The sequence below is a fragment of the Mesorhizobium sp. M0514 genome (assembly GCF_040321145.1).
Taxonomy (GTDB): domain Bacteria; phylum Pseudomonadota; class Alphaproteobacteria; order Rhizobiales; family Rhizobiaceae; genus Mesorhizobium.
This window is the reverse complement of the sequence record NZ_JAMYQZ010000021.1, coordinates 1-56,905: the sequence shown is the minus strand read 5'-3', so window position 1 is coordinate 56,905 and position 56,905 is coordinate 1. Positions and strand designations below refer to the sequence as shown.

The following is a 56,905-nucleotide window of genomic DNA, read 5'->3' as shown; positions in this document are numbered from 1 at the left end:
TCGATATCCCGGAGCGTGGCCGTCGCCGCATCGACCGGATAGGGAATGCGGGTCGGGGCGAACCGCCCGCGGCCGCGCTGCATGCGGGCGATCAGAACCTCACTGAACAGCCTGACATCGCTTCCCGATGAGATTCTCCCTGCGATTTCAAGTCCATCGGCGCGCGCCGCCTGCCCACGCACCACCATGCCGACACGGCCCGGCGCGGCGCGGATTGCTTCGGCGATCGTGCGCACAACAGCCATGTCGACGGCGGGCGGCGGCTCAAGCTCCACCTTGCCAGGTGAAATCGCAGCAACTTCGCGCCAGGCGGCATCCGCAGGCAGGATCAGCGTCGTGACGCCAGGCGGCGTGAGTGAGGCGCGGAAAGCCGCCTCTGCGGCCGGCACAATATCGGCCGGCCCCTTGACGCGGCCAACCCAGTTCGACATCGGCGACGCCAGGCCTTCTATGTCGCTGGTCAGCGGGGCATCGAGCGGCAGATGGTAAGAAGCATGGTCGCCGACAATGTTGATCATCGGGCTGCGCGCACGCCTTGCGTTGTGCATGTTGGCCAAACCGTTGGCGAGACCCGGTCCGGTATGCAGCAACGTTGCTGCCGGGCGGTCGGTCATGCGCGCATAGCCGTCGGCGGCGCCGGTCACCACGCCCTCGAACAGGCCGAGCACGCAACGCATCTGAGGTTTGCGGTCCAGTGCGGCAACGAAATGCATTTCGGATGTGCCAGGATTGGCGAAGCAGACCGTGACGTCATTGGCCAGGAGCACGTCGCACAGCAGATCGGCGCCATTCATGATTTTCTTTCCCAATCGACAATTCAGGAACAATTGCACCTGTAGGCGCCGGGTCGGCAATGTCCCGCCGGGGCTTTTGGTCTGATCCAGGACGCCTCGCGGGGATCCGGCGATCAACCGACGGTCCATTCAGGAAGGCCAGCATCGCGGCGGTCAACGCGTCGCCGTCCTCGCCGAAGTCGTGATTTATCGACATGTGCGTGTAGGCGTTGCCGTCGAACAGCGTCACTTCAGTGCCGATGGCGCGCAGGCGTTTGGCAAAGCCTTCGATTGGTCGTCGCGGCCTTCGGCGCGCGAATAGGCGATGAAGGTCGGCGGATGCTTGTGTCGATCGAGATAGCTGGCCGGCGACAACGCCGCCCATCAGCGCCGCAGCACCGGGCAACCCGCCATTCCAGCCACTCCGAATGTTTCCTCCCAAGCCTTCTACCCGGATTGCAGCCACTCTCCTTCATGTGAAGGGAACCAACAATGCTTTCCGACAGTTGAAGGTGATGAGGCGATTGGAATCCAGATCGGCTCCGAGGGCAGAACATCATGCGTGCAACCCAATCCGACGTCTTCGATCTTTTTTCGGAAATTTATGCCAATGCGGCGGACGAAGAGGTCAGCATCCAACAGTATCTTCTTGCCTGTCGGGAAGACAAATCGATGTACGCTTCGGCGCCCGAAAGGATGGTCGACGCAATCGGCGAACCAAAACTGGTTGACACCAGCAAAGACGAGCGCCTCGGCCGCATTTTCGCGAATCGGACCCTCAAGATCTACCCTCATTTTTCTGACTTCTATGGAATGGAGGATACGATCGAGCGCATAGCTGGATATTTCCGCTATGCCTCGCAGGGGCTCGAAGAACGCAAGCAGATCCTATATCTCCTCGGCCCGGTCGGCGGCGGCAAATCCTCTCTGGCCGAGCGCCTGAAGAAACTGATGGAGCAGCGCCCGATCTACACGCTGAAGGTCGGCAACCAGATCAGCCCGGTTTTCGAGTCGCCGCTTGGGCTGTTCCATCCCGATCACATGGGTGATCTGCTAGAGGATAAATACGGCATAGCCCGGCGCCGGCTGAACGGATTGATTTCGCCATGGGCGGCCAAGCGCCTCGACGAATTGTCTGGCGACATTTCCAAATTCAGCGTCGTCAAGCTGATGCCTTCGCGGCTGCGCCAGATCGGCATTGCCAAGACCGAACCTGGCGATGAGAACAATCAGGATGTCTCGGCCCTGGTCGGCAAGGTCGACATCAGGCAATTGGAAAATTTTAGCCAGTCCGACCCCGATGCCTATTCCTATAGCGGTGGCCTGAACCGGACCACGCAAGGTCTGCTTGAATTCGTCGAGATGTTCAAGGCACCCATCAAGGTTCTGCATCCGCTGCTGACCGCGACACAGGAAGGCAGCTACAACGGCACTGAAAATTTCGGCGCCTTTCCCTACCAGGGGATCATCGTCGCCCATTCCAACGAGTCGGAATGGCAACAGTTCAAGAGCAACAAGAACAACGAGGCGTTTCTCGATCGCATCCTGGTGGTCAAGGTACCCTATTGCCTGCGGATCACCGAAGAGAGGCAGATCTATGAGAAATTGCTGCGTGAGAGCGAGTTGGCCGCCAGCCCCTGTGCCCCTGAAGTTTTGGACATCCTCAGCCGCTTTGCAGTTTCGACGCGCTTGGCCGAGCACGACAACTCGCCGCTCTACACCAAGATGCGCGCCTATGACGGCGAAAATCTGAAGGAAGTCGATCCCAGGGCAAAGTCGGTCCAAGAATATCGCGACGCCGCCGGCGTCGATGAAGGCATGACGGGCGTCAGCACGCGCTTTGCCTTTAAGATCCTTTCGCAGACATTCAACTTCGATAATGAGGAGGTGGCCGCCGATCCTGTGCATCTGATGTACATTCTGGAGGAGGCGATCAAGCGGGAGCAGTTCCCGAAGGAAACGGAAGCGGCCTATCTTGAATTCATCAAGTCGGAGCTTGCGGCGCGCTACGCCGAGTTCATCGGCCACGAAATCCAGAAGGCCTATCTGGAGTCCTATAGCGAATACGGCCAGAACCTCTTCGACCGCTACATCGCCTATGCGGATGCCTGGATTGAGGACCAGGACTACAAGGACCCCGACACCGGCCAGATCCTCAACCGGGAGATCCTGGACAACGAACTTTCGCAGGTCGAGAAACCGGCAGGCATCGCCAATCCCAAGGACTTCCGTAACGAGGTGGTGAAGTTCACTCTGCGCGCTCGCGCAAGAAACCACGGCCGCAACCCGTCATGGACCAGCTATGAAAAACTGCGCGAGGTCATCGAGAAGCGGATGTTCGGACAGGTCGAGGACCTCTTGCCGGTGATCAGCTTCGGCTCCAAGCAAGACAGCGTTACGGAAAAGCGCCACAACGAATTCGTGCAGCGCATGATCGAGCGTGGCTACACAGAACGGCAGGTACGCCGGCTGGTGGACTGGTACATGCGGGTGAACAAGGCGGGTTGACAGAGCCGGATGGTTCCATGCCGATCTTCATCGACCGTCGCCTGAACCCCAAGGACAAGAGCCTTGGCAATCGACAGCGCTTCCTCAGGCGTGCTCGCGAGGAGTTGAAGCGGAGCATTCGCGATCAAATCCGCACTGGCAGGATCGCCGACGTGGATACCGAGCACGCCGTGCCCATGCCTGAAAGGAAAACAGCCGAGCCGAGCTTCAACGATGACAGGGCCAGCGGACGGCGCCGACACATCCTTCCGGGCAACAGGCATTTTTCCCCTGGAGACCTGCTCCCGAAGCCGCATGGGGGCGGCGCGGCGTCGTCGCCAGGAAACACGGCGTCGGAAGACGATTTTCGTTTCGTGCTGTCACGCGAGGAGGTGCTCGAACTCTTTTTTGAGGATCTCGAACTGCCCGACCTGGTTAAGCTCAATCTCAAGGAAATCCTTGCCTTCAAGCCGCGCCGGGCCGGCTTCGCGGCGACCGGTTCCCCGACCAACATCAATGCCGGCCGCACCATGCGCAACAGCCTAGGCCGACGCATTGCGCTGAGGCGCCCCACGCAGCAGGAACTGGAGGCGATCCTCCGGGAAATCGTCACGCTTGAGTCGGCCCCGGCCGGCGCGGCGGTGCGCCAGCGCATCGCGGAATTACGCGACGAGCTTGACCGGCTGGAGCGACGGCGCAGGCGAATTGCCTTTGTCGATCCGGTCGATATCCGATTCAACCGCTTCGACGCCCGGCCGGTGCCGAATGCCAATGCCGTCATGTTCTGCCTTATGGACGTGTCCGGATCGATGGGCCAACGCGAAAAGGACTTGGCCAAACGCTTCTTCGTGCTGCTGCACCTGTTCTTGAAACGGCGCTACGAACGCACGGAGATCGTCTTCATCCGCCATACCCATGAGGCGCACGAAGTGGATGAGGACACGTTCTTCTACAACACGCAGAGCGGCGGTACGATCGTCTCCACCGCGCTCGACGAAATGCACCGCATTATCGGCCAGCGCTATCCTGCCAGCGAGTGGAACATTTACGCCGCGCAGGCCTCTGACGGGGACAATTTCACCACCGATTCCGAGCGATGCATAGAGCTCCTGAACGGCAAGCTCATGCGCCTGTGCCAGTATTTCGCCTATGTCGAGATCATCGACGAACGCGAGAGCCACATATTCGGTGCTACCGAAAACGGGACGTCGCTTTGGCGCGCCTACAGTACGATTGAGCTGAAATGGCCCAACTTCCAGATGAGCCGCATCGCTGCTCCCGCGGATATTTACCCGGTCTTCCACCGGCTCTTCGCCAGGCAGCCGGCGGCCATCAAGAGCGCTTGAGAGAGAGAGATGGTCAGGCGAGCCAACGAAACGAATTTGTTGTTTTCCGGTTCTGACTGGAATTTCGAGAAATTATCGCGGGCTTTTGAAGAGATCGAGGCGATCGCGGTCGACGAGTTGCATCTCGATACTTACCCGGTCCAGATGGAGATAATCTCCTCCCAGCAGATGCTCGACGCCTACTCATCTATCGGCATGCCACTGATGTATCGGCATTGGTCGTTCGGCAAACATTTCCTTCACCAGGAGCTTCTTTACCGTAAGGGTGGCCGGGGGCTGGCCTATGAACTGGTCATCAACTCCAATCCCTGCATCGTCTACCTCATGGAGGAAAACACCATGGCGTTGCAGGCCCTTGTGACGGCCCACGCGGCGCTTGGCCACAATCATTTCTTCAAGAACAATCATCTGTTTCAGCAATGGACCGACGCCGGGGCAATCCTGGGTTATCTGGACTTCGCCAAGGGCTACATCGCCCGGTGCGAGGAGCGGCACGGCCTTGCAGCAGTGGAGGCCATTCTCGATTCCGCCCATGCGCTGATGGAACAAGGGGTGTTCCGCTACCACCGGCCGCCAAAGCTCTCGTCGGAGCGACAGCGCGAAGGGCTTCGCGAGCGCCTCGAATATGAAGAGCGCTCCTACAACGATCTGTGGCGCACGCTGCCGCCGTCGCAGAACAAAAACAAGTCCGGCAATGAGGATCAAGGGATGGCGGAGCGCAAGAGATCGCTCAACCTGCCCGAGGAAAACCTCCTGTATTTCCTCGAGAAGAACAGCCTGATCCTGGAACCCTGGCAGCGCGAGATCATCAGGATCGTCCGCGTCATCGCGCAATATTTCTACCCGCAGCGACAGACTCAAGTGATGAATGAAGGCTGCGCCACCTTCGTGCATTATACGCTCATGAACATGCTATTCGATCGTGGCCGGATCGGCGAAGGTGCCATGCTCGAAATCCTGCGCAACCATTCGAACGTGATCTTCCAGCCGGCCTTTGACGATTCCCGGTTTTCAGGCATCAATCCCTATGCCCTCGGCCTCGACATGATGCAGGACATACAGCGCATTTCGACCGAGCCGACGGCGGAGGACCGCGACTGGTTCCCGGACATTGCAGGACATGGCAACTGGCGCGAGGTCCTGCTTGAGGCCTGGGCCAACCACCGCGACGAATCCTTTATCCGACAGTACCTCAGCCCGAGCTTGATCCGAAAATGGCGGTTCTTCGTGCTTGGCGATGGAGCCGACAAACCGCATTTCGAAGTCGCGTCGATCCACAACGAACGTGGCTATCACAAGATACGCGCCCAGCTTGCCCACAGTTACGACCTTGGAGCGAATCGGCCGGACATCCAGGTGATTGATGTCGACCTGCTCGGCGACCGGCAGTTGCGACTGCAACACAGGGTAAAGGATGGTGTTGTGCTCGAAGGCGCCAGCCGTGACGCGACGCTCCGCCATGTCCGCAGCCTCTGGGGCTACGAGGTCAGCCTGGTTGCAGTTGACGCTCAAACCGGTGCGACAATCCACGAACGGTCTACGAGCCAGATCGCGGCATAAACTCGGCAAAGAGCGTTCTGTTGCGGGCCTGCTCGGTACCTTTAGGATTCGCCCGCCGGCCTGATCCTGATCCTGGCGATCCGGTTCTTGTCGCGTTTCATCACCACGAAGCGCTTGCCGTGGAAGGTGAAAGCCTGCTTTTCCTCGGGGATCGACTGCGTCTCGTGGATGACCAGCCCGGCAATGGTGGTCGCTTCCTCGTCAGGCAGGTTCCAGTCGAGCGCCCGGTTGAGATCGCGGATCGGCACGGTGCCGTCGACGACCACGGAACCGTCCGCCTCCTGCTTCACGCCCTGAATGTCGACATCGTGCTCGTCGGCGATCTCGCCAACGATCTCCTCGATAATGTCCTCCAGCGTCACCAGCCCTTCGACCTCGCCATATTCGTCGACGACGATAGCGAAATGCGCCTTGGCGCGCAGGAAGGCGTTGAGCTGTTCCTGCAGCGTGGTGGTGTCGGGCACGAACCAAGGCTTCGACGCGATCTTCATCACGTCGATCCGGGAAAAGTCGTTGCCGACCTCGTTCAGCGCTCGCAGCAGGTCCTTGGCGTGCAGCACGCCGACAATGTTGTCGAGAGAGCCTTTCCACAACGGCATGCGGGTGTGCGGGCTCTGCAGGATCTCGCGCACCACCGCTTCCGGCCCATTGTCGGCATTGACTGAGCGCATATTGGTGCGGTGAACCATGATGTCGGAGACTTCGAGCTCGGCGAGATCGAACAGCCCGCCGACGCGGTCGCGGTCCTCTCGCACCATCTGGCCGTCGCGGCGGAAATCGTCGACCGCACCGCGCAACTCGTCCTGGGTCGAGCGCTGCGGCTCGATGCGCGACAACTCATAGCCGAACATGGCAAGCAGGCGCGTGCGCACGGCCAGGACAAGCAGGATGAGGATGGCAAGGACGGCGACGGCGGTCCAGCCGGGCTCGTTGATCATCATTGCCGGCTTTCCTGGCCCGGGTGGTTCTCCCTGAGGAACGAAAGCACTTCAGACGCCGGTACATCCTTGGCAATAAAAGCCTGGCCAACGCCGCGCGTCAGGATGAATGTCAGCGCGCCGCGCGACACTTTCTTGTCCTGGGTGATGAAGCCAAGCAGCACCTCGGGATCGGGCAACTCACCAGGGATGTCGGCCATCCGCCAGGGTAGACCGACGGCGCGAAGATGCGCCTCGACCCGCGCCGCGTCGTCGGGGCTGGCCAGATTGAGCCTTGCGGAAAAGCCGTGCGCCAGCGCCATGCCGATGGCGACGCCTTCGCCATGCACGAGGCGGGCGCCGTCATACTGTGTGGCGCCTTCCAGCGCATGGCCGAATGTGTGGCCAAGATTGAGCAGTGCGCGGTCGCCGGTTTCGAACTCGTCGCGGGCGACGACATCGGCCTTGGCGCGGCAGGCCTCGGCAATCGCCTCCGCCCGTTCCGCACCACCAGCGAACACCTTTTCCCAGTTCGCTTCCAGCCAGGCGAAAAACTCCGGTCGGTCGATCAACCCGTATTTGGCAAGCTCGGCATAGCCGGCGCGAAATTCGCGGATCGGCAGCGTGTCGAGCACTTCGGTGTCGGCCAGCACCAGCTTCGGCTGATGGAAGACGCCGACCAGATTCTTGCCGCGCGGGCTGTTGATGCCGGTCTTCCCACCGACCGAGGAATCGACCTGCGCCAGCAGCGAGGTTGGAATCTGGACGAAATTCATGCCGCGGCGCACGATGCCGGCGGCAAAGCCGGTCAGGTCGCCGATGACGCCACCGCCAAGCGCAATGACGACATCGCCGCGCTCCAGCTTGGCGGCGAGCACGCCGTCGACCACCTCTTCGAGATGGGCAAAGCTCTTGGTCTTTTCGCCGGCCGGCAAAGTGATGACGGCAGGCTGGATGCCGCCTGTTTCCAGACCGGCCTTCAGCGCGTCGAGATGTGCCGCCGCGACATTGTCGTCGGTGACCACCGCCGCCCTCGTGCCGGGCAGGCGGCTAGAAATCTCGGCGCCGGCGCGCGCCAAAAGGCCAGGGCCGATCAGGATGTCATAGGCACGCTCGCCAAGGCCGACCTCGACAGTGACCGGTTCGCTCACAGCCGCACCTCGCCTGGCGCAGTCGGAGCCGGAATGCCGAAATGCCCGCACAGCGCGTCGACAACCTCCGTCGCAATGACCTCCTTGCGGTCGTCGCGTGTCGGCACGGTGATGTTGGACGTGGCATAGACCGGGTAGCGCTCGCCCATCAGTCGCTCGAGCACGGCGCGCGGATCGGCGCTTCTGAGCAACGGCCGGTTCTGCTTCTTGGACACGCGTTCCATCAATAGGTCGATCTCGGCCTTCAGCCACACCGACACGCCATGCCCGGCGATCGCTTCCCGCGTCTGCGCATTCATGAACGCGCCGCCGCCGGTCGACAGCACCTGCGGCCCACTCTCCAGCACGCGCAGGATGACGCGCTGCTCCAATGCCCGGAATTCGGTCTCGCCATAGCGTTCGAACAGTTCCGGCACCGTCATGCGCGACACGGTTTCGATCTCCTGGTCGCTGTCGACGAAGGGCAGCGACAGCATCGTCGCCACCTTGCGGCCGATCGCCGTCTTGCCGGCGCCCATCAGGCCGACAAAGACGATCGAGCGGCTGCCCAGCCTGTCGAGCAGCGCGGCATGGCTATCGCCGGGAGGATTTGCTGGTAACGCGTTCATGAGACCATGCTGTTTCTAAGCCGTCTTTGCCGGCGTATCGACATCAAAAGCCCGTTTGCGTCAAGCATAGCGCCTTTCGCACCCAGAGCCCTTCGTCCTTGAATTGAAGGAATTAGCGTCCCATAAGGGCACAGGGTTTGGAATCGCAGAGCAAGAAGACGGGCGAAGATTGATGCCGACGCTGTTCCGCTTTGTCGTGACGATGATGATTCTTGCCGGCATTGCCTATGGCACGATGGTGGCGTTGGCGATGTTCGTCGAGCCGAAAAAGGCGGAAATCACCGTGCGCATCCCACCGGAAAAGCTGAACCCCAAGAAAAACTGACCCAAACTGACCCCTGGAACATGAACAGCGCGGCCCGCATCGAAGCCTTTCTCGAGATGATGAGCGCCGAACGCGGTGCCGCTGAAAACACGCTGTCTTCCTACCGCCGGGATCTCGAAGACGCTTCGCAGCAGATTGCCGGCGGGCTTGCCGCCGCCGCCGCAGCCGACATCCGCGCCTATCTCGACGACATCGCAGCGCGCGGCTTTGCGTCGACGTCGCAGGCGCGCAAACTGTCGGCGATCCGCCAGTTCTTCAAGTTTCTCTACGCCGAGGGCTTGCGCGGCGACGACCCGACCGGCACGCTGGACAGTCCGAAAAAGGGCCGGCCGCTGCCCAAGACGATGAGCGAGGCCGATACCGGTCGGCTGCTCGACCGTGCGGCGCTTGAGACAGGCGATGGCGTCAATGGCGACCGGGTGGCGGCACTGCGCCTGCACGCTTTGGTCGAGGTGCTCTATGCCACCGGCCTGCGCGTCTCCGAACTTGTCGGCCTGCCGGTGACCGTCGCCCAGCGCGACGACCGCTTCTTCATGGTGCGCGGCAAGGGCGACAAGGAGCGCATGGTGCCGCTGTCGGCCAAGGCCCGCATGGCGATGCGGGCATGGCTCACGGCCCGGGCGTCGGTGCCGGCTTTCGCCGACAGCCCGTTTCTGTTCCCGGCCGCCGGCGACAGCGGCTTTCTCTCCCGGCAGGTCTTTGCCCGCGATCTCAAAGGCCTTGCCGCGCGGGCCGGCATATCGGCGGCGAAAATTTCGCCGCATGTGCTGCGCCATGCTTTCGCCAGCCATCTCCTGCAGAACGGCGCCGATCTCAGGGCGGTGCAGCAGCTGCTCGGCCACGCCGATATCTCGACCACGCAGATTTACACGCATGTGCTGGAAGAGCGGTTGGTGCGGCTGGTCAACGATCATCATCCGCTTGCCGACTAGGCCTCATATCGCTATGTGAGGGCAACGTGTCCGCGCGGAGCCTACATCTGCGCGATGTTTGCCTTCCGACGCATCGGTCCGCTCAAGAATGTACAATTACCTCGATTTCGAAAAGCCGGTGCAGGACCTTGAACTCAAGATCCTCGAGCTGAAGAAGCTTGCCGAGAATGGCGAGGCGGTCGACGTCGGCGACGAAATCAGCCGGCTCGAGAAGCGCGTGCGCGACGCGCTGCGCGACATCTACAAGGCGCTGACGCCGTGGCAGAAGGTGCAGGTCGCGCGCCACACCGACAGGCCGCATTGCCTCGACTACATCAAGGGCCTGTTCAGCGATTTCACGCCGCTCGCCGGCGACCGCAATTTCGGCGAGGACCAGGCGATCATCGGCGGCTTCGCTCGCTTCCGCGGCGAACCGGTGGCCGTCATCGGCCAGGAAAAGGGCTCCGACACGGCGAGCCGGCTCAAGCACAATTTCGGCTCAGTGCGTCCTGAAGGCTACCGCAAGGCCGTCCGGCTGATGGAACTTGCCGACCGTTTCCAGATTCCACTTCTGACGCTGGTCGACACCGCCGGCGCTTATCCCGGCGTTGGCGCCGAGGAACGCGGTCAGGCTGAAGCCATCGCCCGCTCAACCTCGGCCTGCCTCGGCCTCAAAGTGCCATCGATTTCGGTCGTCATCGGCGAAGGCGGTTCGGGCGGCGCCATTGCGATCGCCACCGCCAACCGCGTCTACATGCTGGAACACGCCATCTATTCGGTGATCTCGCCGGAAGGCGCTGCCTCGATCCTGTGGCGCGACACGACGCGCTCGAAAGATGCGGCGACCAACATGAAGATCACCGCCCAGGACCTTCTGGAAATGAAGATCATCGACGCCATCATTGCCGAGCCGCTCGGTGGCGCCCAGCGCGCGCCCGAAACGGTGATCGCCGCCACCGGCGACCTCATCGCCAAGACGATGAAGGATTTTGCCGGCGCCAACACCAATTTTCGCGAACAGCGCCGCGAAAAATATCTGGCGATGGGCCGCAGCCTCTGATTTTGGCCGGCAGCGCACCGCAATGTGGCGTCAAGGAGCAATTTCGCCACAAAAATGCCGCTGCATTCGGCTCAATAAAAAATCCGTGACACCGGGCGAATTGCCGTGGGGGGCGCCGTCCGACGCTTGCGGTAAGGAATTTTCAAGGTTAACGGGCTTAGGGTCCGTCAGTGTTCAGCATGCAGGCCCGGGCGCTATCCGGCCGTGACGCGAGAAAAAGACATAGCCGTATCCATGTTTACCAAGCTTGCCCGCACTGGACTTCTGATCGCCGCGCTTGGCGTTGCCGGCTGCAACGATTCCTCGATGAAGAATTTTGCGCCGGAAGCCAGCAAGCCGCTGCCGGACAAGATCCTGGCCGACATGAAGGCCAAGGGCATGATCCGCACCTCGTCGGTGATGGCTCGCATCTTCAAGGAAGAAGGCAAGCTCGAAATCTGGAAGGCCAAGACCACCGGCCGCTACGAGATGGTCGCCAGCTACGACATCTGCAAATGGTCGGGCAAGCTCGGCCCGAAATACACCGAGGGCGACCGCCAGGCGCCGGAAGGTTTCTATACGGTCCGCCCGTCGCAGATGAATCCGCGCTCGAACTATCATCTGTCCTTCAACATCGGCTATCCCAACGCCTATGACCGTGCCAATGGCCGCACCGGCGCCAATCTGATGGTGCATGGCGCCTGCTCGTCGTCGGGCTGTTATTCGATGACCGACCCGCAGATCGAGCAGATCTACGCTTTTGGTCGCGATGCCTTCCAGGGCGGCCAGACCGAGTTCCAGATCCAGGCCTTCCCATTCCGCATGACCGCCGCCAACATGGCGCGCTACCGCAACGACCCGAACTATGAGTTCTGGAAGATGCTGAAGGTCGGTTACGACAATTTCGAGATCACCAAGGTGCCGCCGAAGGTCGATGTCTGCGACAAGCGCTATGTCTTCAACCAGGTGGCGCCCGAGGGCACGACATTCGATCCGACTGGCGCCTGCCCCGCGACCACGCAGCCGGATTCGCTGAAGAGCGCACTCAACGCCTATCAAAGCAGCTATGACGCGGCCTTCACCGGCGCGGTCAAGGCCAGTGTTCCGGCGCCCAAGCCGACCATTGCTGGCATCAAGGAAGCCAGCATCGTTTCCGACTGGTCGAAGCGCCGCGCCCGGGGCGAGCGCGTGCCGATCGAACCGCCGTCGCTGAATTCCGACGGCACGCTGACCGAGACGGCGCGCATGGGCCGCATCGATTCGCCCGCCGGCCGCAAGATGGCGGCGCTGGACGCAGAGAAGGAAGCCAAGCGCAAGGCCGAGGAACAGCGGGTTGCTGCCATTGAGGCAGCGAAGGCCGCCAAGGCCCAGGCACTGGCTGAAAAGCAAGCGGCAAAGGCCCAAGCGCTGGCCGAAAAGGAAGCAGCCAAGCAGGGCGCCCAGCAGCCGGTCGCCACTGCGAGCGTCGAGGCGGCGCCTGCAGAACCGCCGGCGGACGAAAGCCGGATGTCGAAGATCAAGAACAAGCTGCTAGGCATGTTCGGCGGCTGAGGTTTTCGCCTTGCCGATGCATGCCGCCCAAAAGTGCGCCGCGGTTTTGGGACAAAGACATGCATGAAGACAAACAAACAAATCACACCGCGATCTATGACCTCAAGGGCCTGAACTGCCCTCTGCCCGTTCTCAAGGCGAAAAAACGCTTGGCGGCGATGCAGCCGGGCAGCCGGCTCTGGCTGGAGACCACCGACCCGCTGGCGGTCATCGACATCCCCGCCTTTTGCGCCGACGCTGGTCACCAGCTTGTTGAAACGTCAGCCGTCAGCGGCGGCCACCGCTTCCTGGTCGAACGCGGCGCATAGCGAGCCTGACAATCAGCCCCCGGCTATCGCCAGCGGATTGCTCTCCAGCGCCGCGCGATCCGGCGTGTCGATCGACGGCCGGTTGGTGAAGGCGGAAAACAGCCGGCGCACATAATCTTCCGGCATGTCGAGCGTGATCAGCACCAGCCTGGTGCCGCGTTGGCCGTCCGGCCAGGCCAGCAGCCGCGCCGGCGGATGCAGGATCTTCTGCACCCCGTGGACGACAAGCGGCCGCGACGGGTCCTCCGCAAGCTCGATGACGCCCTTCATGCGCAAAAGCTTGTCGCCATGCGCCGAACGCAGCAGGTCGAGGAACATCTCAATCGCCGAAAACGGCACCGGGCCGTCATGGACCAGCGAGTAGGAGCGCACGCGGGAATCGTGGCGGTGGTGATGCTCATGCTCGCCGTGGTCATGATCATGATGATGATGGTGCTCATAGGCGGCTTCTTCGCCGAGCCAGCGCCGGACATCGGCGGATTTGGTCGCCGGATTGTAGAGGCCGCAATCGAACAGCGCCGCGACGCCGGTTCGGCCGTCGCCGGCGTCCAGCACCACGGCGCCTGGATTGAGCTGATGGAGTCGCGTTCGCAAAGCATCGACGTCGCCGGGATCGCTGGCCAGATCGACCTTGGTCAGCACGATGCGATCGGCGACCGCCACCTGCTTGACCGCCTCGACATGGCCGTCGAGCGTCGCATTGCCGTTGACCGCGTCGACCAGCGTGATGACGCCATCAAGTCGGAAGGCCTGCACAAGGGCGGGATGCGCCATGATCGACTGCAGCACCGGCGCCGGATCGGCGAGCCCGGTGGTTTCGACAACGACGCGGGCAAGGCGGGCGATACGGCCGGTCTGCAGCCGGTCGACGAGGTCAGCCAGCGTATCGACCAGTTCGCCGCGCACCGTGCAGCACAGACAGCCGTCGGACAACTGGATGATGCCTTCCGAGGCCTGCTCGACCAGCAGGTGGTCGATCGCCACCTCACCGAATTCGTTGATGATGACGGCCGTGTCGACCAGTGCCGGATCTTTGAGCAGCCGGTTGAGCAATGTCGTCTTGCCGGCCCCTAGGAAGCCGGTGACCACCGTGACGGGTATCGGAAAGCCAGCCATCGCCTAGTTCGCGGCTTTGACCAGCTGGTCGCCCTGCACCGCGGTTGCCTGGCCCACCACGGCCGGTTCGGCGCCCTTTGGCGCCGGAATGTCTGGCCGCCAGCTCGGCAGCGGCACATCGGCGTATTCCTGGCCGCCCTGGTCGAGCATCGCCTTCGGCGCCGGCCCGGTGGCGCCGCCGAGGCCGACTGCAACCAGCGTCGGCACGTGGTCGAGCTTTTCCTGATAGGGCGATTTCGGCACGTCGGCGCCCTTCGCGGCCACCGGCGGAGCCGCCTCGGACTGCTCGTGCGGCGCCTTCTTCCTGCAGATCTCATCATGCATGTCGTTGGGTGACATGGTATCGCCATAGGAAGGCATGGCCGCGACCGTGAGCCAGTGCGGGTCGGGCATGGCAAAGCCCTGGTCAAGCAGCCTGGCGGCGGTCTCGGCACGGCTGATCGCCGATTTTTCGCCGAGCACGACCGCGACCAGCGTGCGGCCATTGCGTGTCGCCGAGCCGATCATGTTGAAGCCCGAGGGACAGACGAACCCGGTTTTCATGCCGTCGGCGCCGGGATAGCGCCCGATCAAGAGATTGTAGTTGGAGATCGCCTTCTTGCCGACGGCAAGGCCTTCGATCGAGAACCAGGGGGCGTATTGCGGGAATTCCTTGCGGATCGCCATCACCAGCAGGGCAAGATCGCGCGCCGTCGTGTACTGCTCCGGCGAAAACAGGCCGTTCGGATTGACGAAATGCGTTCCGGTCATGCCAAGCCGCGCCGCCTCCGCATTCATGCGAACGGCGAATCCGGCCTGCGAGCCGCCTATGTTTTCGCCGATGGCCATGGCGATATCGTTGGCCGATTTGACCAGCATCATCTTCAACGCATTGTCGAGCCGCATCACCGAGCCCGGCTTGAAGCCCATCTTGCTCGGCGGTTCGCCCGCCGAATGCTTGGTCACCTTGATCGGTGAATCGAGCTGGACCTCGCCGGCGGCAATCGCCCGGAAGGTGACATAGGCGGTCATCAGCTTGCTCAGCGAAGCGGGATACCAGCGCTTGAAGGCGTCCTGGTGCTGCAGAACCTTGCCGCTGTTGAGGTCGAACAGGATCACCGGATTGGCCAAACCTGGCCCAGCCAGCATAGGTAGCGCCAAGCCGCCCGTTAGCAGTAATTTGAGGATATGGCTGTGCCGCATCATGGAATCCGAAATCGCCTCTTGCCGTAGTCGCCCCTGGCTCCGTAAGATTTCGTTACGCGATGGCCAGCATGACCTGATCCGGCCCTCAATTTCCGGATCACATTGTCTGGGGTGCTATTTACCCTATGTGACGCCAAGATGGCAAAGTGCCAAGATGGCAACAAGCATGGCAATCACAATTGCAATCAAGCAGGCCAGATCGTCTGCTCCAACAGCGAGATGGAACCATTATGCCGATTCTCAACCGCGCCGCCGAGATGCAGGATGAAGTTGCCGGCTGGCGACGCCATCTGCACCAAACGCCAGAACTGAATTTCGATGTCTTCAAGACCGCCGCCTTCGTCACCGAGAAGCTGAAGGAATTCGGCTGCGACGACGTGGTGACGGGCCTCGGCAAGACCGGCGTCGTCGGCATCATCCATGGCCGCAAGGGGCAAGGCGCGACCATCGGCTTGCGCGCCGACATGGACGCGCTGCCGATCAACGAGATCACCGGGAAGCCCTATGCCTCGACCGTGCCTGGCAAAATGCACGCCTGCGGCCATGACGGCCATACGGCGATGCTTTTGGGCGCCGCCAAATATCTGACCGAAACGCGCAATTTCGCCGGTTCGGTCGCGGTTATCTTCCAGCCGGCCGAAGAGGGCGGCGGCGGCGGCAACGAGATGGTCAAGGACGGCATGATGGAGCGTTTCGACATTTCGCGCGTCTTTGGCATGCACAACATGCCGGGCCTGCCGGTCGGCCAGTTCGCCATCCGGCCGGGTCCGATCATGGCGGCGACCGCCGAGTTCACCATCACCGTGAAGGGCCGCGGCGGCCATGCGGCGATGCCGCACGGCACGATCGACCCGATCGTCATCACCAGCCAGCTGGTCGGCGCCCTGCAGACGGTCGCTTCGCGCAGCACCGATCCGGTCGAGGCGGTGGTGGTTTCGGTGACGAAATTCCACGCCGGCGACGCCTATAACGTCATTCCCGAGACCGCCGAGATCGCCGGCACGGTGCGCACGCTGAAGAAAGAGATCGCCAAGAAATCGGAAGAGCGCATCCGCACCATCTGCGAAGGAATAGCCACCGCCTTCGGCGCGACGATCACCGTCGACTATGACGCCAACTATCCCGTGACCTTCAACAATCCGGAAGAAACGGTCTTTGCCGGCGATGTCGCGGCAAATGTCGCCGGCGACACCCAGGTCCACCGCGCCATCCAGCCGGTGATGGGCGGCGAAGACTTCTCCTACATGCTGGAAGCCCGCCCTGGCGCCTTCATCTTCATCGGCAATGGCGAGACCGCCGGCCTCCACCATCCGGCCTACGACTTCAACGACGAAGTCATCCCGCACGGCATGAGCTACTGGGTAAAACTGGCCGAAACGGCGCTCGCAGCCTGACATATGCCGCCGAAAGGCCGGCCGAATTGCCTTCGGCCGGCCTCTTCATTGCCTTCGGCGAGCCCTCTTGGCGAAACGATCGGAAGCGGCTATGTGTCGGGCCGCGTGGTCCCGTAGCTCAGTAGGATAGAGCGGCAGATTCCTAATCTGTAGGTCACAGGTTCGATTCCTGTCGGGATCACCAGCAGCCACGATCAGTCCGTGAGGCGCCCACGAAACAACGTGGTGCCGTCGGTCAGCTGCGACCTGGAGATATCCCGGAACCCAGCTTCGGCCATCCACCCGCGATACTGACCTTCCGTGTACGATTCGCCTGCGCGGTAAAGGTTCAGGAAGGTGAGATTGAGAAAGACACCCTCAGGCGGGCCGAGACGGTCGTCATCGACGACACCCCACCCCGCAATTGCGATCTCGCCTCCTTGGGTGAGGCAACGCGCCGCGTTCAGGATCGAACTGCGCGCCTGGTCCGGCGGCAGGACCTGGACGACAGCCTTCAGGATTGCCAAGTCATGCCGGCCGGTCGATGGCGCGACCGTTATGTCGCCTTCTTCGACAACCACATCGCCGGCACCGTATTCCGACAGGATCGCTGGTGCGACCGCCGCGACCGTCGGGAGTTCCATCAAAGTCGCCGCAATATGCGGCCATCGCTCGCGAAGACCGACCAGAATGGTCCCGGCGCCGCCGCCGATGTCGATCACCGAACTGACCGCCGAGAAGTCCAGTTCACGGGCGAGATTTCGGCCGAAAATCACCCCTCCCGGTGCGAGCATGCGGCTGAAGGCCGCTGCGGATTCTGGCCCCGCTTCGGAAAAGTCGTGCAGCGCGGCCGGCCGGTTCTGCCGCAGCGACTCTGCGGTCAAAAGGTCGGCTCCCCAGAGTTCGCGCAGCAGCACATGATCGCCGCCGCGATAGGTCGGCTTGGACGCGTCAAGAAACTCCGACGCTTCGGCTCCGTTGCGAAACTGACCATCCTCGACGTCGAGGAGACCTATGCTGGCGAGCGCGTAGAGGAGCCGCGACAGACGAGCGGGCTCGACTTTGAGCGCTGCCCCAAGGCTGTCGGCAGTCGCAGCATCGCCGCCGAGCCAGGTGAAGATGCCAAGGTCCAGCCCGGCACGAAGCGCCAAGGCGGGGGGCACCCCTGCGATCAGCTTGTCGATCCGATCGGAATCCACCATGTCATATCCCGTTGTGCGATCCAGGATCGACTTTGAACAGCTCGGCCAACCTCGTCAAATCAGTTCGCCAGCGCGCCGCTCTCCGCGTCGAGCAGGTTCAGCTTGGCGGTATCGGGTTCGACGTAAAGGGTATCTCCGGGGCCAGCGCTGATCCTACCAGCGCCCGCGACCGTTGTGCGCCGGCCCGGCATACCTCAAAAATCCGGCTGTGATAATGGCTGGTCGCGCCTTCGGACGCTACGCAGGCAAGGCCAGCAGCGCCAGTCCGGCCAGCGCCGAGCCGGCCAATGTCGGCAGCATGCCGATCCTCAGTTTCAGCATGGCGACCATAGCGGCTGCCGCCAGCAGCGCGGCACGCCAATCCAGCGACGACAGCACCGGCACCTCCATGCCCAGGCCAACGCGGTGCACCGCGCCGAAGACGACATGCAGTGCGAACCACAGCGCAAGGTTCATCACCACGCCGACGACAGCCGCCGTGATCGCACTCAGCGCCGCCGACAGTGCCTTGTTGCCGCGCAGCGCTTCGATGTAGGGGGCACCGAGAAAGATCCAGAAGAAGCACGGCACGAACGTCACCCAGAGCGTCAGCAATGCGCCGAGCGATCCGGCGACAAGCGGTCCCATCGCACCGGCGTGACGATAGGCGGCGACGAAGCCGACGAATTGCAGCACCAGGATCAATGGTCCCGGCGTCGTCTCGGCCAGGCCAAGCCCATCGACCATTTCACCCGGCGCCAGCCAGCCGAACGAGGTCACGGCTGCCTGCGCGACATAGGAGAGCGCGGCGTAGGCGCCGCCGAATGTGACCACCGCCATCAGGCTGAAGAAGCCGCCAAGCTGTGCCCAAACACTGGCAGGGCCGGTCAGCGCCAGGATCAGTACGACCGGCCCGAGCCAGATCGGCAGCCAGATCGCGATGGTGCGCGGCGCGTGCCATTTCGTCGGCTTGGTGTGAGCGAGTTCGCCGCGTTCGAACATGACGTCGACGGCGCCCCTGACATCGGGCAAATTGTCCTTGCCGCGTGCGGCTCCGGAAAAACGCGCCGGTGCCAAGCGGTTGCCGATCCAGCCGGTCAGCCCTGCAACCAGGATGATCAGCGGAAACGGCAGCCTGATGACATAGATGGCAAGGAACGCGGCCACCGCGATCGCCATCATCACCCGGTTCTTGAGCGCCCGTTTGCCGATGCGGAGGACCGCCTCGACGACGACGGCCAGCACCGCCGCCTTGATGCCGAAAAACAGCGCCTCGATGACGGGCGCATCATTGTAGAGCACGTAGAAGATGCTGAGGCCCAGCATGACAAACGCACCGGGCAGCACGAACAGAATGCCGGCAACGAGGCCGCCGGCGGTCCGATGCAGCAGCCAGCCGATATAGATGGCGAGCTGCTGTGCCTCGGGGCCCGGCAGAAGCATGCAGTAGTTGAGCGCATGCAGGAACCGCTGCTCGCCGATCCAGCGGCGATCCTCGACCAATTCCTTGTGCATCAGCGCGATCTGTCCGGCCGGCCCGCCGAAGGAGAGCAGGCCGATCCTTGCCCACAGTTTCGCGGCTTGGCGGAAGGTCGGGACGATCGGAGCCTCGGTAGTCTGTGCATTGTCGTCCGCGGCGAGGGCGCTCATGGCGCTTTGCCCGCGCTGGGCCAATTGTGGGTTTCGTCAGTGGCGTCGCGGCACCATCTGAAGAACGCATCGTAGAGCAGCATGCCGGCATCAAGCTGTTCGAGATCGTCGCGGAACATGCGCGACAGCCCGAGCGATGCAGCGAGAAACCCGGCCGCCTGCGGTACGAGATCGAGGCGCGCCGTATCGGCTGCACGCACGATCAGCGCAAGGCGATCGAGCGCTTCGGACCGCAACCCGAACTCTTCGATCATCGTGTCGAAGGTGCAGCGCTCGCCGCGATGGCTCCAGAACACGTCGTCGATGTCGAAGGCAACCGCCCCAAACCGATCGGCGGCCGCCAGCACTTCAGACGGCTCGACAAACAGGAACACCGCCGAGGGATCGACGAAGCGGCGGATCAGCCAGGGACAGGCGATGCGGTCGACCTTGGGGCGGGCACGCGTCACCCAGACCGTGCGGCCCTTGTCGTCGCGGGGCGGTATCTTGTCGGCCTTGACCAGAAGTCCCTTGGCCGCCTGCCACGCCTCGAAGCCGCCTTCAAGGGATTCGGCAGCAATGCCCTCATGGCGCAGCCATGCGGCAACGCCTTGCGAGAGCTTCAGCCCCTTCTGGCAGATGACGACAGCATGAGCCCCCGTGAACTCGGCCGCCCAGCTCGAAACAGACTTGAAGTCGCGCCGGCACGAGGCCGGAAGCAGGCGCGGATCGGCGTCGTAGTCTTCGTCGATGCGCACATCGACAAGAACAGGCGCGTCGGACAGACCGACAAGGCGGGAAAGCTGCGCTACGGTGATTGCGGTTGTTGACGGCATGGCGTCCACCTCCAGAGTGAGAGTTTGGACGCGATCATTGGGCTGACGCCTCACGGGGTCGTCGCGAAGGAACCCCTTGCCACAATGCTGGATTGATCCTTCGCCTTTGTCAAGGAAAGAGCGGCGCCGGGGGACCGCGCCTACTGCGCCGTCCAGCCGCCATCCATCGGCAAGGTGGTGCCGGTGATCTGTCTGGCTGCGTCAGAGCACAGGAACAGGGTCAGCGCGGCGAGCTCCTCGACGGTGACGAATTGCTTCGTCGGCTGCGCTGCCAGCAGCACGTCGTGCTTGACCTGTTCCTCGGTCATGCCGCGCGCCTTCATCGTGTCGGGGATCTGTTTTTCGACCAGTGGCGTCCAGACATAGCCGGGCGCGATGGCGTTGACGGTGATGCCGTCCTGCGCGACTTCCAGCGCTACCGTCTTGGTCAGACCCGCTATGCCGTGCTTGGCCGAGACGTAAGCCGACTTGAACGGCGAGGCGACCAGTGCATGCGCCGACGCGGTGTTGATGATGCGACCCCATTTGCTCGCCTTCATGCCGGGCACCACGGCCTTGATCGCGTAAAAGGCGGCAAGCAGATTGATGCGGATGATGGCTTCCCACTTGTCGTCGGGAAACTCCTCGATTGGCGCGACATGCTGTATCCCGGCATTGTTGACCAGAATGTCGAGGCTGCCTAAGGCCTGCTCGGCTTCGCGCACCATGGCGGTCACCGCTGCGCCGTCCATCATGTTGGCGCCGGAGTAGCGGCACTGGACGCCGAAATCCTTCTCGATGCCGGCGCGCTCCTGTTCGATCGCCGCGGCTTCGCCAAGGCCGTTGATCGTGACGTTGGAGCTCTCGGCGGCAAGGGCGCGGGCAATGGCCAGGCCAATGCCGCTGGTCGATCCGGTGACGAGCGCATTCTTCGAAGAAAGGGAACCCATGGAGATCTCGCGACTGTTAGGAGGACTACAAAGGCACATAGTTTGTGCGCCGCAACATGACAATGCCATAACCATATGCCGGCGCCATCACAGCCCTAAAACGCGCTTTGCCGGCCTCGCCGAGCGCCGTCTCAAGGCTGCACGGCAGTGTTATGGTGCGGCGCAACATAGTCGGCCGCGCATTCGCGCAGTCATTCCTGAAGCATCGATCCAACGAATCAGGGGGGCTGTAGCTTGAAATCGCCGATGTCGTGATGCGTGCCTATGCCCTGCCGCTCACCAACCGTCCTTTCCGCCCGGCCCGTATCGCTTCTTCGACCGCGACGCCCTGAGCTATCCCGCAATCTCCAGTAGGGCCGATACCAGCAAGTGGCGCTCGTCGGCGGACAGCACGTCGGAATCGAAGAGGTTCATGCTGCGCAGCCCTTCGATGGCCAGAAAGCAGACCAGCAGCGTCTTGAGGTCCGGCGTCTCGCTCTTCAGCCGCTGCAGCAGCTGTGACTTGAAGGCTTTTATCGGCGTCAGGAAATCCGGATCCTCGGCGATCGCCGAGAATATCCACGAAGCCGTCGGCTTCGGCTCCTCACAATCATCCGCCGAGAGCCGGATATAGGTGGCGAGGAGGCTCTCGCCGCTGGCGCCGGCGACACGGCCCGATTCCAGCGCCAGCTCGAACGCGCGCAGGTAATTCTCCACCAGGCCCTGCATCAGTTTGGCCTTGGTCGGAAAGTTATATAACAGGCCGCCTTTCGACACGCCGGCGCGGCTGGCGACGGCGTCAAGCGACAGGCTGCCGGGACCGGTCTCGCGTGCGACATCGGCGGCGGCGGCGAGTATCTTGTCGCGCGAATTTGCCCTTTGGGTCTTCATCGATCCCTTCCCCCGCACCAGCCTAGGCGGAATTGACAAGACCGTCCAGACGGTACAGTAAGTTCGCCGTCATTTGTAATCGGGACCTGGCGTCGATAAGTGTCCCGCTATTCGGCTATTTTGCCGGACATCGGCCGAGGGGACAGTTCGTGAAGCGCTTCATCTCTATCACCGCAATTCTGCTTCTGCTCGCTCTGGTGTGCGTCGGCGTTGTCGGCTTCAACCTGTTCCGCGACAACGCTATCAAACAGTATTTCGCCACCATGAAGCCGCCGGCGACGACCGTATCGACGGTTGTCGTCAAGCCTTCCGACTGGACGCCGGGGGTCGAGGCGATCGGCACGGTACGCGCCGTGCGCGGTGTCGACCTTACCGTCGAGACCAGCGGCATCGTCAAGGACATCCTTTTCCATGCCAACCAGAAGGTGCCGGTCGATTCGGTCCTGCTGCAGCTCGACGATGCCGTCGAACGCGCGGATCTGGTCGCGGCCAAGGCGCAGTCCGTGTCCGACAAGACGGCGCTCGAACGCGCGCTGGAGCTGCAGCGGCGCGGCGTCGGAACGGATGCCACGCTCGACACCGCTCAAGCCGCTGCATCGGCCTCCGCCGCGCAGGTCAACAAGCTGCAGGCCGTGCTCGATCAGAAGCAGCTGACGGCGCCGTTCGCCGGCACCGTGGGCATCCCCAAGATCGACCTCGGCCAATATCTCTCGCCCGGCAACGCAGTGGTGACCTTGCAGGATCTGGACACCATGCGGGTCGATTTCTCGGTACCCGAACAGCAGCTGCCGCTGCTCAAGATAGGCCAGGCGGTGCGGCTCGGCCTCGGCGGCACCGGCGGCGGCGCCGACATGCCGTTTGCCGGCTCCATTCACGGCATCGATCCCAAGATCGACGCTTCAAGCCGCCTGGTGTCCGTCCGCGGCGAGGTCGCCAACCCTGACGGCAAGCTGACGCCCGGCCAGTTCGTCCAGGTTCGCGTCGAGCTGCCGCAGGAGAAAAACATTCTGTCCTTGCCGCAGACGGCATTGACGTCGAGCCTCTATGGCGACTTCGTCTTCGTCGTCGTTCCGGCGAAGCCGGCGGAAGGCGCCCCGGCCGCGAAACCCGAGGAAAAGCCTGCTGCAGGGGCCGACGCGGCAAAGCCGGCGGCAGATGCAAAGCCGGCAGACGCGAAACCGGCTGCCGAAGACGCCGCGGCGAAGCCCGCGGACAAGCCGGCTGCCGACCCCGCGAAGCCCGCGGCAGAACCGGAAAAGCCGGCGCTCGTGCTGTCGCAGGTGTTCGTGAAGCCCGGCCGCCGCAACGACGGCATGGTCGAGATCGTCGAGGGCATCAAGGCTGGAGACGAGGTCGTCACCGCCGGCCAAAACCGTCTCTTCAACGGCATGTCCGTCGCTGTCGACAACACCATTGACCCCAGCAAGTCGGCGAACCAGCAGGCTCAGCAATGAACTTTTCCGACATCTTCATTCGCCGGCCGGTCCTCTCCACCGTCCTCGCCTGTATGATCCTGCTCCTGGGTTTCCAGGGCATCTTCAACCTGTCGATCCGGCAGTATCCCAAGGTTGACGAGACGGCGATCACCATCACCACCGCCTATCCCGGCGCCAGCGCCGACCTGATCCAGGGCTTCATCTCCGCCCCGATCGCGCGGGCCGTCGCCTCGACCGAGAACATCGACTACGTCACCTCGTCCAGCCGGCCGTCTTCGAGCACTGTGGTCGTCCAGATGAAGCTCGGCTCCAATCCGGATGTCGCGCTGACCGAGGTCCTGTCGAAAGTGCAGGGCGTACGCGGCACCTTGCCGGATGCATCTAAGGACCCGGTCATCGTCAAGGGCACCGGCCAAGAGTTCGCGATGATGTACATCTCGATGCAGAATCCGAACATGAGCAAGGAGCAACTCACCGAATATATCGAGCGCGTCGTGCGGCCCCGCATGTCGACGGTCGAAGGTGTCGCCGACGTGCAGATCTTCGGCGCCGAGGAATATTCGATGCGGGTCTGGATCGACCCGGTCAAGCTTGCTGCGCGTGGCGTCACCGCCGCCGAAGTGCTGGCGGCGATCAACAACTCCAACTTCCTGTCGGCGCCCGGCAACACCGAGAACGAATATGTCGTCTCCTCGATCACGGTTCGCTCGACGCTGCAGACGCCTGAGGCCTTTGCCGAGCTTCCGCTGCGCTCGACGGACGGCCAGGTGGTGCGCTTGCGCGACGTGGCGCGAGTCGAGCTTGCCGCCGAGAGCACCGACACGAGGGTGAGCTTCAATGGCAAGCCCGGCACCTTCCTCGCCATCTTCCCGACGCCGGCCGCCAACCCGCTGACAACGGCGGAGGCGATCCACAAGATCGTGCCTTTGATTCAAGAGACGCTGCCGAAAGGCATGACCATCGAAATCGTCTACGATTCCACCGAACAGATCAGCGCCTCGATCGATGAAGTGTTCAAGACCATCGCCGAAGCCGTCGCCATCGTCGTCGTGGTCATCCTGTTGTTCCTCGGCTCATTCCGCTCGGTGATGATGCCGATCGTGACCATCCCGCTGTCGCTGGTCGGCGTCTGCTTCCTTTTGTTTGCGGTCGGCTATTCGATCAACCTTCTGTCGCTGCTGGCCATGGTGCTGGCCATCGGCCTTGTCGTCGACGACGCTATCGTGGTGGTGGAGAACATCCATCGCCACATGGAGGAGGACCACATGTCGCCGATGCAGGCGGCCTTCAACGGCATGCGCGAGATTTTCTCCGCCATCGTGGCCATGACCATCACGCTCGCCGCCGTGTTCGCGCCGCTGGCCTTCACCGGCGGCCTGACCGGTGCGCTGTTCCGCGAGTTCGCGGTGACGCTCGCCGGTTCGGTGGTGCTGTCCGGCCTCATAGCCGTCACCATCACGCCGATGATGGCGGCGCGTCTGCTCAAGGCGGGATCGCACAGTCGCTTCCAGCGCGTCGTCGACGGAACCTTCAGCCGTGTCGAGCATGTCTATGAGCGGGCGGTAACCGCCTCCTTGAGAAATCGACCGGTGACGCTGCTGATGGTCGTGGCGCTGGTTGCGCTCACCGGCTTCATGTTCACCAAGACCTCGAGCGAACTGGCGCCGGAAGAGGACCAGGGCTTCCTGTTGTCGATCGTGACGGCACCGCGCTACGCGACCTCGGACTACACCGAGACCTACGTCAACCAGATCCTCGGCTTGGTGAAGGACATTCCCGAAACCAGGGCGCAATTCTCCGCCGTTGCCTTTGGCGGCGCCACCAACGGCGCCTTTGTCGGCTTCGCCTTCAAGGATTGGGCCGAGCGCCAGCGCAACTCAAAGGAGCTTCAAGCCGATATCCAGGGACGCCTCGGCAAGGTGGCCGGCGTCGAGGCCTTCGTCTTCGCGCCGCCGACGCTGCCGGGCTCCGGCGGCGGCCTGCCGATCTCCATGGTGGTGCGCTCGACCGGTGGTTCCGCCGAGGTCTACGAGGCGGCCGAGCAGATTAAGAACAAGGCGCAGGCCTCCGGCCGCTTCATCGTCGTGCAAAACTCGATGTCCTTTGACGCTCCGCAGGTGACGGTGACCATCGACCGCGACCGCGCGGCGGCTCTCAACCTGCCGATCGCCGACATCGGCCAGACGCTGACGCTGCTGGTCGGCGGCGCCGAAGTGGCTCAGTTCGACCGCGATTCCAACAGCTACGACATCATCCCGCAGGTGCCGAAGGAATTCCGCGACAATCCCGAGAAGCTCGGCGAATATTTCGTGCGTAGCGTGACCGGCGAAATGGTGCCGCTTTCAGCGGTGGTGAAGATTTCGACCAACGCCGCGCCGGCCGCGATCGAGCAGTTCAACCAGCTGAACTCGGCGACGATATCAGCGCTGCCGCTTCCCGGCGTCACCACGGGCGACGGGCTGCAGACCCTGGAGAACCTTGCCAAGGAGAGCCTGCCCGATACCTTCTTCATCGATTATTCCGGCCAGTCCCGGCAGGAGAAGGAGCAAGGCAACACGATCCTTATCGCGTTCGCAGCCGCCGTAATCGTCATCTATCTGGTGCTGGCGGCGCAGTTCGAAAGCTTCCGCGACCCGCTGATCATCATGATGGCGGTGCCACTGTCGATCTTTGGCGCCATCGTGCCGCTCAATCTGGGGCTTGGAACGCTCAATATCTACACGCAGGTCGGCCTGATCACACTGATAGGTCTGATCACCAAGCACGGCATTCTTCTGGTCGAGTTCGCCAACCAGCAGCGCGAGTTGCATGGCATGAGGCGGCGCGATGCGATCGTCGCCTCGGCCAAGGTGCGCTTGCGGCCGATCCTGATGACGACAGCGGCGATGGCGCTCGGCGTCGTGCCGCTGATCGTGTCCAGTGGTGCTGGTGCGGCGGCGCGCTATTCGATGGGCCTCGTAATCTTCACCGGCATCCTGGTCGGAACCATGTTCACCCTGTTCGTGGTGCCGATGTTCTACACCTTCATCGCCAGCAAGGACCTGCCGCACCACGCCGAAAAGCCAGACCCGAAGCTGATGCCGGTGCACGCGGACTGAGCGCGAACGGCGTCAGCGAACAAACGAAAAGAGGCCGGAAATTTCCGGCCTCTTTTTTTGACTGGATTGATTTACCGCGAAGCCCCGATGGAGCTCCAAGGCGGGAACTTGCGGTGCGGCATGACCTGTCCGGCTGCGCTGCACCATCGCTCCAAACGCAGTCTGCTACTTGACGATGACGATGCTGGTGTTGGTCGGGCCGAAGGTTTCGACCAACTGGTAGAAGTCGGCGGCATTGTCGGGATGCAGCCGCACGCAGCCATGCGACGCCGGCCGTCCCAGCCGCTTGATGGCGTTGGTCGCATGCACGGCGTAGCCGCCGCTGAAGAAGACCGAGTGCGGCATCGGCGCGTTGTCGTATTTCTTCGAATGCCACATCTCGTGCATGCGGGTCGGCTTGAACGAGCCGGTCGGCGTGACATGCGCACTGTCGCCGGTCGAGACCTTCCAGGCGAAAGTCGGCCGGCCATCGACCAGCACTTCCATGGTCTGCTGCGACAGCGAAACTCGCGCGACGATCTGGTTTGCCGCGGCATGGGCGGTGCTGTTGGCAGCGCCAAGCAGAAGCGCGGCGCCGGCAGCGGCGGCGGCGGCGTTGATGAGTTTGGCGGAAATGGCTTTGTACATGATGGCTCCCCTTTGCCGGCCCGGCCGGCGTCAATTCGATGGCCGCTTATCCCTGCGTCATGTTTCAGGCTGATTTCGATCGACGCTCGTTTGTGTTTCGAATCTGTTTCCACGGGTTAACAAGCAAGGTGGACAACAAGGAGCGTGCTCCCGTCTTCGCTGCGCACTCCCGATCACGCACCGCGCCCCCAAACGAAAGTGCTGATGTCCTTATATGAAAGAAGATTGGCTTCGCTCGAAACCGACTTGCAACAAAGCGCGGCCTGGGCGGCATGATCTGGTTACAGGCTCGCGGCACAGTCATCCCAACGAGAACAGCCGGCGCCAACGAAAATGAGCATCAAATCAACCACCCTGTCCTGGCTCTTCAGGATAAGCATCGCCGCATTTGTCGTCGGCGGCATCGGCACAGTAGCCGGCACCCCGATTGACGAAACTGGCGGTGATGAATTCGGGTGAGATTTCGACGCTGCATGCCGCGCTGTTCATAGCCTTGGTCTGGATTGTCTCCAGTCTGCGCATCAACCGTCTCAGGGCCCTCTGGCGGGTCGGCCTCGGGTTGAAGTGGATGCGCGGCCCCTCCGGCAACTTGCTGCCGAGAGGACCGAAGGCCCGCGTCGCAACGGGGGGCTCCGGGCGACGCGGGCACTTCGGGTTTATCCTGAAGCACCCGCGGTTCTGATTTTTGGGGACAACCGATGAAGACGAAATCTGCAGCCTCCGTGCTTTCGGTACTGCTCTATGCACAAGGCCTGCTCGGCTTTGCCGGTCTCGCCACGGTTCTCCTGAAGGACCGCGCGCATGCCGCCAGCGAAATCGTAGTCGCCAGCGAATTGCCGTCGGGACCATCGCTTCTGGTGGTGCGCTGACGCCTATGCATGGCGCCCGAGATTGCGCAGCTTTTTTGGGCGAGCCGAGGAACAATCCAGCCTCCCGACCCTCAGTCGGCGCGCTGCGTCGGCGGGTCGAACCGGTAGCCTGCGCCGCGTATAGTTGTGATGGTTTCGGTGTCGAGCTTGCGGCGCAGCCGCACGATGCGCGAATCGATCGAGCGGTCGAAGGCATCGGCATTTTCGGCGGGCGCCGCCGCAATGATGTCGTCGCGCGTCAGCACCTTGCGCGGGCTGGCCAGAAACAGCCTGAGCAGCGCCACCTGGCCCGGCGACAGCTGTTCTTCCGTACCCGAACGGTGCATGACGATGGCCGACCGCAAATCGACGGTGGCATTTTCCAGCACGATCAGTTCCTGGGCGGACCTGCCGCGCCGCGTCAGCAGGCCGCCGATGCGCGCGGCAAGCTCCCTGACATTGAGCGGACTTTCGACGACATCTGCGGCGCCAAGCTCGAGCGCCAGCACCTTGTCGACCAGATCGGCCGGCCGGCAGATCAGGATGAAATCCGGCCCCGCCTTCCCGTCCGCGCTCTGGCCGCCGCCATAACGCCTGAGCAGGTCCCGCCCTTCCGCCTGGCTGAGGCTGTCGCCGACGATGACGATATCGATGCCTCCGGCCGAAAGCAGGGATTCAGCTTCCCAGGGCTGCCGCGCCTCGCGCACGTCATGGCCGCGCCGGTCGAGATGATCGGCAAGATCGCCGGCCACCACATCGGCGACGGAAACCAGCGCGATGACGGATCGTGCAGCCATGTTTTTCTTCCCGTTCCCCCGCAACCGGATATGAGTGCTGGACATCATGTTTATACCCAATCTACTTTCCGCTGAAAGCGGGAGCGAGGCCATAGTGCGGGCACGGATTGTCATCGTCGAGGACGAGCCCGATCTCCGGGACGCGGTCGCCGAGTATCTCGGCGCCAACGGCTACGATGTGACCCAGGCCGGAAGCGCGGCCGAGGCGCGCGCCTTGCTGGAGACGGAATCGTTTCATTTGGCCATTCTCGACATCGCCATGCCGGGCGAGGACGGACTGTCGCTCGGCCGCTGGCTGCGCTCGAAAATACCGGTCGGCATCATCTATGCCACGGCTGCCGGCACCGCACTCGACCGCATTGTCGGGCTGGAGCTTGGCGCCGACGACTACATCGTCAAGCCCTACGAGTTGCGTGAGGTGCTGGCTCGTGTGCGCAGCGTGCTGCGCCGCGTTCCGCAGCCGAGCCCGCCCCAGGCGGCGAAGACACAAGCCGATGGCGGCCGCCGCCTGACCTTCGGCCCGTTCCAGGCCGACCTCGACGGCAGGCTTGTCACCGGCGCCAACGGCGCCGTCATCGACATGGCCAAGAGCGAGTTCGATGTGCTGGAGGTTTTCCTGACCCGCGCCAACCGGCTGTTGACGCGATCGGCGATCTCCGAGGCGATTGGTTTTGTTGAGGATCCTGAATCGTCGCGCGCCGTCGACATTCGCATCATGCGGCTGCGCAAGAAGATCGAAACCGATCCGGCCAATCCGAAATTTTTGCGCACAGTGCGCGGCGAAGGCTATATCTTCTCGCTGCCGACCGGTGACGGGCACTAGAGCAATTACAGGAAAAGTGTACGCGGTTTTCCGCCCGGAATTGCGTAAAAACAAAGAGATAGAGGCTTCTCCGTTTCCGTGAAACGGTGAAACGCTCTAGCAATTCCAGGAACAGTGCGTAGCGATTTTCCGTTCGGGATTGCATTGAAACATGGAGCGTTTCACCTTTTTCGTGAAATGCTCCATAGCTGCCTAATTCGACGGCCCTTTACTGATGGCTGACATGACCGCTGAACCAGCACCACGTATGGACCCGCAAGGCGCTCGCCAGAGCGCCGCGATGGCGGCTGTGCGCGTCGTCCGCCGGTTGCGCGATGCCGGCGACTGGCAGCGCGAGATGGAAACCATCCTCGAAACGCTCTGCAGCGCCATGAATTGCCAGCGCGGCATCCTGTTCAGGCTGCGCGAATTGCCCGGCCAGGGCTTCGCCCAATCGGTCGCCGCCTACTGGATCGATCCTCGCTTCGGCGGCGAACTGGCTTCGCCGACGGTGATCATGCAGTCGATCGTCGATACCGATCCGCTGCTGGAGCGGATTGGAGAGGACGAGCGGCAAGGCAAGATCTTCGCCGGCCATACGCGCGATCTCGACGGGTTCCTCAGGGCCGATTTCGAAAAGCAGCACATCAAGTCGTTCCTGTCGGTATCGGTGTTCGCGCACGGTCATCTGTGGGGCACGTTCGCGGTCAATGACTGCCTAAACGAGCGCGAATGGACCGAAGAGGAAGAGGCGACGATGCACATCATCGCGCTCGCCATCGGCGACGCCATCGAGCACTCGCCGTCCGACGCCCATGCCAGCGAAGTCATCCGCCGCACCATGCTGCAGGCGTCGCTCGACGCCATCATCGTCATCGACGAGACCGGCTCGATCATCGAATTCAATCCGGCCGCCGAAAAGATGTTCGGCTATCAGCGCAGCGACATCCTCGGCAAGGACCTGCTCGATACCGTGGTGCCGGAATATTACCGCAAGGGCTATGTCTCGGGCGCCGAATACATGTCGGGCCGCGGCGCGCCGATGGTTGGCCAACGGCTTGAGACCGTGACACAGAATGCGGCCGGCGAGGTGTTTCCCATCGAATTGACGGCGACCGAGATGCGGGTGGCTGACCGTCAGCTCATCTTCGGTTCGATCCGCGATCTGCGCGATAAGCTGCGCGCCGAAGAAGAGATCAACCGCCAGCGCGAAAAACTGCACCAGAACGAGAAGATGGCGGCGATGGGTTCACTGCTGGCCGGTGTTTCGCACGAGCTCAACAACCCGCTCGCCGTGGTCGTTGCGCAGTCGACGCTGCTGCATGAATTCGCCACCGACCCGCAGACCAAGGTTCGCGCCGAGAAAGTGCGCGCCGCTGCCGAGCGCTGCGGCCGCATCGTCAAAAGCTTCCTGTCGATGGTGCGCCTGCATCCGGCGGCGCAGGCCGAGACCGATCTCAACCAGGTGATCCGCGCCGCACTCGAAGTAACCGCCTATGGCGCACGCTCGAGCGGCATCATCATCGACACCGATTTCGCGCCCGGCCCGCTGCTGGCGATGGCCGATGCCGACCACGTCACGCAGGTGGCCGCCAATTTCCTGATCAACAGCCAACACGCTCTGGCCGGTATCGGCGGCGACCGCCTGATCAAGGTGCGGACATTCCGCAGCGATCGCGGCAACCCCGGGTTTTCGGTCGAGGACAACGGACCGGGCATTCCCGAGGCGATCCGCAGCCGCATCTTCGAATCCTATTTCACCACCAAGCCGGTCGGCGTCGGCACCGGCATCGGCCTGTCGATCTCGAAATCGATCGTCGAGCGCCACAACGGCAATATCTGGTTCGAGGAGGTGCTGCCGCGTGGCGCGCGCTTCGTCGTCCAGCTGCCGGTAATCACCGGCGGCGCGGCAGCAGCCGGCGACAGCCCGGCTCGTTCCAGCGGCTTGCGCCATGCGCTGATCATCGACGACGAACCCGACGTCGCCGGCTCCCTCTCCGACATCCTGGAACTGATGGGTATCAAGTCGCGGGTCGTGCCGGCCTGGACGTCGGCGGCGGCGACCTTGACCGGCCACATGCCGCCAGACATCGTCTTTTCCGACTTGCGCATGCCCGGCACCAGCGGCATTGCCATCTACCGCGAATTGCTCGCCGACAACCTGGCGCTGGCCAAACGCTTCGTGCTGGTCACCGGCGACCTGATCGGCGCCAAGGCCGAGATCGAAGCCTTGCCGGCGCCGCAGCGCCCGCAAATCCTGGAAAAGCCGTTCTCGACGCTGGACGTCCGCGGCGTACTCTCGGCAATAGCCGACCAGGTCGCCGCCGGCTAAGTTTTCGGAAGCACCCATGTAGGGTCTATCGAGATTCGGGTCAGGCCGAGTCGAGAATGGTGGTTCCCGAGAACCGGAGCGGAGCGTACTTGAAGTACGCGAGCACCGGAAGCGCAGGGAACCTCCATGCGCAGGCCGGCCTCACCCGAATATCGATAGGCCCTAAAAAAGAGGCTCCCGACCGAGGGAAGCGGCGGGAGCCAAGAACGAGCGCGGGAGGAAGCGCTCGGGAGGTTCAGAAAACGTTGGGTGTCGTGGTCAGCGGCGCTGCGTTGGCGATCATGCGGACGGAACGCGCCTTGTGCACGCCGGACTGAGCGGCGATGACGCGCAGGCACTCCGCGCTCTCGGCGCCCCAGGCCTGACCCTGGCAGGCAAAATCGATTTCCGGCTCCGGCAGCCGGGCGGTCTTGATGGTGGTCGGCGCGCCCTGGACAACATTGGCCGGCGGGTTGAGCGAAGCAAAAGCCGGACCGGAAGCCGGTGTCAGGAACATGACGGCCAGAGCGCAGGCGCCCAGCATGGAGAACATCGCAACCGGATGGTCGCTGGCGCGCTGACGCAGTGCCAGTTTGGCGCGTCGTTCGTTGCTAGTGATCTCGACTTTCGTATGCATTGCTGCTCCCCTTCGTTTTCTTATGAAACGAACCTAAGCGCGCCTGGTAACGGGCGAATGATGCGCTTGGCTTGCCCGCGTAACAGGTTTGAAACAAGAAATTCGGGCATATCCGGACAGATCCGGTCATGTGCCGACGGCAAGATGCGTTTGCGAAGCTGTTTCATGCGGGCAATCAAATGTTGACGACAGGCGGGCCGCGAACGCACCAAGCCCGCTTCCTGTCGGCCGCACTATGAACAAGCTCACACTGCGGATCGAATTTGCGGACGCCAGGTATTTCGTCTCGGAGCGGGCCGTGTTTGCAAGCTCGGCACGGCCAAATCCGCATGCCGGACAGCTATTTCACGCCCCCGGTTAACGCCCGGATATTCCGGGGTTTTCTGGCTTTCAGCTGGTCCTGTTGTGCCGACTTGAAAAGTTGTGATTTCTACAAGCCATTGCATTTCAATGTAAAATATGGTTTTATTGAATGAGTATTCAATAAAAGAAGAGCTTTTTTATGAACCCGCATCTCCGTGACGTGGCGATCCCCAATGATTGGGACCGGCGGGGTCTGCCGGGCTGGAGTTATCACTCCGACGCGCTTCTCGAACTTGAGAAGGAATACGTCTTCCGCAACCATTGGCAGATCGCCGGCCATGTCTGCGACGTGCCGAATGCCGGCGACTATCTGACTATGGACGTGGTCGGCGAGCGGGCGCTCATCGTGCGCGGCAAGGACGGCGTCGTGCGCGCCTTCAACAACATGTGCCGGCATCGCGGCAGCCGCGTCGTCGCCGACAGCCAGGGCACCTGCAAGAACGCGCTGGTCTGCCCGTTCCATGGCTGGGTCTACAATCTCGACGGCACGCTGCGCGGCGCCGCCCGGCCGCGCTCCTTCCCCGAGCTCGACAAGACCGAATTCGGCCTGATGCCGCTCGACCTTGAGATATGGATGGGCTTCATCTTTGTCCGCTTTCGCAAGGGCGGCCCGCAGCCTTCGGTGGCCGAACTGTTGAAGCCGATCGAGGCCGAGATGGCACACTACAACGTGGCCGAGATGGTGCCGTCCTGGGGCATCTGGACACAGAAAACGCCGGTCAACTGGAAGTCGGTGCGCGACGTCGACAATGAAGGCTACCACGTCGCCATGGCGCATCCGGCGCTGCAGGATCTCTACGGCTCGACCTATTTCGACGAGCCGTTCATCAACGGCGTGTCGCGCTCGTTTGCCACCTACAATCCGCATGCCGGCCGGCGCTGGAGCGTGCGCGAATACATCAAGCTCACGCCCGATGCCTCACACCTGCCGGAGCATCTGCGCAGGGCCTGGATCTATTACGGCATCTTCCCCAACAACGCGCTGTCGATCATGCCGGAATCGGTGCAGTTCTATCAGGAGTTCCCGCTGTCGACCGGCGAGACGCTGCTGCGCGGCGCCATCTACCGCTACCCCGACGAGACCCGGGAACAGGCGGCCGCCCGCTATCTCGCCTACCGCATCGACCGCGATACCATGAACGAGGACGTGCAGCTTTCCGTCTGGTCAAACGAGTCCATGATCTCGGAGGCCTTCGAGGGTTTTTATCTCTCCGACCTCGAATACGGTGTGCGCACCCACCACGACCATCTGCGCAAGCAGATCCCGGTGCTGGGCCTGGAGACGGCGCCGGAGGAGAAGGACATGTGGAACCTCAATGAGGCTATGCGCTCGCAGGTGTAGGGGCGGAACTGCCAGTCACCCCTGCCACACGCCCTCTTTGCGCAGATCATCCATGGTCCGCGAAATGCCTTCGCGCAGGATCGCCACCATGTCGTCGATCTGCTCTCGCGTGATGATCAGCGGCGGCGACATCACGCACATGTTGATCAGCGGCCGGACCAGGAGGCCGAGTTCGTGGCAATGCGCGTCGATGCGCTTGCCGACATCCTTGTCGAGCTGCAGCGGATCCTTGCTTTCGCGGTCGGCTACGCACTCGACGCAGCCCATCAGGCCCATGCCGCGGACTTCGCCAACCAGCGGCAGTTCCTCCAGCGTCTTCAACTGCGCCTGGAAATAGGGCGTGACATCGCGCGTGTGGGCCAGCACGCTGTCTTCCAGGATATCGAGGTTCTTCAGCGCCACCGCGCAGCCGATGGGATGACTGGTATAGGTCAGGCCATGGCCGAACATCGCATCGGGATGGTTGGAACGGCGCATTTCCTGAAGCAGCCGCTCCGAGATGATGACGCCGCCAAGCGGGAAATAGCCTGATGTAACGCCCTTGGCGAAGGTGATCATGTCGGGGTCGATGCCGAAGCCATCGCCGGAGGCAAAGACATGGCCGAGCCGCCCGAAGCCGGTCACCACCTCATCGGAGATATAGAGGATATCGTTGTCCCTGCAGATTTCGCGAATGCGCTTGAGATAGCCATCCGGCGGCACGACGACGCCGCCGGATGCCTGCACCGGTTCGCCGACGAAAGCACCGATCTTCTCTGCGCCGACGCGGGCGACCGTATCGCGAAACTGATCGACCAGGAAATCGCAGAAGGCGGCGATGTCAATGCCTTTCGGCCGCCGGAACGGGTCTGGCGAGGACAGTTTGACGACCAGATCGTCGGCGCCGTCCATCCAGTCGCGGTCGCGCGGCCGGCCGTTGAGCGAGGCCGACAGATAGGTCGAGCCGTGATAGGCGCCGCCGCGGCTGAGGATCAGCTTCTTTTCCGGCCGCCCGCGCACATTGTTGTAGAACTGCATGAAGCGCAGTGCCGTCTCGACAGCCGACGATCCGCCGGTGGTGAAGAAGGTATGGCTGAGATCGCCCGGCGCATGATCGGCGAGGCGCTTGGCGAGCTCGGCCGACGGCGCATTCATCGTATACCAGGGCGTGTTGTAGGACAGCATCATCGCCTGGTCGTACATCACCCTGGCCAGCTCCTCGCGGCGGTGGCCGACATTGATGCACCACATGCCGGCCGGCCCGTCGATCAGTCGCTTGCCTGTTACATCGGTGATGTAGATGCCATCGCCCTCGCCAATCAGCGCACGCGCTTCATTGCCGACCGAGCCGGCATAAGGCCAGGGCTGGATGAGATGGCGCTTGGCCAGCTCGACCGCATCGCCACCGTCAGCCATTTCCATCGCTCTTAGGTCTCTTGCAGCCGCCATCATTGCCTCGCATCGTCTGAGCGTAATTTCACCGGGCAGAAAGCGAAGCGCCAAGGGCAGGAAAGCCGGCTTTCTTCACTTCATTTTGAATGTCCGTTCAATCAATATTGCAGAAATAGCGCTTGATTTCAATGCACGGATGCGCTCATGATGAAGGAAAGCCGGCAAGCTTGGAGCGCAACCAGCAAAGCGCGCTCCGCAAAAATTGGGAACAGGCAGCCGGCCCGGTCGATGGGAGCATCATGGCGGAACAGTTCGAGCCAGCAACCGAGATCACGCCCGGGTCGCTGCAATGACGGTAGCTGCCGAAGGGGTGCCCACGCGGCGCATGACGCGAGCAAGGCGAAACGCCCTTCTGCAGTCCGAGTCCGTCCAGGGCCTTGCCCTGATCAGCCCGACCTTGGTCTACGCTTTGATCCTGCTGCTGGTGCCGATCCTGGTGGTCTTCGCCCACTCCTTCTGGACGCAGAACTACCTCACCATCGACCATACATTCACGCTGGAGAATTATCGCATCGCGCTGACCGAGCCGATCTACCGCGATCTGCTCTGGCGCTCGCTCTGCATTTCCCTGACGGTGAGCTTTTTCACCGTCATCCTCGCCTATCCGATCGCCTATTTCATCTCGTTCCATGGCGGTCGCCACAAGAGCCTGTGGCTGTTCCTGATCACCATCCCGTTCTGGACCAGCTATCTCCTGCGCGTGATGTCATGGAAAGTCATCCTCGGCTATAATGGCGTGCTGAATTCCGGCCTGATGGCCCTCGGCATCATCGACGAACCATCGACCGCGCTACTCTACAATTCCAGCGCCGTCATCATCACGCTCACACACGCCTGGGCGGCCTTCGCCATCCTGCCGATCTTCGTTTCGCTCGAGAAGGTCGACCGCACCTTGGTCGAGGCTGCCACCGATCTTGGCGACGGCCCGCTGCGCTCCTTCCTGCGCGTGACGCTGCCGCTGTCGGCGCCGGGCGTCATCTCGGCCGCTCTCATCGTCATGATCCCCACCGTCGGCGACTACGTCACCCCAAGGCTGGTCGGCGGCAAGGATGGCGTGATGATCGCCAATGCCATCGAGTCGCAGTTCCATAAGGCCTCCAACTGGCCACTCGGCGCGGCACTGTCCGTGACCACCATGCTGGTCGTGACGCTGATGGCGGGCGCCACCGTGCTCATCATCCGCGCGCTGCAGAGGCTGGCGCGATGACGGCGAGGCGGCGCCTTTTTCCCGGCGGCTGGCTGTCCGCCTACGCCTTCCTCTACGTCGTCTTTCTCTATCTGCCGGTGATCTTCCTGCCGATCTTCTCGATCAACACCGCGCCGACGCCAAAATTTCCTCTCACCGGCTATACGCTGAAATGGTACCAAGACCTGCCGAAGACGCCGGCGCTGCTTGACGCCGCCTGGAACAGCCTGATCGTCGGTATCTCGGCATCGGTGCTGGCGACGCTGCTCGGCATCCTCGCCGCCCGCTCGATCACCCGCTACCGCTATCCCGGCCGCCGCACAATCAATGGCCTGATCATGGCGCCGCTGGTGCTGCCGGAAATCATCCTCGCCATCTCCATGCTGCTGGTCATGCTGCAACTGGGCTTAAGCCTTTCGCTGTTCACCGTCGTACTCGGCCATGTCCTGATCTGCATTCCCTATTCGATGACGGTGCTGACCGCCGGTTTCGAGGGCTTTGACCGCAGCCTCGAAGAAGCCTCCGCCGATCTCGGCGAGAGTGCCTTCGGCACCTTCCGGCGGGTGACGCTGCCGATGGTGGCGCCGGCGATCATTTCCAGCCTCCTGGTCTGCTTCACCATCTCGCTCGACGAGTTCGTCATCGCTTTCTTCCTGACCGGCACCGAGACGACGCTGCCGATCTATATCTGGGGCCAGTTGCGCTTTGCCGCCAAGCTGCCGGGTGTGTTGGCGCTGGGCACGCTGCTGCTGGTTGCCTCTTTCGTTTTGATGACCGTTGCCGAGATCCTGCGCCGCCATGCGGCCAGACGCACCCAGAGCGAGGGAGGCCTCTATGCCTGAGCAGTCCCGGGCCGAACGGCCTCAGGATGAGCCATCCAAGCAAGATAAGTCCGAGCGGGCCCAATCTGATCGACCCCAAACCGACCGAGCAATGATCGAAATCCGCAGCGTTACCCGCAGCTATGGGGCGTTCAAGGCGCTCGACGACGCCTCGCTGACCATCAAGGAGGGCGAATTCTTTTCGCTGCTCGGCCCTTCCGGCTGCGGCAAGACCACGCTGCTGCGCATGATTGCCGGTTTCGACAACCCGACCAGCGGCTCGATCTCGGTCGGCGGCCAGTCGATGGAAGGCATCCCCGCCAACCGCCGGCCGACCAACATGGTATTCCAGAGTTATGCCATCTTCCCGCATCTCAATGTCGAGCAGAATGTCGCCTATGGGCTGAAACGGCTCAGGCTGGGAGGAACGGAAGAAAAGCGCCGCGTCGAGGAAGCGCTGGCGCAGGTGTCGCTCACCGGCCTCGGCAAACGCCTCGCCACCGAGCTTTCCGGCGGCCAGCGCCAGCGCGTGGCGCTCGCCCGCGCCTTGGTGATGCGGCCCAAGGTGCTGCTGCTCGACGAGCCGCTGTCGGCTCTCGACAAGAAATTGCGCGAGCAGATGCAGGTCGAACTGCGCCGCCTGCAGCAGGCGGTCGGCATCACCTTCGTGCTGGTCACCCATGACCAGTATGAGGCGCTCGCTATGTCCGACCGCATCGCCGTAATGTTCGGCGGCAAGATCGCCCAGGTCGCCTCGCCCAAGGAAATCTACCAGCGGCCGGTCAACCGCCAAGTCGCCGATTTCCTCGGCGGCATGAATTTCGTAAAAGCGCAGATCATAGAGGAGAATGCCGCCTCGCTGGTCGTCGACACGCTGGGCTTCGGCCGCGTCAGGACCGACAAGCCGAAGGCCTTCATGCGCAATGGCGGCGGCGCCACTCTGGGCATCAGGCCGGAGCGATTGCGCGTGCTGTGGGACAATGCGACGGCGAAATTCGAAGTGGCCGGCAAGGTGGTCGAACGCCACTATTTTGGCGAGATCACCCACCTGATCGTCGAGATACCCGGATTGGAAAAGCCACTGTCGGTCACCGAGACCAACGACTTCGGCGCCGACGATATCCCCGTCGGCACTTCGATCCGCCTCGGCTACGATCCCGAGGCCCTGGTGGCGATGGCGGACTGAGCATGATCCCGAAAAGTGGGAACCGGTTTTCGGAATAAGATCATGCTCCACTAAGAATTTTAAGTTCCGTCGCGATCTGTTTGGCTGCGATCCGCCCCATCACGATGGCGCCTTCGACATAGCCCGGGAATGACGGCGACAGTTCCGACGATGCGAAATGAACAGGATCTGCGCCGGCACGGATCGTGCGCTCGGCATCCCGTGCCGTCACATCGACAATAAGGTCGCTGTAGGCGCCGCCGCTCCAGCGGTCATCGATCCAGTCGCGCTGGCTGAAATCGACAATGTCGGCTGCCTCCGGCCCAAGGGCATCAACGAGCCTTGCCGTGACCTCCGCACGCAACGCCGCGTCCGCGAGCGGACGCCAATGCAAGGCCAGCGGTCCGCCGACGAAGACGACCAGCGCAGCATGTTGCGCATCCTTGCTGGCGTCACAAGCGAACAGGCCCGGCAGGTCGCGCCACATCACCATGCCGCAGAGGTCGCGCTTGCGCCAGAACGGCGTGGGATAGCGCACCAGGATCTTGATCACCGCACCGCTTTCCCAGACGCCGAGCGCCTTTGCGAGAGCTGGCGGCAGAGCGGGCGCGAAATCCAGCTTCGCGGCCCTCGCCGGCGGCAGCGCGACCAGCACTTTTCGCGCTTCGATGGCGCTGCCTGCCGAGACGGCACGAACCCCTTGCGGCCCGTGCTCGATGCGCGTAACCGGCTCGTTCAGCCGAACGCTATCGCCGAGATCTCCCGCCATGTCCTCGGCCAGCGACTGCATGGTTTCGAGCAGCGAATATTGCAGCTCGGGCACCTCGTTGGTGATGCGGCGGTCATTGTCGATGAGGTACCACAGCGGCACCTTGTCCATCGCCAGGCACCACAGGCCTTCGATCATCGAGCGGAAAGCCGTCTTGGCGTCAGTGGGATCATGCTGGCATTCGAGCCAGGCGGCAGCGCTCATGCCGGCGATCGAGGGATCGTCCGGCTCGATCGCATTCATCCGCTCGCGGATTGCCATCGCGCCATGATAGGTCCGTTCGGCCTCTTCGACCGACAGCGATGGATGGGTGATGAAATCGCCATTCACATAGGTTTCGACGAAGGCCTTGCCACGGGACGCGGCCAGCGCCGTCACCTCCGGCATGTCTTCGCAGAAAAACTGGCCGCCGCTGTCGATGCGCTCGCCAAGCCCGTTGCGAATAGCCTCGACCCTGCCGCCGACGCGGTCGCGTGCTTCGAGCAGCACGACATCGATGCCGGCCTTTCTCAGCTCAAGCGCAGCCGACAGGCCCGTGAAACCGGCGCCGACGATGACGACATCGGTTCTTTCAGTCCTGTCGCTCAATAGCCGGCCTTGATCTTCTCGAATTCCGTGACCATGCGCTGCTTGAGCTCAGGCGGCACCGGCTGCTGGAACAGCGTCTTGTCCAAGAACTTGTCGAGATTGTCGAAGCCACGGTCGCTCAGCACCTGATGGTCGATCGCGGCCATCCCGGCGCTGTTGCCGTGGCCGTAGCCGAAGGTCTTGACCAAGTAATCGGACACGGCATGCGCGTTGACCGCACTGAGGAAATCATAGGCCTGATCGAGCTTGCCCGGCGCATCCTTCATCAGCACATAGCCGCACACCCAGGTGGATATGCCTTCCCTCGTGTCGCGGTTCATGGCGATCGGCATGCCTTGGCCCTTGAGCGTCACGAAGGTCTCATTCCAGCCCCAGACGAGGTCGACCTCATTGCCGGTAAAGGCCTGGTTGAGGTCGGTGTCGTCGGTCCAGTAAAAGCGGACGTTCTTGTGGACGTCACGCAGGAAGGCGGACGCCTCCTGGAACTGCGCGTCGGTCATCTTGGTCCAGTCCTTGAGGCCGATGACCAGGCTGGCCAGCGCATAGGCGTCATCGACATTGTCGCCGATGGTGACGCGGCCCTTGAATTTGGGATCGGCGAAAATCTTCAGCGACTGCGCTTCCTCCGCCGTGACCTTGTCGGTGCGGTAGAGCAGCGAAGTGTTGCCCCAGTCGAACGGCATGAACCAGGCCTTGCCGTCGGCGGTGACGGCGAGATCCTTCATCGCCATGATGCCGGGATTGAGATCCTTCCAGCCGGCGATCCGCGAGGTGTCGAGCGGTTGCAGAATGCCGGCCTCGCGCCACTTGGTCACGCTTTGCGAGCAGGGGTGGGCGATGTCGGCCTTGAAGCCGGCGCGCATCTTCTGGAACGCTTCCTCCTCGTCGCCGAAGAAAGCAAAGGTCGGCTCGGCGCCGTATTTGGCGGTGTAGTCGGGGTGCAGCAACGGATCTTCATAGCCTGACCAGTCGAACACGACGAGGTCGCCGCCGCCTTCGGCATGAGCAAGCACGGCGCCGGCGCCGACTGTAAGAGCAGCGGCAAGGGCGAGGCGGCGAAGCATGGAATTCATGGCGCGAAACTCCTCATCGCGAAAAGCGGCCGGGCGACGTTACGGAATTTCAGCGGCCTTGGCGAGACCGTCTGCCCGGCGCACTGACAGGCAGACGGAGGAGGCCGGACAGAGCTTTAGTAGCCTGCCTTGATCTTCTCGAATTCGGCGATCATCTTGAGCTTGAGCGACGACGGCACGGGCGATTGGAACAGGGTCTTGTCGACGAATTTCTGCACGTCGTCATAGCCCTTTTCTTTCAGGATCGCCGGGTCGACGCCGGCCATGCCCTTGGCGTTGGCCTGGCCATAACCCCAGTCCTTGACCAGCACCTTGGCGGTCTCGGGATCGTTGATCGCGTTGAGGTAGTCATAGGCCTTGTCGACATTGCCGGGTGCGTCCTTGAACAGCACGTAGCCGCAGACCCAGGTCGAGATGCCTTCGTCCGTATCCTTCTTGGACTTGATCGGCACACCGGCAGCGACGGATTGTACTGTGGCATCGTTCCATGCCCAGGCGAGATCGACCTCGCCGCCGCTCAGCAACTGCACGACGTCGGTGGTATCGGTCCAGTAGGAGCGGACATTTTTGTGCACCTGACGCAGGAAGTCGGAAGCCTGCTTGAACTGGTTGTCCGTCATCTTGGTCCAGTCCTTGAGCCCGATGGCAAGGCTGGCCAGCGCATAGGCGTCGTCGACATTGTCGCCGATTGAGACCCGCCCCTTGAACTTGGGGTCGGCGAAGGCCTTCAGCGACTGCACATCCTTCGCGTCGATCTTGTCGGAGTTGTAGGTGAGCTGGGTGTTGCCCCAGTCCCACGGCATGAACCAGGCCTTGCCGTCCGAAGTGGTGGCCAGATCCTTCATCGCCATGATGCCGGGATTGAGATCCTTCCAGCCGGTGATCCTCGAGGTGTCGAGCGGCTGCAGCAGCCCCGCCTCACGCCACTTTGTCACGCTCTGCGAGCAGGGATGGCCAAGATCGGCCTTGAAACCGGAGCGCACTTTCTCGAAGGCTTCGTCCTCGTCGCCGAAGAAGGCGAAGGTCGGCGAGTCGCCGTTCTTCTCGACATATTTGGGGTGAAAGCTCGGGTCCTCATAGCCCGACCAGTCGAACACGATCAGGTCCTTGTCGGCGGCGACCGCAATCGCCGCGGCCGAACCAGCCAGCGTCGCCGTCAGCGCCAATGTCAGTGTCAGGCGTCGGGTTATTCTTTTAATGCTGTTCCATCCTCTTTGTTTTTGATTGTTCGCTCCGGCTTGGATCTGCCGGTTGTTGTCAACGTCCGCTGCCCGGCCGGTAGTGTTTCGGAAAGGCGGCCGACAGGAATTCGTTTGCCGCCTGCAGCGCGCTCTCACGGGTGACGTCCTCGGTCCCCATCATCAGCCGCAGCCACAAGCCCTCCAGCATGGCGCTGAGCGCGAGCGCCATCACCTGCGGCTCATAGGCATAACCACCGCCCTGCTTGAGCGTGGCACAGAGGTCGATGAAGATCTTCTGGTAGGCCGCGTCGCGTGCGCCGCACAGCGCCTGGTAGGTCGGCCGCGACTTGGCCTCGCCCCAGAACGCGCACCAGGCCGCGAGCTTGCGCTTGTTGCAGATCGAACGGTCGAAATCGGCGGCGACCAGCGCCCGCAGCTGCCGGGCTGGATCCTCGCCGGCCTTGGTCAGCGCGACGCGCCAATGCGCCGCATATTCGTCGGCCATATAGGCAAGCGTGGCGACGAGCAGCTTCTCCTTGCTCTCGAAATGGAAGTTGACGATGCCGCGCGACAGGCCGGCGCCGTCAGCGACATCGGCCATCGTCGTTTCCGAATAACCGCGCTTGGCCAGCGAATCGATGGTCGCTTCGATCAGCTGCTGTTGCCTGACCTCCTTCGACGCCTTGCGGCCGCGTTTTTCCGGTTCGGTTTTTCCAGACGTGTCGGAGGATCGCTCTTCGCGCGCTGCAGCTTTCATCGGTGCCGTCATGCTCCACATTGCCGGCTATCCCACCACAGCCGGCTTCCACCCGCGAAGATGAGTGGGACGGTGCTCGCCACTGTCAAGCACCTTCTGCATGGCCTCCCAGGTTCGTATGTTCTTGTCGATATAGGCCGCTCCGACTGCGGCTGCCGCCGTCTGGTAGAGCGGGCCTTTCAGCCTTTCCAGCTCGCCGCGCGCGACCTTGCGATACCAAGAATTGCGGTCTCTGACGGCGACATCGGCAAAGCCGGCGCTGCGCATCGCTTGCGCATAGCGTGCCGGCGAGGCCATGGCGAAGGACAGGCCTTCGGGCGCGACATAGGCCTTCATCTCAGATGACGGCTCGCCGTCATGGCCGATCAGCCAGTCGGAGGCGGCAAAGACGCCGCCCGGTTTCAGCACGCGGAAGATTTCGGCAAACAGCGCGTCCTTGTCACGCACATGCAAAAGCGCGTCCTTGGAGAACACAACATCGAAGGCGCCATCGGTGAAAGGCAGCGCTCCGGGTGACGCCTGGATGAAGCTGGCGCGGTCTGAGAGCCCGCGTGCAGCAGCCCGCGTTCTGGCCGCCTCGATCACCGGGCGTTCGATGTCGAAGCCGGTGGCATGGGCTGCACCGTGGCGCTCGATCAGATGCAACGCGATGCCGCCGGAGCCGCAGCCTATGTCGAGGATCGTCTTGCGCGACAGGCCTTCGACCACCCGGTCGACCTCGTCGGGTCCGCCCGGCGACAGATAACCCTCGCCCCACAGCGCCTCGAGGAAGCGGATCGCGGCGTCGTCATATTCCGGCTCGCCATCTGCCGTTTCGATCATCAGACTTTAAGTCCCATCAGCCGAATTGCGCAGGTTCGAATGCCGGCAAAGCGTAGCGTATTAACAGGAAAACGCAATATCATTTGTTGAACATTCATTCAGAACGGCTGGACAGAATAGCCGCTGCCGTGCCAAATTCCGCGCATTCGGCGACAAATCACGCGAAAAATGAAGGGTCGAGCACCATGAAGGCTGGGCGCGAATGAAAGCTTGGGATGCGATCGTCATCGGCGGCGGACACAACGGCCTGGTCAACGCCTGCTATTTGCAACGCGCCGGGCTCGACGTGCTGGTGGTGGAAAAGAACGACTGGGTCGGCGGCGCCGCCACCAGCCGCGAGCTGACGCCGGGCTTCCTCTACTCCAACTGCTCCTATGTCTGCTCGCTGTTTCGCCCCGAGATCATGCGCGACCTCGAACTGCCGCGCTTCGGCTTGCAGGTGATTTCCTATGAGGGCGGCGCCGTGTTCACGCGCGATGGCGACTACCTCGCCAACTACCGCGATCACGATGCGCACCGGCGCGAATTTGCCCGCTTCTCCAGGCGCGACGCCGAGGCCTATGACCGTTATTCGCGCGACGTGACGCGGCAGTGCCGCTTCATCCAGCCGCTGCTGATGCGCACCGCACCGGACCCGACCAGTCTCAAGCCGCGTGACCTCGGAGAGTTTCTCTATCTCGGCAGGAAATTCGCCGGCCTGTCATCAGAAGAAATGGCGCTGACGCTGCGCTTCTGGACCATGTCGATCTCGGAATTCCTGGACGAATATTTTGAGACCGATGTCATCAAGGCGAACTTCGCTTTGTCCGGCATTATCGGTACCGCGCTCGGGCCGATGTCGCCCGGCACGGCCTACGTGCTGCTGCACCACTATATGGGCGAGGTCGACGGCTCGGTCGGCGCCTGGGGCTATGCGCGCGGCGGCATGGGCGCTGTCACCAAGGCGCTCGCCGCTTCCTTCGAGGGGTCCGGCGGCACCATCCGTACCGGCGCCGAGGTCGACCATGTGCTGGTGAGCCGAGGCAAGGCCAAGGGCGTGGTGCTGGCCGGCGGCGAGGAGGTCTACGGCAAGCTCGTCGTCTCCAACGCCGACGCCAAACGCACATTCCTGAAACTGGTCGAGGAGAAGGAACTGCCCGATATTTTCCTGCGTCGGGTCAGGAACTTCAAGGTCCGCGGCTCGTCCGGCAAGGTCAACATCGCGCTGGATTCGCTGCCCGATTTCCCGGCACTGCCGAAGGATTCGCCCGTTTATCGCGGCGACATGCATTTCACCGACTCCATGGAGCGCATGGAGCGCGCCTATGACGACTGGAAGGCCGGTCGCTGGTCGGCCGACCCATTCCTCGACATGGTCATCCCAACGACGCTCGACCCGACCATGGCGCCGCCGGGCAAGCATTTCATGAGCTGCTTCGTGCAGTACGCGCCGCCCAAGGTGAACGGCCGCGACTGGACCGATACCGACCGCGACGGCTTCGCCGAAAGCGTGGTCGCGCAGATCGCGGAATACTCGCCGGGCTTCCGCGACCGCATCGTTCACATGGAGGTTCGCACGCCGCGCGAGATCGAAGCCGAGGTTGGGCTGACCGAAGGCAATATTTTCCAGGGCGAGCTGACCTTCGACCAGCTGCTGTTCAACCGGCCGGTGCCGGGCTACGCGCAATACCGTTCGCCGGTCGGCGGGCTCTATATATGCGGATCCTCGACCCATCCCGGCGGCGGCGTCATGGGCGCGCCCGGCCGCAATGCGGCAGCCGAAATCCTGCGCGATCTCGCCAAATCGACCTCCCATATGAGCCCGGCCCATGACGTCATTTGATGCCATCATCATAGGCGGCGGCCATAACGGCCTTGTCGCTGCCGCCACTCTGGCGAAAGCCGGCCGCAAGGTGCTGGTGCTGGAAGCCGCTGGCGATGTCGGCGGCGCGGCGCGCACCGAAGAGTTTGCGCCGGGTTTTCGGGTCTCCTCGATCGCGCATGTGCTGAACCGCCTGCACCCCGACGTGGTGAAGACATTGGAGCTGGAGAAACACGGGCTGCAGGTCACCCGTACAGACTTCATGCCGTCGGTCGCCTTGGCGAAGGACGGCCCGCCGCTTGTCCTGCATGGCGCCTATGGCGAAGTGCTGACCGGCTCCACTCCGTCCGAGCAGTCCGCCTGGAAGGAATTGCGCGCGCAACTTCTGCGCTATGCCGGCATCCTGAAACCGTTCCTGTCGCGGCGCCCGCCCGATCTCGGTGGCATGTCGCTGCTTGAAACCGCAGCGCTCGGCCAGACGGTCGTGGCGCTGAAAAAGCTCGGCAAGGAAGACATGCGCGACTTCCTGCGCGTTCTCCTGATGAACGTCGCCGACCTGCTCGACGAGCAGCTTGCCGATATCAGGCTGAAGGGCCTGCTTGCCTTCGACGCCACGCTTGGTAGCCATCTCGGCCCGCGTTCGCCGACCTCCCTGCTCGGCCTCTACTATCGGCTGGCCGGCGAGACCGGCGGTGCGGCAGGGGCACAGATGCTGCCGAAAGGTGGCATGGGTGCGGTCGTCGCCGCGATCCGCGCGGCGGCGGAGCAAGCCGGCGTCACCATCCGCACGGCAGCGCCCGTGGCCAGGATAGTCGTCGAGAAAGGCCGCGCCGTCGGCGTGACCCTCGACAGCGGCGAGGTGCTGCAAGCCAGAACCATCATCTCCGCCATCAACCCGGCGACCACCATGCTCGGCCTGGTCGGGTCACGCGAGATCGGCACCGGCTTCGTGCGCAAGGTGAAGAACATTCGCATGAAGGGCGATGCGGCCAAGCTCCATCTGGCGCTCGACCGGCCGCCGCACTTCGCCGGCGTCGACGCCGCCAGCCACAAGGGCCGTCTGGTCATCGCGCCCTCGGCCGACCATGTCGAGCGCGCCTTCAACCCGTCAAAATATGGCGAGTTCTCAGCCGAACCGGTGATGGAGATCACACTGCCGTCGCTCTCCGACCCGTCGCTCGCGCCAAGCGGCGCCTACGTGCTGTCGGCGATCGTGCAATACGCGCCTTATGCGCTGAAAGAGGGTTGGGATGCCGGCAAGCCGAAATTCCTCAAGGCTGTTATGGCGCAGCTCGAAGCGTACGCCCCCGGTATCGGCAAGTCCGTGCTGCATGCCGAGCTTTTGACGCCAGCCGATATCGAAGCCAATTGCCGCATGCCGGGGGGCCATTGGCACCACGGCGAATTGCAGGCCGACCAGATGTTGATGTCGCGGCCGGTCTCCGGCTGGTCGGGCTACGACACGCCGATCGAGGGGCTGTTCCTGGCCGGCGCCGGTTCGCATCCAGGCGGCGGCGTTTCGGGTGCTCCCGGTTTGAATGCGGCGCGGCGCATCATCGCGGTGAAGGGATGATCGGATGTTTCAGCCAGTCAACGCCGCACTCTACGGCGAAGGAATGCCGTCATGACGAGTCCGATCAACAACGCCGCCCACCCCACAGCGCAGTCGCATTTCCGCACACTGCGTCTCGGCACGCCGTTCCAGCCGCGCATCGATGCGCTGGCCAAAACTCAGGACTGGTACAATTGGGCCGGCTATCGCGCGCCGCATTCGCTGTGGGACGAGGAACTCGAATATTTCGCCATCCGCAGCCAGGCGGCTTTGTTCGACATCTCGCCGATGACCAAATACCGCATCGAGGGGCCGGATGCCGAAGCCTTCCTCGATCGCGTCACGCTGCGCGATGTCACCAAGCTGAAACCGGGCCGCGTCCACTACACCGCATGGTGCGACGACGAAGGTTTTGTCCTCGATGACGGCACGCTGTTCCGGCTGTCGCCGACCCGCTTCCGCCTGTGTTCGCAGGAGCGGCACCTGCCCTGGCTGCTGGACAGCGCGACCGGCTTCGAGGTGACAGTCGAGGAAGAGACTGGAAGCGTCGCTGGTCTCGCTCTGCAAGGCCCAACCTCCTTCGCCGTGCTGCACGAGGCGGGTTTCGCCGGCGTTGAAAAACTCAAAGTGTTCGATCTCGCCGAATTCCCGCACGATGGCGGCACTATCACCATCTCGCGCACCGGCTTCACCGGCGATCTCGGCTACGAACTGTTCGTGCCGGCCGAAAAAGCGCTCAGCCTCTGGGACCGCCTGATGACGGCAGGCGAACTGCGCGGCATCCGCGCCATCGGCTACGCCGCCCTCAACCGCGCCCGGCTGGAAGCCGGCCTGATCGTCGCCAATGCCGACTTCACCACCGCAGACCATGCCATTCGCGCCGACCGTCTGCGCATGCCGGACGAGATCGGTCTCGGCTTTATGGTCGACCTGGGAAAAGGCCATTTCAACGGCCGCCGCGCCATCCTCGAAGCCCGTGCCAAACGCAGGCTGCGCCACATGCTGGTCGGGCTGGAGATCGAAGGCAACATCCCGGCCGAGCACGCCATCGTCTACCACAAGAAGCATCAGGAGGTCGGGCTGGTCAGCGCCGCCATCTGGTCGCCGATGGCCAAGCGCAATATCGCCATCGCCTCGCTGACGCGTCCCTATGGTGATACGATGGTGGAAGACCTCTGGGTCGAGATCTACGCCATGCGCGAGTTGCAGTACCAGAAGCTGATGAAGCGGGCCAAGGTGGTGGCCCGTCCTTTCATCAAGCTCGACCGCCGCACCGCCAATCCGCCGGCGGATTTCTGATCATGGCCGACGAACCGGATGATGAGACGGAAGCCGCCGAACAGTGGCAGCTGGTCAACACGCCGCTCGGCGAAAAATGGTCGGGTCGTACCCGCTATGCCGCCGCCATGTACTTCTACAAGCGCGGCGAAATGAGCGCCGAGACGCTCGAAGTCTACCGCATCTGCGCGCGGTTGGACTGGGAGAACCCGCTGCCGATGATCAGGGATCGCGGCGGCCAGGATTGGCTGAAGCGCATGGGCGCTTAAGCCTCAGCCTATGGTTCTTTCGAGAACGCTCAGCCAGTTGCGATAGGCGATCTTCTCGATCAACGCGCGTCCGAAACCGCGCGCGGCCAGCGCATCTATCAGCTTCGGCAGACCGGCAACGTCGCCGATGACCGCCGGGATCATGGCGCCGTCGAAATCGGAGCCGAGACCGACGCCGTCCTCGCCCAGCGCCTGCAGCAGCGAGTCGACATGGCGCACCATGATGTCGAGGCTGGTGTCCGAGTTCATCCGTCCGTCTTCGCGCAGGAAGCCGGTGGCGAAGTTGAGCCCGACCATGCCGCCGGTCTCGCGGATAGCGCCGAGCTGCCAGTCCGTCAGGTTGCGCGAATGGGTGCACAGCGCATGCACGTTCGAATGGGTGGCGACCAGCGGCGCATCGCTGAGTGCGGCGACATCGCGAAAGCCCTTTTCGTTGAGATGCGACAGGTCGACCATGATCTTGAGCTGATTGCAGGCCTTGATCAGCGCCTTGCCGGCATCGGTCAGCCCCGGTCCGGTATCGGGCGACGACGGAAAGCGGAACGGGACGCCGTGGCCGAAGGCGTTGGGGCGGCTCCAAACAATGCCGAGCGAGCGCAGGCCGGCTTCGTAGAGCACGTCGAGCAAGGTAAGTTCGGGATCGATCGCCTCGACGCCTTCAATATGAAACACCGCCGCGATCGAACCTTTCGCCATCGCCTCGCGAATGTCACCGGCACTGCGGCAGACGGTCAGCGCCCCCGCTCGCTCCAGCCGAAACAGGATCGAGGCCATGCCGATGGTGGAATTGAGCGCATCAGCGCGCGGCAGTTCCGGCGGCAACGGCTCATTGTCGCTCGGCGCCGGCGGCACCGCAGAGCGTTTGCTCTTCTCGACCGGCGGTGGAAAGATCGCGAACATGCCGCCGGCAAAGCCGCCCTTCTTGGCGCGCGGCAGATCTATATGACCGCCCTGCGTCCCCTCGATGAACAGCTTTTCGACGTCTGTGTCTTTCGACTGGTACAGTCGCAGCAGCGTGTCGTTGTGGCCGTCGAAGACGGGGACGAGATCGGATTCGGTCATCAGGAAGCCATTCGGTCAGTTGGCAGGAGCGGACGAACCGCAGCGAACTGTGTACTTAGGCAAGAAGGCCGAACTGCGCAAATGCCAGAGAGGCGTTCGCTCTTGTGGCTGAGCGACTCCGACCACCTGCCGGTCCCCGCTGCTTCGCAGCGTCCCGGCGTTCGCCGGCCTTTCATCATGCCACCGGCACGATGAATTCGCCTGCGGCGAACCGGCTGCTCACCCCACAAGGGGGGAAGGGAAAAAGGTCTATTGCTTCAGCACATCCGCCCATTCCGGATGGCGGCGGAACTGGGCGTTGGCGAAGGGGCAGAGCGGGATGATCTTCTTGCCCACTGCCCGCGCGTCCTCGACGGCGCGTGTGACAAGCCGAAGGCCGGCGCCCTGGCCGCGAAACACGTCCGGCACTTCGGTGTGATCGATGATGATCTGGTGCTCGCCGACCTTGGTGAAGGTCATTTCCGCCTCGGCGCCACCGGGCCTGCGCAGGACATAACGTCCCTTCGAGCCGCGGTCCTCGAGTTCGATCTCAGGCAATTCGTCAGGCATCGCTTGCTCCTTCAACCGGCACGGCAGCGAAAAGCCGCCTTGCCGCTTCAATCTCGTTTGGCCGAATTTCGTGGCCGCCATCGTGCCACTCCACTGTGACATCGGCGCTATCGGCACGCAAATAGGCTTCCAGCCGCGACGTCAGATTGGGCGGGCAAATCGGATCGCGTTTGCCGGCGGTGACCAGGATGCGGCGTCCGGCAAGGCTGCCCTGCACCTGCGGTTCGAACGGGATCAGCGGGTGCAACAGCACCGCCGCATCGAACAGCTCGGGCGCGGCGAACACTACGGACGCCAGGATGTTGGCGCCGTTGGAATAGCCGAGACCCAAGACCGAAGATGGCCTTGCCGCTGCCACCTGCGCCTTGATGAAACCGGCCATCTTGCCGGTCGCCCGCGCGAGGTCGTCCATGTCGTAGACGCCCTCGCCGGTGCGGCGGAAGAAACGCGCCGCACCATGCTCGGAAACATCGCCGCGCGGCGATACGATCGTCGCCTGTGGCGCGAGGTCGCGCCCGAGCGACAGCAGTTGGCTCTCGTCCGCGCCGGTGCCGTGAAAGACGAAGAGCAGCGGGCCGCCGGGCGAACCCGGCAGCGCCTTATGGATGTAAGCTTCCTTGCTCATCGTCTCAGCCTTCCAGCTTCTGCAGATGCTCTTCAAGATAGGGCCGCAGATGCTGGTGCTGCGTCGGCAGTTTCAGGGCTTCGCCGAGATGGGCGGTGTCCTCGTCGCGGTCGAAGCCCGGCTCATTGGTGGCGACTTCGAACAGCACGCCGCCCGGCGTTCGGAAGTAGATCGCCCAGAAATAGTCGCGGTCGATCACCGGCGTCACGCCATAACCCGTATCGATCAGCGCCTTGCGCACTTCGAGCTGCTGGGCGCGGTTCTCCACCGCGAAGGCGACATGGTGGACCGAGCCGGCACCGAGATTGGCAAAGCCCGCGGTAGGAAGCGATTCGATATCGACGACATCAGCGCCGTTGCCGTTCTTGATGGCGAGCCGGCTGACACTGCCGGACTTGTCCACTTGCTCATAGCCCATGAACTTCAACAGCTCTTCCGTGGCGCCACCATCCTTCAATCTGAGCGAGACCGAGTGGAAGCCGCGTATCGCCTCATCAGCGGGAATGCCGCCTTTCAACCATGGCGCGCGGCTGTCCGCCTTGTCTTCGACCAGCGCGAAACCGTCGCCGTCGGGACCGGCGAAGGCCAGCCGCTTCTCGCCGAACGTCTCTTCGCGGGAGACACCCGCAACGCCTTCATCGGCGAAGCGCTTTTCCCAATAGCCGAGCGTGCCGGCCGGCACCGAATAGGCCGTGGTACCGACTTCCCCGACGCCATGGCGGCCCCTGGCAATGTCCGGGAACGGAAAATAGGTCATCACCGAGCCGGGCGTACCGTGCTCGTCACCATAATAGAGGTGATAGACATCTGGCGCGTCGAAGTTGACGGTCTTCTTGACCCGGCGCAGGCCGAGCTTGTGCGTGAAGAAATTATTGTTCTGGCGCGCATCGCCGGCCATCGACGTCACGTGATGCAGGCCCTTGATCTGGTCGAGCATTGTCTTGCTCCTTCCCTTCGGTTTGCGGCTCTTGCCGCTGTCCACGCCTATATGAGGGGCCGCCTGGCAATGGCAAAGGCGGCAAACTCAGAATGGACTGTATCCCAATAGTGAACAGCAGGAAATTTTCGTTCACCATTTAAGCAAGACTGACAGGCTTGCGCTGCCGCCAAATTCCGGTTCATTGAACGTCTTCCCGACGTGACAGGATAGAGCATTGGCCGCGAAAAGCAGACGCCCGAACATCCTATTGATCTCCTGCGACCAATGGCGGGGCGATTGCCTGTCGGCTGCCGGCCATGCCGTGGTGAAGACGCCGAATGCCGATGCGCTCGCCGCCGAAGGCGTCCTTTTCATGCGGCATTACGGCGGCGCGGCGCCCTGCTCGCCGGCCCGCGCGTGCCTCTACACCGGCCTCTACCAGATGAACAATCGCGTCTGCCGCAACGGCACGCCGCTCGACGCCCGCCACGGCAACATGGCGCTTTCGGCCCGCGCCCTCGGCTATGATCCGACTTTGTTCGGCTACACCGACGTCTCGCCCGATCCGCGCACGATGGCGCCGGGCGATCCCCGGCTGAAAAGCTATGAGGGCGTGCTGCCCGGCTTCAGCGTTCGCCAGTTCCTGCCTGAGCATCAGAAACCATGGCTGTCATGGCTGAAGGCACGTGGCGTCGACACCAGCGCGGGCTCTCCCGGCATTCACCGCCCCGTAGGCGGGGAAGCGGGCGACGCCGTGACCAGCGCGCCGCCTGTCTATTCCAGGGACGAGACGCCGACCGCTTTTCTTGCCGGCGAATTCATTCGCTGGCTGGACGAACAGGATTCGCCATGGTTCGCGCATGTCTCCTTCATCAGCCCGCATCCGCCCTTTGTCGTACCGCAGCCCTACAACACGCTGTATGATCCGGCGGACGGACCGCCCTTCCGCCGTGCCGAGACTTGGCAGGCAGAGGCGCAAAGGCATCCCTATCTGGCTTACGACCTTGGTCGCCGGAAGCGGAGAAGCTTCCGCCCCGGCACCGACGGCCACGTGCGCGACTGGGGCGACGACAACATCCGGGCCATCCGCGCGATCTATTACGGCATGATCTCGGAGGTCGACGCGCAGCTTGGCCGCATCTGGCAAGCGATCAAGACGGCGAATGCATGGGATGACACCATCATCGTGCTGACTTCGGACCACGCCGAGATGATGGGCGACCATTTCATGCTGGGCAAAGGCGGCTTCTTCGACGGCAGCTATCACATCCCATTGATCGTGCGCGACCCACGACGCGGCAATGCAGCCGGCTCGATCGTCAACCACTTCACCGAGGCAGTCGACATCTTTCCGACTTTGCTCGATCTGCTTGACGCCGACGCCCAGCTGCATCTCGACGGCCGCTCGCTAAAACCGTTCCTGCAAGATGAACCGCCTAAGGATTGGCGCGACGCGGCGCATTGGGAGTTCGACTTCCGCTCGATTGCCAGCGGTGAGGCCGAACGGCATTTCGGCATCGGCTCGCGCCAGTGCAACCTCGCCGTCATCCGTACGGAAAAATTCAAATACGTGCATTTCGGCGGCGGCCTGCCGCCGCTGCTCTTCGACATGGAGAAGGATCCGGGCGAACTGGCCAACGTTGCCGCCGACCCGGCCTATCTCAGCGTGCGGCTTGAATTTGCCGAGCGGCTGCTTGCCTGGCGCGCCGAGCATCTCGACCAGTCGCTGGCGCTTGCAGAGCTGACGGACGAGGGGGTGGTGGGTATGTGGGTAGGCAGTAGGCAGTAGGCAGTAGAATGTTCCTGGCGGCCTGGTGCCTGATCGCCTAGTTTTCGCCTACTGCCTAATCCCTACTGCCTATTCCCTTACTGTACCATCATCCGCTGCTGGTCGCGCTTCTCGGCATAGCTGCCCTTGTCATAGGCGGCCTGCGCCTGCAACTGCTCCTTGGTGAAGTTGGTGTAGAGATATTTGTTGCCGTCCTTGTCGGTCATGAATTTGAGCTTGTCCATGCCGACCGCGACCTCCTTGGCGCCGATGCCTAGAAAGCCGCCGACATCGATGATGACGGCATCCGGCTTGCTGTCGGGCGTGAGCACGACGTCGCCGATCTCGCCGACCTTGGCGTCGTTGGCGCCATAGACGGTGGTGCCCTTCAGGTCGTCGCCTCTGATGTTGCCGACCGGCATTTCGGTCAGTGTCGACTTGTCGATCGCTGCCGTTTGCGTCGGATCGGTGGCTTTTGTACCGGCCGGAGCTTCCGCGGTCTTGTCCGCTGGCTGAGCATTGTCAGCCGGTGCAACGGCCGTCGGGGCAGCGGGAGCAGTCGGCTGCGTTGCGTCGGAGGTTGTCGTCACCGGCGCCGGATCATAGGGCTTGCGGTCGAAATCAGGCTGCGCCTGCAGTTCCTCCTTGGTCGTCTGCGCCACCAGCCAGCGATCGCCGTTCTTTTCGGCCCACCGCGCCTTGGCGAAATCATAGGTGACGTTCTTTTCACCCATGCCGAGGAAGCCGCCGACGCCGATCACCAGCGACTGCGCCTTGCCATCCTTGGTCAGCACGATGTCGTTGACGTCGCCGATATTCTGGGCATCGTCGCCAGTGCCATTGTAGACATTCTCGCCGATGATGTTGGTTGCGAGATTGCCGTCAGCGCGTTTCACCGCCGGTTCTGACGGCGCGGCGTTGAGATCAACCGGCTTCTGCGGGTCGTTCTGCGCCGTGGAAGCAGTGGCCGGGGCCGGATCGTAGGGCTTGCGGTCGAAATCGGCCAGCGCCGTCAACGCTTCTTTCGTCGTCTCGGCGACGAGCCAGCGGTCACCATTCCTCTCGACCCATTGCAACTTGCCGTAGTCGAAGGCGACGTTCTTGCTGCCTATGCCGAGGAAGCCGCCAACGCCGATAATGGCGGATTTCGCCTGGCCGTTTTCATCGAGGACGACGTCGCTGACGTCACCGATCTTCTGCGCATCGTCGCCAGTGCCATTGTAGACGGACTCGCCGATGATATTGGTCATCAGCGCGCCGTCGGCCTGTTGCGGCGCCGGCGCGATGGTAGCAGGGGCTTCAGCCGGCGCTGGGGTCGTCGCCGGGGCCGTCGTTGACTGCGCAAACGCACCGGTAGCGATCAGCGTTGCGAGTGCAGTCGTCGCGAACAGTGTGCGGATCATGATTAAGTCTCCTCTTGCGTGATCTCATGCGCGCCGCAATCGGCAAACCACTTGCCGGGAGACCGAAGGCGGCGCCTCCAATGGGATCACAACGTTGTGACAAGGCGCTTGTTCCGAAAAAACGGGAGCATCGAAATACCCTGGGCAAGTCCGCGGAATCGCCCGACATTCCGCCCGGCCGATGGAACCTTTGCCAAGCTTGCCCGTTTCAGCCTGCGGCTGGCATTCCGGCCGCTAAAAAGAATACGGAGCGGGGCATGCGATTTGCAGCGGTGCTGAACCGGGACGGCGGCACCTTGCGGACCACCGATCTTTCCGCGCTAACAGACCGAATGCGCCAGACGCTCGAGGCGGCTGGTCACTCCGTCGATATCGACATCGTCGCCGGCAAGGAGATTGTCGCGGCGCTCGACAAGGTCGCCGCGCGGCGCGACATCGACGTCGTGCTGGCCGGTGGCGGCGACGGCACCATTTCGGCCGCCGCGGGGCGGCTGATGAATGACAAGAAGGCGCTGGCCGTCCTGCCTGCAGGAACCATGAACCTGTTCGCCCGCGGCCTTGGAATTCCGCAGACCATCGATGGCGCGCTGAAGTCCTTTGCCGACGGCGAGATCATGGCGGTCGATATCGCGAGCGCGAATGGCCGGCCGTTCGTGCATCAGTTCTCGATCGGCCTGCACGCCAGGATGGTGAAGCTGCGCGACAATATGGAATTCGCCTCGCGCCTGGGAAAGATTCGCGCTTCGGCCAAGGCCGCTTGGACGACGATCAACAATCCTCCAGCCATGAAGGTGACATTGACGGTCGGCGAAGCCGAGATCGTGACCCGCATCAGCGGCATCGGCATTTCCAACAATCTGTTTGGCGAAGGCCATCTGCCTTATGCCGACAATCCTGCCGGCGGCGTGCTCGGCATCTATGTCACCGTGGCGAGGCAGCGTGGCGAGCTGGTCAAGGCCCTCTTCGACATGGCTCGAGGCAGGTGGCGCGACAGCGATCATGTCGAAACCCATCAGGCCGACAAGGCAATCGTGAAAATCCATACAGGAAGCAAGAAATTCGGCGCCGTCATAGACGGCGAACTGGTCAAGCTGGAGCGTGAAACGACAATCCAGATCCACCCTGGCGCACTGAACGTCCTGGTTCCGGCGCAAGCCGCCCAGGCGAAGGCCGCCTGATGCGATTACGAATGACGAGGAAAACCCTAGCCGCCCGACTGCCCCTCGCCGGCTGGCGCGCTCTGGTCGGCCGGCGCGGTCTGGCCGGTGGGCTGCCCCTGGCTTTCAGGGGTATCTGGATCGATCTTTTGGCCATAAATCTCGGCCGCTCCCCAAGCAATGAAAGCCAGGAGCAACGCGGCGACCAATATGCGCAGGCCGTGCCAACCCCAGCGCCCCTGACGGGCTTTGTTTTCAGGGGCGATCTTGGTCATCGGCGGCGTTCCTATCGCGCAACCGGGATGGTGGATAAAACCATCGCCGGCGAAACATGGTGGGGTAACGATTGCTTGCTACAAAAGTTCCGGCGCGC

The 56,905-nt window shown here is 62.8% G+C and carries 52 protein-coding genes and 1 tRNA gene (1 of these 53 cut by a window edge); 26 read left to right on the top strand and 27 right to left on the bottom strand.

Going from position 1 to position 56,905, the window contains the following annotated elements:
• Together NKI61_RS11500 and NKI61_RS11495 are read right to left on the bottom strand one after the other, a co-directional pair.
• Nucleotides 1–794, bottom strand: partial view of an acetolactate synthase large subunit gene (locus tag NKI61_RS11500; RefSeq protein ID WP_352839562.1) — the 5' portion only. Its footprint begins 760 nt before the window's first position; the window shows 794 of its 1,554 coding nt (coding positions 1–794); its start codon is at nt 792–794; its stop codon lies off the left edge, out of view.
• Entirely contained in the window at nt 751–1,158 is a 408-nt protein-coding gene (locus NKI61_RS11495) for a hypothetical protein (RefSeq protein WP_352839560.1), read from the bottom strand. Before NKI61_RS11495 ends, NKI61_RS11500 begins: the two co-directional genes overlap by 44 nt.
• A gap of 173 nt (nt 1,159–1,331) precedes the next feature.
• On the opposite strand from NKI61_RS11495, the gene NKI61_RS11490 reads away from it, so the two are divergent.
• From NKI61_RS11490 to NKI61_RS11480, 3 genes are read left to right on the top strand one after another with little or no spacing between them, the layout of a single operon-like run.
• The gene (locus NKI61_RS11490) at nt 1,332–3,281 is read left to right on the top strand and encodes a PrkA family serine protein kinase (RefSeq protein WP_023686732.1); all 1,950 of its coding nucleotides are present in this window, start codon (nt 1,332–1,334) and stop codon (nt 3,279–3,281) included.
• A 17-nt stretch (nt 3,282–3,298) separates the two neighbouring features.
• A complete protein-coding gene (locus tag NKI61_RS11485; RefSeq protein ID WP_352839558.1) occupies nt 3,299–4,606 on the top strand; it encodes a YeaH/YhbH family protein in 1,308 nt (435 codons plus the stop codon).
• Between the two features lie 9 nt (nt 4,607–4,615).
• Nucleotides 4,616–6,166, top strand: coding sequence for a SpoVR family protein (locus NKI61_RS11480; protein ID WP_352650954.1), 1,551 nt, complete (start codon nt 4,616–4,618; stop codon nt 6,164–6,166).
• Between the two features lie 41 nt (nt 6,167–6,207).
• Here NKI61_RS11480 and NKI61_RS11475 read toward each other — a convergent pair whose 3' ends face one another.
• The 3 genes from NKI61_RS11475 to NKI61_RS11465 are packed head-to-tail and all read right to left on the bottom strand — an operon-like array spanning nt 6,208 to nt 8,842.
• The gene (locus NKI61_RS11475; RefSeq protein ID WP_023737434.1) at nt 6,208–7,104 is read right to left on the bottom strand and encodes an HlyC/CorC family transporter; all 897 of its coding nucleotides are present in this window, start codon (nt 7,102–7,104) and stop codon (nt 6,208–6,210) included.
• Nucleotides 7,104–8,234 (bottom strand): 3-dehydroquinate synthase, encoded by a 1,131-nt coding sequence (gene aroB, locus NKI61_RS11470; RefSeq protein ID WP_023737433.1) that lies wholly within the window; start codon nt 8,232–8,234, stop codon nt 7,104–7,106. Before aroB ends, NKI61_RS11475 begins: the two co-directional genes overlap by 1 nt.
• Nucleotides 8,231–8,842 (bottom strand): shikimate kinase, encoded by a 612-nt coding sequence (locus NKI61_RS11465; protein ID WP_352839556.1) that lies wholly within the window; start codon nt 8,840–8,842, stop codon nt 8,231–8,233. Before NKI61_RS11465 ends, aroB begins: the two co-directional genes overlap by 4 nt.
• Nucleotides 8,843–9,014: 172 nt before the next feature.
• On the opposite strand from NKI61_RS11465, the gene NKI61_RS11460 reads away from it, so the two are divergent.
• From NKI61_RS11460 to NKI61_RS11440, 5 genes are all read left to right on the top strand, one after another.
• The gene (locus tag NKI61_RS11460) at nt 9,015–9,167 is read left to right on the top strand and encodes a hypothetical protein (protein WP_023670666.1); all 153 of its coding nucleotides are present in this window, start codon (nt 9,015–9,017) and stop codon (nt 9,165–9,167) included.
• Nucleotides 9,168–9,187: 20 nt separating this feature from the next.
• Nucleotides 9,188–10,099, top strand: a complete 912-nt coding sequence (locus NKI61_RS11455; RefSeq protein WP_352650956.1) for a site-specific tyrosine recombinase XerD — start codon at nt 9,188–9,190, stop codon at nt 10,097–10,099.
• 88 nt (nt 10,100–10,187) lie between these two features.
• Nucleotides 10,188–11,138 (top strand): acetyl-CoA carboxylase carboxyltransferase subunit alpha, encoded by a 951-nt coding sequence (locus tag NKI61_RS11450; protein ID WP_352839554.1) that lies wholly within the window; start codon nt 10,188–10,190, stop codon nt 11,136–11,138.
• 234 nt (nt 11,139–11,372) lie between these two features.
• Nucleotides 11,373–12,668, top strand: coding sequence for a L,D-transpeptidase family protein (locus tag NKI61_RS11445; protein WP_023737432.1), 1,296 nt, complete (start codon nt 11,373–11,375; stop codon nt 12,666–12,668).
• A 59-nt stretch (nt 12,669–12,727) separates the two neighbouring features.
• A complete protein-coding gene (locus NKI61_RS11440; RefSeq protein ID WP_027050749.1) occupies nt 12,728–12,976 on the top strand; it encodes a sulfurtransferase TusA family protein in 249 nt (82 codons plus the stop codon).
• Nucleotides 12,977–12,988: 12 nt separating this feature from the next.
• Here NKI61_RS11440 and NKI61_RS11435 read toward each other — a convergent pair whose 3' ends face one another.
• Both NKI61_RS11435 and NKI61_RS11430 read right to left on the bottom strand, forming a co-directional pair.
• Entirely contained in the window at nt 12,989–14,092 is a 1,104-nt protein-coding gene (locus NKI61_RS11435) for a CobW family GTP-binding protein (protein ID WP_023737431.1), read from the bottom strand.
• A gap of 3 nt (nt 14,093–14,095) precedes the next feature.
• The gene (locus NKI61_RS11430) at nt 14,096–15,274 is read right to left on the bottom strand and encodes a D-alanyl-D-alanine carboxypeptidase family protein (protein ID WP_023742907.1); all 1,179 of its coding nucleotides are present in this window, start codon (nt 15,272–15,274) and stop codon (nt 14,096–14,098) included.
• Between the two features lie 233 nt (nt 15,275–15,507).
• Between NKI61_RS11430 and NKI61_RS11425 the strand changes: the two genes are divergently transcribed.
• A complete protein-coding gene (locus tag NKI61_RS11425) occupies nt 15,508–16,671 on the top strand; it encodes a M20 aminoacylase family protein (RefSeq protein ID WP_023742908.1) in 1,164 nt (387 codons plus the stop codon).
• Between the two features lie 107 nt (nt 16,672–16,778).
• Nucleotides 16,779–16,855, top strand: a tRNA-Arg gene (locus NKI61_RS11420).
• Between the two features lie 10 nt (nt 16,856–16,865).
• Here NKI61_RS11420 and NKI61_RS11415 read toward each other — a convergent pair.
• The 5 genes from NKI61_RS11415 to NKI61_RS11395 all read right to left on the bottom strand — a co-directional run bounded on the left by NKI61_RS11415 (nt 16,866) and on the right by NKI61_RS11395 (nt 22,095).
• Complete coding sequence (locus NKI61_RS11415) at nt 16,866–17,852, bottom strand: methyltransferase (RefSeq protein WP_023742909.1); 987 nt, start codon at nt 17,850–17,852, stop codon at nt 16,866–16,868.
• Between the two features lie 237 nt (nt 17,853–18,089).
• On the bottom strand, nt 18,090–19,481 hold the full coding sequence (chrA, locus tag NKI61_RS11410; protein ID WP_352839552.1) for a chromate efflux transporter: 1,392 nt from the start codon (nt 19,479–19,481) through the stop codon (nt 18,090–18,092).
• Nucleotides 19,478–20,296 (bottom strand): chromate resistance protein ChrB domain-containing protein, encoded by an 819-nt coding sequence (locus tag NKI61_RS11405; RefSeq protein ID WP_023670055.1) that lies wholly within the window; start codon nt 20,294–20,296, stop codon nt 19,478–19,480. The genes chrA and NKI61_RS11405 overlap by 4 nt, the downstream gene beginning before the upstream one ends.
• Nucleotides 20,297–20,436: 140 nt before the next feature.
• Entirely contained in the window at nt 20,437–21,225 is a 789-nt protein-coding gene (locus NKI61_RS11400) for a 3-hydroxybutyrate dehydrogenase (protein ID WP_352839550.1), read from the bottom strand.
• A 333-nt stretch (nt 21,226–21,558) separates the two neighbouring features.
• Complete coding sequence (locus tag NKI61_RS11395; protein WP_023670057.1) at nt 21,559–22,095, bottom strand: TetR/AcrR family transcriptional regulator; 537 nt, start codon at nt 22,093–22,095, stop codon at nt 21,559–21,561.
• 149 nt (nt 22,096–22,244) lie between these two features.
• Here NKI61_RS11395 and NKI61_RS11390 point away from each other — a divergent pair, with 149 nt between their 5' ends.
• Together NKI61_RS11390 and NKI61_RS11385 are read left to right on the top strand one after the other, a co-directional pair.
• Nucleotides 22,245–23,549, top strand: coding sequence for an efflux RND transporter periplasmic adaptor subunit (locus NKI61_RS11390; protein ID WP_352839548.1), 1,305 nt, complete (start codon nt 22,245–22,247; stop codon nt 23,547–23,549).
• Complete coding sequence (locus tag NKI61_RS11385) at nt 23,546–26,629, top strand: efflux RND transporter permease subunit (RefSeq protein WP_023696405.1); 3,084 nt, start codon at nt 23,546–23,548, stop codon at nt 26,627–26,629. Before NKI61_RS11390 ends, NKI61_RS11385 begins: the two co-directional genes overlap by 4 nt.
• A gap of 165 nt (nt 26,630–26,794) precedes the next feature.
• Here NKI61_RS11385 and NKI61_RS11380 read toward each other — a convergent pair whose 3' ends face one another.
• Entirely contained in the window at nt 26,795–27,256 is a 462-nt protein-coding gene (locus NKI61_RS11380) for a L,D-transpeptidase (protein ID WP_352811854.1), read from the bottom strand.
• A gap of 333 nt (nt 27,257–27,589) precedes the next feature.
• Between NKI61_RS11380 and NKI61_RS11375 the strand changes: the two genes are divergently transcribed.
• Both NKI61_RS11375 and NKI61_RS11370 read left to right on the top strand, forming a co-directional pair.
• Nucleotides 27,590–27,715 (top strand): hypothetical protein, encoded by a 126-nt coding sequence (locus NKI61_RS11375; RefSeq protein ID WP_352811856.1) that lies wholly within the window; start codon nt 27,590–27,592, stop codon nt 27,713–27,715.
• A 239-nt stretch (nt 27,716–27,954) separates the two neighbouring features.
• Nucleotides 27,955–28,125, top strand: a complete 171-nt coding sequence (locus tag NKI61_RS11370) for a hypothetical protein (protein ID WP_023670062.1) — start codon at nt 27,955–27,957, stop codon at nt 28,123–28,125.
• Nucleotides 28,126–28,196: 71 nt separating this feature from the next.
• Here NKI61_RS11370 and NKI61_RS11365 read toward each other — a convergent pair whose 3' ends face one another.
• The gene (locus tag NKI61_RS11365) at nt 28,197–28,901 is read right to left on the bottom strand and encodes a response regulator transcription factor (RefSeq protein WP_023670063.1); all 705 of its coding nucleotides are present in this window, start codon (nt 28,899–28,901) and stop codon (nt 28,197–28,199) included.
• Nucleotides 28,902–28,995: 94 nt separating this feature from the next.
• Between NKI61_RS11365 and NKI61_RS11360 the strand changes: the two genes are divergently transcribed.
• Both NKI61_RS11360 and NKI61_RS11355 read left to right on the top strand, forming a co-directional pair.
• On the top strand, nt 28,996–29,724 hold the full coding sequence (locus NKI61_RS11360) for a response regulator (RefSeq protein WP_023670064.1): 729 nt from the start codon (nt 28,996–28,998) through the stop codon (nt 29,722–29,724).
• Nucleotides 29,725–29,947: 223 nt separating this feature from the next.
• Nucleotides 29,948–32,035, top strand: a complete 2,088-nt coding sequence (locus NKI61_RS11355; RefSeq protein WP_352811861.1) for a PAS domain S-box protein — start codon at nt 29,948–29,950, stop codon at nt 32,033–32,035.
• 235 nt (nt 32,036–32,270) lie between these two features.
• On the opposite strand, the gene NKI61_RS11350 is transcribed toward NKI61_RS11355, so the two are convergent.
• On the bottom strand, nt 32,271–32,651 hold the full coding sequence (locus tag NKI61_RS11350) for a hypothetical protein (protein WP_023670066.1): 381 nt from the start codon (nt 32,649–32,651) through the stop codon (nt 32,271–32,273).
• Between the two features lie 502 nt (nt 32,652–33,153).
• On the opposite strand from NKI61_RS11350, the gene NKI61_RS11345 reads away from it, so the two are divergent.
• Entirely contained in the window at nt 33,154–34,356 is a 1,203-nt protein-coding gene (locus NKI61_RS11345) for an aromatic ring-hydroxylating oxygenase subunit alpha (protein ID WP_023696407.1), read from the top strand.
• Nucleotides 34,357–34,371: 15 nt separating this feature from the next.
• Here the strand turns inward: NKI61_RS11345 and NKI61_RS11340 are convergent, their stop codons facing one another.
• Complete coding sequence (locus NKI61_RS11340) at nt 34,372–35,784, bottom strand: aminotransferase (protein ID WP_023714999.1); 1,413 nt, start codon at nt 35,782–35,784, stop codon at nt 34,372–34,374.
• Between the two features lie 292 nt (nt 35,785–36,076).
• On the opposite strand from NKI61_RS11340, the gene NKI61_RS11335 reads away from it, so the two are divergent.
• The 3 genes from NKI61_RS11335 (at nt 36,077) to NKI61_RS11325 (ending at nt 38,980) form a co-directional block, all read left to right on the top strand.
• A complete protein-coding gene (locus NKI61_RS11335; RefSeq protein WP_352839546.1) occupies nt 36,077–36,994 on the top strand; it encodes an ABC transporter permease in 918 nt (305 codons plus the stop codon).
• Nucleotides 36,991–37,815 (top strand): ABC transporter permease, encoded by an 825-nt coding sequence (locus NKI61_RS11330; protein WP_023670071.1) that lies wholly within the window; start codon nt 36,991–36,993, stop codon nt 37,813–37,815. The genes NKI61_RS11335 and NKI61_RS11330 overlap by 4 nt, the downstream gene beginning before the upstream one ends.
• Nucleotides 37,816–37,906: 91 nt before the next feature.
• Entirely contained in the window at nt 37,907–38,980 is a 1,074-nt protein-coding gene (locus NKI61_RS11325) for an ABC transporter ATP-binding protein (RefSeq protein ID WP_352839544.1), read from the top strand.
• 40 nt (nt 38,981–39,020) lie between these two features.
• Here the strand turns inward: NKI61_RS11325 and NKI61_RS11320 are convergent, their stop codons facing one another.
• The 5 genes from NKI61_RS11320 to NKI61_RS11300 all read right to left on the bottom strand — a co-directional run bounded on the left by NKI61_RS11320 (nt 39,021) and on the right by NKI61_RS11300 (nt 44,149).
• The gene (locus NKI61_RS11320) at nt 39,021–40,316 is read right to left on the bottom strand and encodes a flavin monoamine oxidase family protein (RefSeq protein WP_352839542.1); all 1,296 of its coding nucleotides are present in this window, start codon (nt 40,314–40,316) and stop codon (nt 39,021–39,023) included.
• Nucleotides 40,313–41,389, bottom strand: coding sequence for an extracellular solute-binding protein (locus NKI61_RS11315; RefSeq protein WP_352839540.1), 1,077 nt, complete (start codon nt 41,387–41,389; stop codon nt 40,313–40,315). Before NKI61_RS11315 ends, NKI61_RS11320 begins: the two co-directional genes overlap by 4 nt.
• A gap of 116 nt (nt 41,390–41,505) precedes the next feature.
• Nucleotides 41,506–42,588, bottom strand: a complete 1,083-nt coding sequence (locus tag NKI61_RS11310) for an ABC transporter substrate-binding protein (protein WP_023708596.1) — start codon at nt 42,586–42,588, stop codon at nt 41,506–41,508.
• Between the two features lie 58 nt (nt 42,589–42,646).
• Nucleotides 42,647–43,327 (bottom strand): transcriptional regulator BetI, encoded by a 681-nt coding sequence (gene betI / locus NKI61_RS11305; RefSeq protein WP_023708595.1) that lies wholly within the window; start codon nt 43,325–43,327, stop codon nt 42,647–42,649.
• Between the two features lie 27 nt (nt 43,328–43,354).
• Complete coding sequence (locus NKI61_RS11300; RefSeq protein ID WP_352839538.1) at nt 43,355–44,149, bottom strand: class I SAM-dependent methyltransferase; 795 nt, start codon at nt 44,147–44,149, stop codon at nt 43,355–43,357.
• 202 nt (nt 44,150–44,351) lie between these two features.
• Here NKI61_RS11300 and NKI61_RS11295 point away from each other — a divergent pair, with 202 nt between their 5' ends.
• The 4 genes from NKI61_RS11295 to NKI61_RS11280 are packed head-to-tail and all read left to right on the top strand — an operon-like array spanning nt 44,352 to nt 49,049.
• Nucleotides 44,352–45,971, top strand: a complete 1,620-nt coding sequence (locus NKI61_RS11295; RefSeq protein ID WP_023708594.1) for a phytoene desaturase family protein — start codon at nt 44,352–44,354, stop codon at nt 45,969–45,971.
• A complete protein-coding gene (locus NKI61_RS11290) occupies nt 45,958–47,523 on the top strand; it encodes a phytoene desaturase family protein (protein ID WP_352839536.1) in 1,566 nt (521 codons plus the stop codon). The genes NKI61_RS11295 and NKI61_RS11290 overlap by 14 nt, the downstream gene beginning before the upstream one ends.
• A gap of 51 nt (nt 47,524–47,574) precedes the next feature.
• Nucleotides 47,575–48,801 (top strand): aminomethyl transferase family protein, encoded by a 1,227-nt coding sequence (locus tag NKI61_RS11285; RefSeq protein ID WP_352839534.1) that lies wholly within the window; start codon nt 47,575–47,577, stop codon nt 48,799–48,801.
• 2 nt (nt 48,802–48,803) lie between these two features.
• Complete coding sequence (locus tag NKI61_RS11280) at nt 48,804–49,049, top strand: hypothetical protein (RefSeq protein ID WP_023690115.1); 246 nt, start codon at nt 48,804–48,806, stop codon at nt 49,047–49,049.
• A gap of 3 nt (nt 49,050–49,052) precedes the next feature.
• Here NKI61_RS11280 and NKI61_RS11275 read toward each other — a convergent pair whose 3' ends face one another.
• The 4 genes from NKI61_RS11275 to NKI61_RS11260 all read right to left on the bottom strand — a co-directional run bounded on the left by NKI61_RS11275 (nt 49,053) and on the right by NKI61_RS11260 (nt 52,222).
• Complete coding sequence (locus NKI61_RS11275; protein ID WP_352498123.1) at nt 49,053–50,111, bottom strand: dipeptidase; 1,059 nt, start codon at nt 50,109–50,111, stop codon at nt 49,053–49,055.
• Between the two features lie 249 nt (nt 50,112–50,360).
• Nucleotides 50,361–50,660, bottom strand: coding sequence for a GNAT family N-acetyltransferase (locus NKI61_RS11270; protein ID WP_023730787.1), 300 nt, complete (start codon nt 50,658–50,660; stop codon nt 50,361–50,363).
• Complete coding sequence (locus tag NKI61_RS11265) at nt 50,653–51,285, bottom strand: alpha/beta hydrolase (protein WP_023696419.1); 633 nt, start codon at nt 51,283–51,285, stop codon at nt 50,653–50,655. The genes NKI61_RS11270 and NKI61_RS11265 overlap by 8 nt, the downstream gene beginning before the upstream one ends.
• Before the next feature lie 4 nt (nt 51,286–51,289).
• Nucleotides 51,290–52,222: a VOC family protein gene (locus NKI61_RS11260; RefSeq protein ID WP_023724468.1), complete on the bottom strand. Its 933-nt coding sequence runs from the start codon at nt 52,220–52,222 to the stop codon at nt 51,290–51,292.
• 217 nt (nt 52,223–52,439) lie between these two features.
• On the opposite strand from NKI61_RS11260, the gene NKI61_RS11255 reads away from it, so the two are divergent.
• Complete coding sequence (locus NKI61_RS11255) at nt 52,440–53,993, top strand: alkaline phosphatase family protein (protein WP_352839531.1); 1,554 nt, start codon at nt 52,440–52,442, stop codon at nt 53,991–53,993.
• Nucleotides 53,994–54,070: 77 nt separating this feature from the next.
• Here the strand turns inward: NKI61_RS11255 and NKI61_RS11250 are convergent, their stop codons facing one another.
• Complete coding sequence (locus tag NKI61_RS11250; protein WP_352839528.1) at nt 54,071–55,375, bottom strand: PRC-barrel domain-containing protein; 1,305 nt, start codon at nt 55,373–55,375, stop codon at nt 54,071–54,073.
• 257 nt (nt 55,376–55,632) lie between these two features.
• Here NKI61_RS11250 and NKI61_RS11245 point away from each other — a divergent pair, with 257 nt between their 5' ends.
• Nucleotides 55,633–56,553, top strand: a complete 921-nt coding sequence (locus tag NKI61_RS11245) for a diacylglycerol/lipid kinase family protein (protein WP_352839526.1) — start codon at nt 55,633–55,635, stop codon at nt 56,551–56,553.
• 26 nt (nt 56,554–56,579) lie between these two features.
• Here NKI61_RS11245 and NKI61_RS11240 read toward each other — a convergent pair whose 3' ends face one another.
• Nucleotides 56,580–56,807, bottom strand: coding sequence for a hypothetical protein (locus tag NKI61_RS11240; RefSeq protein WP_023693688.1), 228 nt, complete (start codon nt 56,805–56,807; stop codon nt 56,580–56,582).
• Nucleotides 56,808–56,905 lie beyond the last annotated feature (98 nt).

Coding starts and splice junctions, on each gene's coding strand:
- NKI61_RS11405 (WP_023670055.1), bottom strand. CDS start 20,296: ATGCCGTCAACAACCGCAATCACCGTAGCGCAGCTTTCCCGCCTTGTC.
- NKI61_RS11380 (WP_352811854.1), bottom strand. CDS start 27,256: ATGTACAAAGCCATTTCCGCCAAACTCATCAACGCCGCCGCCGCCGCT.
- NKI61_RS11240 (WP_023693688.1), bottom strand. CDS start 56,807: ATGACCAAGATCGCCCCTGAAAACAAAGCCCGTCAGGGGCGCTGGGGT.
- NKI61_RS11375 (WP_352811856.1), top strand. CDS start 27,590: ATGAGCATCAAATCAACCACCCTGTCCTGGCTCTTCAGGATAAGCATC.
- betI (WP_023708595.1), bottom strand. CDS start 43,327: ATGAAAGCTGCAGCGCGCGAAGAGCGATCCTCCGACACGTCTGGAAAA.
- NKI61_RS11290 (WP_352839536.1), top strand. CDS start 45,958: ATGACGTCATTTGATGCCATCATCATAGGCGGCGGCCATAACGGCCTT.
- NKI61_RS11475 (WP_023737434.1), bottom strand. CDS start 7,104: ATGATCAACGAGCCCGGCTGGACCGCCGTCGCCGTCCTTGCCATCCTC.
- NKI61_RS11395 (WP_023670057.1), bottom strand. CDS start 22,095: ATGAAGACCCAAAGGGCAAATTCGCGCGACAAGATACTCGCCGCCGCC.
- NKI61_RS11355 (WP_352811861.1), top strand. CDS start 29,948: ATGACCGCTGAACCAGCACCACGTATGGACCCGCAAGGCGCTCGCCAG.
- NKI61_RS11365 (WP_023670063.1), bottom strand. CDS start 28,901: ATGGCTGCACGATCCGTCATCGCGCTGGTTTCCGTCGCCGATGTGGTG.
- NKI61_RS11445 (WP_023737432.1), top strand. CDS start 11,373: ATGTTTACCAAGCTTGCCCGCACTGGACTTCTGATCGCCGCGCTTGGC.
- NKI61_RS11315 (WP_352839540.1), bottom strand. CDS start 41,389: ATGAATTCCATGCTTCGCCGCCTCGCCCTTGCCGCTGCTCTTACAGTC.
- NKI61_RS11270 (WP_023730787.1), bottom strand. CDS start 50,660: ATGCCTGACGAATTGCCTGAGATCGAACTCGAGGACCGCGGCTCGAAG.
- NKI61_RS11455 (WP_352650956.1), top strand. CDS start 9,188: ATGAACAGCGCGGCCCGCATCGAAGCCTTTCTCGAGATGATGAGCGCC.
- NKI61_RS11465 (WP_352839556.1), bottom strand. CDS start 8,842: ATGAACGCGTTACCAGCAAATCCTCCCGGCGATAGCCATGCCGCGCTG.
- NKI61_RS11265 (WP_023696419.1), bottom strand. CDS start 51,285: ATGAGCAAGGAAGCTTACATCCATAAGGCGCTGCCGGGTTCGCCCGGC.
- NKI61_RS11260 (WP_023724468.1), bottom strand. CDS start 52,222: ATGCTCGACCAGATCAAGGGCCTGCATCACGTGACGTCGATGGCCGGC.
- NKI61_RS11400 (WP_352839550.1), bottom strand. CDS start 21,225: ATGGGTTCCCTTTCTTCGAAGAATGCGCTCGTCACCGGATCGACCAGC.
- NKI61_RS11490 (WP_023686732.1), top strand. CDS start 1,332: ATGCGTGCAACCCAATCCGACGTCTTCGATCTTTTTTCGGAAATTTAT.
- NKI61_RS11325 (WP_352839544.1), top strand. CDS start 37,907: ATGATCGAAATCCGCAGCGTTACCCGCAGCTATGGGGCGTTCAAGGCG.
- NKI61_RS11330 (WP_023670071.1), top strand. CDS start 36,991: ATGACGGCGAGGCGGCGCCTTTTTCCCGGCGGCTGGCTGTCCGCCTAC.
- NKI61_RS11285 (WP_352839534.1), top strand. CDS start 47,575: ATGACGAGTCCGATCAACAACGCCGCCCACCCCACAGCGCAGTCGCAT.
- NKI61_RS11335 (WP_352839546.1), top strand. CDS start 36,077: ATGACGGTAGCTGCCGAAGGGGTGCCCACGCGGCGCATGACGCGAGCA.
- NKI61_RS11345 (WP_023696407.1), top strand. CDS start 33,154: ATGAACCCGCATCTCCGTGACGTGGCGATCCCCAATGATTGGGACCGG.
- NKI61_RS11250 (WP_352839528.1), bottom strand. CDS start 55,375: ATGATCCGCACACTGTTCGCGACGACTGCACTCGCAACGCTGATCGCT.
- NKI61_RS11480 (WP_352650954.1), top strand. CDS start 4,616: ATGGTCAGGCGAGCCAACGAAACGAATTTGTTGTTTTCCGGTTCTGAC.
- NKI61_RS11300 (WP_352839538.1), bottom strand. CDS start 44,149: ATGATCGAAACGGCAGATGGCGAGCCGGAATATGACGACGCCGCGATC.
- NKI61_RS11350 (WP_023670066.1), bottom strand. CDS start 32,651: ATGCATACGAAAGTCGAGATCACTAGCAACGAACGACGCGCCAAACTG.
- NKI61_RS11425 (WP_023742908.1), top strand. CDS start 15,508: ATGCCGATTCTCAACCGCGCCGCCGAGATGCAGGATGAAGTTGCCGGC.
- NKI61_RS11485 (WP_352839558.1), top strand. CDS start 3,299: ATGCCGATCTTCATCGACCGTCGCCTGAACCCCAAGGACAAGAGCCTT.
- NKI61_RS11275 (WP_352498123.1), bottom strand. CDS start 50,111: ATGACCGAATCCGATCTCGTCCCCGTCTTCGACGGCCACAACGACACG.
- NKI61_RS11245 (WP_352839526.1), top strand. CDS start 55,633: ATGCGATTTGCAGCGGTGCTGAACCGGGACGGCGGCACCTTGCGGACC.
- NKI61_RS11435 (WP_023737431.1), bottom strand. CDS start 14,092: ATGGCTGGCTTTCCGATACCCGTCACGGTGGTCACCGGCTTCCTAGGG.
- NKI61_RS11340 (WP_023714999.1), bottom strand. CDS start 35,784: ATGGCGGCTGCAAGAGACCTAAGAGCGATGGAAATGGCTGACGGTGGC.
- NKI61_RS11440 (WP_027050749.1), top strand. CDS start 12,728: ATGCATGAAGACAAACAAACAAATCACACCGCGATCTATGACCTCAAG.
- NKI61_RS11295 (WP_023708594.1), top strand. CDS start 44,352: ATGAAAGCTTGGGATGCGATCGTCATCGGCGGCGGACACAACGGCCTG.
- NKI61_RS11450 (WP_352839554.1), top strand. CDS start 10,188: ATGTACAATTACCTCGATTTCGAAAAGCCGGTGCAGGACCTTGAACTC.
- NKI61_RS11370 (WP_023670062.1), top strand. CDS start 27,955: ATGAAGACGAAATCTGCAGCCTCCGTGCTTTCGGTACTGCTCTATGCA.
- NKI61_RS11460 (WP_023670666.1), top strand. CDS start 9,015: ATGCCGACGCTGTTCCGCTTTGTCGTGACGATGATGATTCTTGCCGGC.
- NKI61_RS11430 (WP_023742907.1), bottom strand. CDS start 15,274: ATGCGGCACAGCCATATCCTCAAATTACTGCTAACGGGCGGCTTGGCG.
- chrA (WP_352839552.1), bottom strand. CDS start 19,481: ATGAGCGCCCTCGCCGCGGACGACAATGCACAGACTACCGAGGCTCCG.
- NKI61_RS11280 (WP_023690115.1), top strand. CDS start 48,804: ATGGCCGACGAACCGGATGATGAGACGGAAGCCGCCGAACAGTGGCAG.
- NKI61_RS11415 (WP_023742909.1), bottom strand. CDS start 17,852: ATGGTGGATTCCGATCGGATCGACAAGCTGATCGCAGGGGTGCCCCCC.
- NKI61_RS11385 (WP_023696405.1), top strand. CDS start 23,546: ATGAACTTTTCCGACATCTTCATTCGCCGGCCGGTCCTCTCCACCGTC.
- NKI61_RS11495 (WP_352839560.1), bottom strand. CDS start 1,158: ATGGGCGGCGTTGTCGCCGGCCAGCTATCTCGATCGACACAAGCATCC.